Source organism: Pseudoalteromonas sp. P1-26 (assembly GCF_001401795.1).
Taxonomy (GTDB): domain Bacteria; phylum Pseudomonadota; class Gammaproteobacteria; order Enterobacterales; family Alteromonadaceae; genus Pseudoalteromonas.
The window spans coordinates 1-55,907 of record NZ_LKDX01000030.1; the positions used below are offsets into that span (position 1 = coordinate 1).

The window sequence follows — 55,907 nt, forward strand, 5'->3', positions numbered from 1 at the left end:
TCTGGTAAAAAGTACCTGACCATGGATGGAGCTGAATAGGTGAAATCAGAGGGTAAACTGGAAATTACAGACGAATTGTTGCTTTATCCTACAGGTTAGGCTGTTGAGTGTTCACACCTTAATTAGTTGCTTTGTACCAAGGTACTTTGTATTTATGGAACTTTTATTATAAGGACATTTTCAATTCATGATTAAAAACATAACCATTACAAAGTAAGACTACTTAGAGTACTCCAAATTTGCGGTGAGTAGGCTGTGTAATTCAAAAAGTAAAGCAAGCTCTAGTTTTCTTAAGAATATGATCATCTGGTTTGTATTGGCTGTAACTTTTATGTCTGTGTTCTAATTAAAGTCTATTCGTTTTAATGATTTTCATTGGCAATCTGCGCTGATAACAGCAATTCCTTTTTCAATTTTACTTATTGTTTTTCTATACAACATTAATAAATTCAAAAGACTATCAATTCCAAATGATAATGGTTTAGTGATTGGAAAGAAAAGCTTGGAGTTTCAAGCTGACGGAATAACTGAAATAAATAGTCTAGGACATTGCTTCTATAAGTGGGAAGCAGTAGAGGTAATTGAAGAACATAAAGGTAACGTGTATATCTTTGTTGATAAATTGTCAGCATTAATCATTCCGGTAAATTCATTTGCTAGTGAAGCTGAAAAAGACGAGTTAAAAGCTTTCGTAAAGAAGTTTTTATAATTAGCTTTTTCATCTGACAATATTTTGTGGAAAGTAATCACAGAGCTACGCTAACACATAGGTGTTAGCGTGCATCATTCATATAATGTGAAGTCAATTAGCTCACTCAACTAACTAATTTAGTGTGGGCTGCACATCTAAGCCATAGCCAAACATTACTGCTAAAACTAATACAACCGATGCTGCGACCATTAGCTTAATTAGTAGTGGTAAACAGAATCTAAACCAATGGCCGTAAGGCACACCTGCCATACCTAAAATGCCCATAAGTACAGCATTGGTAGGGATGATCATATTTGAAAAGCCATCACCAAATTGATAAGCAAGCACGGCGACTTGCCTTGGTACACCCACTAAATCACCTAGTGGGGCCATTAGTGGCATGGTGACATAAGCTTGCCCTGAACCAGAAGGAATAAAGGTATTAAGCAGGGTTTGAATAATCAACATGCCAATTGCTGATATTTCTGCTGATACATAAGAAAGCGGTAATGACATGCCATGTACAAGGCTATGCAGGATTTGGCCGTCTTCTAAAATAAGTGCGATACCCCGTGCAACACCGATTAACACTGCGGTGGTAACAAGATCAGACACGCCCTCTATAAATTTGTTTGCTGCTTCATCAGCAGATAGTTTGCCTAAAATGGCGACAACTACACCCCAAGCAATAAAAACACCGCCTAGTTCGTATAAATACCAGCCCTTGGTTGCGATGCCCCATACAGCAATTGCAAGGGTAATAATAAAGCTGCCTAAAATAAGTTTATGGCGCAGGGCAAGTGCTGGGTAACTTGTTGCTGTTTGATTTTCAAGTGGGCAAGGCACGCCAATCATCATCGATTTTGATGGATCGTTCGCTACCTTTTTGGTGTATTGCCAAACATGATGAAAACCAATGAGCACAAATGGAATAAATATAGCTAAACGTAACCACAGGCCAGAGTAAACTGGGATACCTGCAATTTGCTGTGCGATTAATACGGTAAATGGGTTAAATGCCGATACCCCATAACCAATCCCATAACCCGCGACTATCATACCTACGGCGGTCATTGCGTCTAATCGCATTGCCTTACAAAGCGCGACGAGAATAATAACAAAAGGAATATATTCGCCGGCGGTACCAATACTGCTTGATGCTAAGGCAAAGCAAAACACCACCATAAAGATTAATCGTTGCGGTTTTTTACCGTGTCGCTCTAAAAGCCTACCAATGAGAGCATCAACAGTGCCTGTGGCACGTGCAATAGCTAATACACCGCCAACAATTAACACAAAGAAAATAACATCTTGAGCAGCAGCAAAAGCGCGAGGTATGGCTTGTAATAAATCCCATGGAGTTAAGTAATGGCGCTCAGCAACTGTTTGATAGGTGCCCGCAACGACCATTTCTCGGCCTGATTCACTTAATGTAGTCGTGAAAAAACCTTGTGGTACTAACCAAGTAGCAATAAGCGCAACAACCATCATGCCCAGCAGCAGTATCAGGGTATGTGGAACTTTAAAACGTAAACCCATTTATTCTCCGTAATTATGTTAGGTTAAATTCTTGAAATCATAACATGATAAAAGCTGATAGGTTGTCTCTAAAATGCCCATACTGTTAATGATTGTAATAATTCAGATACAAAAAAGGCCAGAAAACTGGCCTTATAAAGTTTATTTGAATTTTATTTAGCTAACCCAAATGGGTCATCAATGCTATGAGCAGGCTCGGTAAACCAGCGCGGACCTTCGTCTGTCATATAAAAGTGATCTTCTAAGCGAATACCAAACTCATCCGGTATTACTAACATGGGTTCGTTACTAAAACACATACCTGGTGCGAGTGGGGTAGGGTTACCACCAACAAGGTATGGCCATTCATGAATATCTAAACCAATGCCATGGCCTGTTCTGTGTGGGCAGCCTGGTGTTTGATACTCTGGACCCATGCCATTTTCGGCGAGGTACTGCCTTGCAGCATCATCTACTTTGCCACATGCCACACCATTTTTTGCGGCAGCAAAAGCAGCAAGTTGGGCATTTTTCTCGTGCTGCCAAAACATGCGTTGGCGATCGGTTGCTTCACCAAATACATAGGTACGGGTAATGTCAGAGAGGTAATCATGTACTTTACAGCCAGTATCAATCAGTACCACATCACCTTTTTTAAGGGTTTGCGGATCTTTAACACCATGTGGGAAAGAAGACGCAACACCAAATAACACAATACAAAAATAGTTACCCGGCGCGCCGACTTTTTGGTGCGCTTTTTTAATAAAGGCTTCAACCTCAGTGGTGGTGATACCTTCATAAAGCATACTTGCCGTTGCTTTGTGTACTTCTAAAGTCATGTCCATAGCACGTTGCATTAAGGCAAGTTCACTGGCTGACTTATGCATGCGGCAGTGAGCTGTCACGCACTGTGCGTTAACAATGTTGTAATTGCCGTTAGCTTTATTAATACCGTCGTAGATAAAAAACTGTGCGCTTTCATCAATACCAAGGGTCCCATCTTTGCTAATGCCCATTTCTGTAAGAACATCTACACACAGTTGATAAGGGTTTTCGTGTTCTTGCCAGCCACGAATTGGGCCATCAATCACCATAAAATCGTTTAAGCTGCCGATTTCAAAAAACGGTGCTATGTATTGCACATCACCTTTTGCAGGTAAAATAGCGCCAACTAAACGCTCGCTTGCGTACCAACGCATACCCGTAAAGTAGGCTAGGTTAGTGCCTGCATTTAAGTATATTGCGTCAATATTGTTTGCTTGCATATACGCTTGTGCTTTTGCGATACGCGCATGAAATTCGTCATTTTGAATAGGGGTTAAATCTGTTGTCATATCTGACAAAGAGTCAAGCGCCTGCTCTGGCGTTTGTGTGCCAATACCATATGTTGTCATTGTGTACTCCTTGGTTTTTTGTGCATTGTGGCTTGAGTAAACACCCGATGCAAACTCACTGCGACTAATCGCATAATATTCGTATTTATGGACATAACTGTTAGCATGCGCAAAAAATAAGGAGCGACAATGCAAGTTAATTACTTAAAAAGACAAGCTGAATTTAAAGCCTTGCTAGAGCAGCAAGGTTACAGCGCGATGTTAGTACTTGGTCATGAAAATATTCGTTACTTAAGTGGATTTAGCGGTAATGCTGCTTATGCATTAATTACTCAAAATGCGTGTGTGTTGATCACCGATTACCGATACCACCAACGTGCAATTGCTGAAACAACAGGATTTGAAGTTGTTTGTCGAGACAGAGACAACGAAACCCTTGGCCATTGTATAAATAGACACCTTAACCCGAACAGCAATGTCGCATTTGATGCAAGTTATGTCACGGTAGCAATTTGGCAAGGTGTGGCAGATGAGCTAAGCGGCCACACTTTAACAGCGGTAAACGGTTTAATTGAAAAACTAAGACGCGTTAAAAATAGCTGGGAAGTTGCACAAATTAAAGCTGCTGCAGCCATCGCTGATGAAGCATTAGCACAAACGCTACCTTATTTTAAACCGGGTGTAACTGAGCGTGACCTTGCCTTAGAGCTTGAATTTAGAATGCAAAAGCTCGGTTCAGAAGGAATGTCGTTTGCTACTATTATGCTGTTTGCAGAACGCTCAGCCTTGCCGCATGGTAACCCGTCAGATCAGGTTTTAAAGCAAGGAGACTTTGTAACCCTTGATTTTGGCGCGGTTGTAAATGGCTATCGCTCTGATATGACTCGCAGCTACATTATTGGCGAAGCATCAGAAAAACAAACCCGTATTTATAATACCGTACTCGATGCACAAAATGCGGCACTAGAAATGGTCAAACCGGGTGTTAATTGTTTAGATTTAAATGCTATATCAAACAAGGTAATTGCTGAGGCGGGCTTTGGCGAATACGCCGGTAAAGGTCTTGGCCATGGTTTAGGGCTATTTTTGCATGAAGTACCATTTATTAACACACTGACAGACTACAGCCTTGAAGTTGGTAATGTGATCACCATTGAGCCTGGCATTTATATACCAGGCTATGGTGGTGTGCGCCTTGAAGATGACATAGTTGTCACCGAATCTGGCTTTGAGGTGTTAACCCATGCGCCTAAGCCATTTGTAATCTAGTTCTTAAATTAAAGGTTATTTTTTAGCATAAGCTAAGCGGGCTAAACGTTCAGTTACATGGTAACTATCAAGCCCGCTCACTGCGACTGTATCAATAGCTTCAATATCGACAAAGCCATCTTCTTGCAAGCAAGCCTCATCTAAGTAGATATCGGTTATTTCACCTATGATCAGCTCCGTGCCATTGATGGCAAGGTGGTGGTGTTCTTTAAGTTCAAGTGCATATTTAAGCTTACTTTCTTTAACAAAAGGCGATGTAAAGTCATTTAGGTATTCAGTACTGAGCCCTGTTGCATCAAATTCAGACTCGTCCTTGTCGTAGCGTGCCGATGTTTGATGTGCTTTGTTGTAAATGTCTTTGTTTACATGATTAATCGTGTACTGCTTGGTGGCTAATAAGTTTTCTAGGGTATGGCGAGGCACTGAATGGGGCCTAATTATCATACCCACTAAAGGGGGATGTGCCCCAAGGTGAAATACTGAACTTACAATCGCTAAATTAGTTTGGCCATTATTATCTTGTGTGCCGACTAAGTTGGCACTTTTAAACCCCGACAAACTATTAATTAGATGGGCGCGGTAGCGGTTTTCTAAATCAGCAATGGCTTGTTTTGTTAAATGCATAAATTTCCTGTTACCAGTCTATGGGTTTTCCTTGCCAGTCAAAGTAGGCAGGGTTGTGTGATTGTTGTAAATAGTCAGCATCACTTATCAATGAATACAATTGCTCGGCTACAAACTCACGGGTAAATAGCTTTCCTTCGGGCACATTTGCCTGAAAAGGTTTTGATAATGGCGTATCAGTAGTACCTGGGTGAAATAACACGCAGTGGCATTTTTTATGGCGTCTGCTAAGTTCAATTGCTGCAGATTTAAATAACATATTTAATGCCGCCTTCGACGCTCGGTAGCTATACCAACCGCCTAAATTGTTATCACTAATGCTACCAACACGTGCACTAAGGGCACACACCACAGTTGAAACTTGTGTCTTCAAAAGCGATGAGAATAAAGTCACACAGCGAATTGGTAGTAGAGCATTTGTCGTCATGCTATTTATAAAGTGCTGCTCAGATATTTGTTCAAGTTTACGTTCAGGCGCATTATCTGGATCATGCAATAGGCCGTTAAATATCATCAACTGGGCCAAATCATAGTTGCCAAAAGCAAGTTCTTTAGCAATGCCACTCAAGCTTTGCTCTGAGTAGTCAGTAGTAAAATGCTGGTGGCTTATCTCATCGCTTACAGATTCATTAAAACTTGCCTTAAATTCACCTCGACTGATGGTTACGATATGACCCGTGTTTATTTGTTTATGAAGAGTAGTGAAATAAGCATTTGCAATTTCACTGCTTGCACCGCACATAATATAGAGTTGCATTTTTGACCTGTTCTAAAAATATTTGAAAATTTTTTCGCTCAAACTCTCACCAACTAATAAAATGATAGTAGCTCTGTTTGTCTTGATCTAACCCTATAAACACATAAAAAAGGCTGGTAAAAATTTGACCATGCAAACTTTAAGGATGCCTTAAATTACGGGGATTTTACCTTTTAAATTGGTAAGTCCATTTTACCAATTGAGCTAGCTTTAACGCTTTGTAGCTGACTAAGCTGCGTATTTATTACACTTTTATGTTTATAGATTGGTTATTCTTTTTTACGAGTATGTTAGAAAATTCGATCTATTAAATTAACGCTGACAATGATATTAATAAAAGGGATCAGTATTTAGCTGCGTTCGTGCTTGGCTAAATACTGTGCAGTAAGTACTTTCAACTTAGTTAAAGAAAGGAGTATGAGAATGAGTGAACAATACGCTGCACTTCGCGGTAATGTTAGTATGCTTGGACAAATGCTGGGTCAAACCATTAAAGATGCACAAGGACAAGCCATTTTAGATAAGGTAGAAGAGATTCGCGCTTTATCTAAATCGTCACGTAGTGGTAACGAAGCCGACAGACAAGCGCTTATCGAAGTACTACACGCTCTCACAGATGAAGAACTATTACCGGTTGCACGCTCATTTAATCATTTTTTGAATCTTGCTAATGTTGCTGAACAATTTCATACCGTATCACGCTTTAATGATGTTGGTTTTTGCCAACTAAACCCTCTCACTCAAACATTAAAAGCGTTAGCAACAGCATCAAAGCAAGGTCAAGTTGATCCTAATCACTTGGCGCAAACACTCTCAAAACTCCACATCAATTTAGTTCTGACGGCTCACCCAACTGAGGTGACACGCCGTACAATGATCAATAAACACGTAGAATTAAGTGATTGCCTTGCCTCTTTAGAGCGTAAAGACAACTTACCTAGTGAACGTGCAGATTTATTAAACCGCATTGCCCAGCTTATTAGCCAAGCGTGGCATACTGACGATATCCGTCGCTCACGCCCAACGCCAATTGACGAAGCTAAATGGGGTTTTGCGGTTATTGAAAACAGCTTATGGCATGCCGTACCGCGTTTCTTACGTGAGTTTGGCGAAGACGTAAAAGCAGAGCTTGATTTAGAACTACCTATTGATTTCAGTCCAATTGAATTTACTTCTTGGATGGGCGGCGACCGCGATGGTAACCCGTTTGTAACTGCTGAAGTCACACAGCAAGTACTTGATCATGGCCGCTGGATGGCACTTGATTTGTATTCTCGTGATATCGAAACGCTAAGCAATGAGTTATCTATGTCGGATGCAAGCGATGAGCTTATTGAGCTTGCAGGTCAAGACTTTGAACCTTACCGTGCGGTACTTAAAAAGTTAAAGAATCAAATTGCTGAAACTGTGACGCATTTGGGCGCTAAAATTAAGAAAAAGCGCACTGATTCTGAAGATTTAATTACTGATATCGCGCAAATTAAACACCCAATCGAAGTGTGTTATCGCTCGCTTATTAAAACCAACATGAAAGTAGTTGCCGATGGCTTGCTGCTTGATGTTCTGCGCCGTATTAATAGCTTTGGTCTGCGCCTTGCAAAACTTGATGTACGTCAGGATTCATCGCGTCATGGTGATGTTTTCTCTGAGTTAACACGTTATTTAGGTTTAGGTGATTACCATCAATGGCAAGAAGAAGACAAACAAGCGTTTTTACTTGCTGAGCTAAATTCTCGTCGTCCGTTAATTCCAAAACATTGGCAACCAAGCCCAGAAGTACAAGAGGTGCTAGATACATTCGATGTAATCGCAGCGCAAGATGCTCAAACATTTGGTTTGTATATTATCTCGATGGCACGTACCGCATCTGATGTGTTGGCAGTACAGTTACTGCTTAAAGAAAGTGGTTGTAAGTTTAACTTACCGGTTGCGCCATTATTTGAAACGTTAGACGACTTAAATAATGGTAAAGAGGTGATCGAATGTTTACTTGATAACACTTGGTACCGAGGTCATATTCAAAACCAACAAAATGTCATGATCGGCTACTCAGACTCAGCAAAAGATGCAGGCATGATGGCTGCTGGTTGGGCACAATATGAAGCTATGGATAAACTGGTTCAATTAGCCGAAAATCGCGGTATTGAGCTTATTTTATTCCATGGCCGTGGTGGTACGGTTGGTCGCGGTGGTGCTCCAGCTGCCCAAGCACTGCGCTCACAGCCTCCAGGTTCATTAAAAGGTGGCCTACGTGTAACAGAACAAGGTGAAATGATCCGCTTTAAGTTTGGTTTACCTGCTGTTGCTCTGCAAAGCTTAAATATTTATGCCGGTGCAGTTCTAGAAAGTAACTTGTTGCCGCCACCAGAGCCGAAGAGCGAATGGCGTGATGTTATGGAGCTTATTAGTGCAGATTCGTGTGAGCATTACCGTCAAGTTGTGCGCCATGATGAAAACTTTGTTCCTTACTTTAGAATGGCAACACCAGAACAAGAGCTTTCTAAACTGCCACTTGGTTCTCGCCCTGCGAAGCGTAACCCGAACGGTGGGGTAGAAAGCCTTCGTGCTATTCCATGGATCTTTGCATGGAGCCAAAACCGTTTAATGCTGCCAGCTTGGTTAGGTGCATTAACAGGCCTTAAAGCTGCGTTAGATAAGTATGGCATCGAGACACTTCATGAAATGAGCTTAAAATGGCCATTCTTCCGTGCTCGTTTAGAGATGCTAGAGATGGTATTTAGTAAAGCTGATACATGGTTAAGTGCGCATTACGATGATGCACTAGTAACTGAACAATATAAGCCATTAGGCGTGAAGTTACGTCAAGAATTGAGCGAGGCGATTGAGCTTGTTCAGTCGCTTAGCCCACAAAAGAGCCTGCTTGCAGACCAACCTTGGATCAAAGAGTCAATCGCGCTACGTAACCCGTACACAGATCCACTTAACTTATTACAAGTTGAGTTACTGCGTCGTTCACGCGAAGCAGATGAAAGCTCTGCAGGCGATATTGATAATGCCTTGATGATCACTATGACAGGTATCGCTGCAGGTATGCGTAATACCGGTTAATAGCTAGTGTCATCGATTAACCTTGCATCAATTGGCAAGCTAATCACAAAACGAGCGCCGTGTTTACATGACTCGGCGCTTATTTTCCCTCTAAGATTATATTTTACCGCATTAAATACTACGTTTAAGCCAAGCCCTAGATGGTTTCCACCTAGATTTGTTGTATAAAAAGGCGTAAATATTTCATGTAGGATCTCATCATTGATACCGACACCGTTATCTTGGTAGGTAATTTCAACCACATGTGTATAGGCTTTAACTGTTACCTCGACAACACCTTTGTCAGTATTAACAAAGCCATGCTCGCAGGAATTAATAATCAAGGTTTTTAATACATCACTTAAAATAGTTGGATACGACGTAATAACACCTTCATCGCCATGAATTTTAAACTCAATTTGTTTACCAAGGTGTTTACTCAAAGGGTATAAACGATGACTAATAAAGCTTGGCAGCTGTATTTTGCTCATTGGTTTATCAAGGTGAATAGACACATTGAGCGCTTTGAATTCTTCGACGATGCCGGCAAGTCGATTAATGCTACTGATCACTAGCTCTTTAGCGCTATTGGTATCGGTAATAAACTTATGAAAATGTTTGCTAGAGAGCTCTCGGGCTTTAAATTTTTCTTCTAAACCTTCCATGTAATCATCTATTAATGAACTGGCTGTCACTATGGTGCCAATAGGGGTATTAAGTTGATGCGCCATACCAGATACTAGTGCTGTTAAAGAGGCTATTTTTTCGATTTCAATCAGATGATCTTGTGTATCTTTTAACTGCTCTAATGCTTTAGTTAATTTTTGTTTTTGTTTGTCTATGCTGTTAATGGCGATAAGTGAGCCAAATAAAATAACAACTAAACAGATGCTTACTACAATCGTGAGATCTTTAAATGCATTGGCTTTAGTGGCTTTTATTTGTTCTGCACGAGTCAGGTTAGAAATTCTTACTTCTTTTGCGGCAACATCGGCTTCTGCAAGTGCTTTTGCTAAATTCACTTTGGCTTGTCTGGTTAAAATAGCGGCGTTAATGTACGAATATTGTTTATAAGCGCTAAGTGCATTTACATAATTTTTTTGTTGCTCGTAAAGCTCTGCAGTTAATTTGGCAATCGATAACAGGGCTTCAAAATTAGTATGGCTAACAGTGTGAGTATCAACGGATGCAAGCGTTGTGAGTGCTTTATCAGTATGTCCTTGTGCTTCATACGTTTCTGCTAAACATAAAATAATATTAAGTTGCTCATTCTCAAGCTGTTTATTTTCAATAAGCGTCGAAGCTTCGTTGAGTACCTTTTCTGAGTCTTCTAAAAAACCCTGAAAACGTAATACTTTGGCTTTTAGAACCAGGCTTGAAGCAAGGTGAGTGGTGTAGTTGTGTTGGCTTTGCAGCCCGATAGCTTCATTGATAATCTTGAGTGCTTCTGGATACTGTTTTAACCCAATTAAAGCTAGCGCTAAATTATTACTTGCAAATGATTCGTTGAGAGTTTGATTTTTACTGTGGGCATAATCTCGATAGTATGTGAACGAGTCGGCAGCTTCTTTATAACGGTTTAAACGTAGCTTTACCAAAGCGATATTATTTTCTGTTTGATAAACTAAACGCTCATCTCGAGATTGTGCAAATGGCATGGCATCGCGATAGTACGCTAAGGCTTCTTCATATAGACCTAAGCGCGCATAAATCCCACCAGAAATATTGAAATAGCCATACATGAGGTCTTTTTCATCAGATTGAGAAACCATATTCATGTACTTAACAATGGTTTCCATGGCTTGTTCAAGCCTGTCAGTCTCAAGCAAAAACCAAGCTTTATAATTAGTGACTATAATCTTTTGTTCTAGTGTTAGTTCGGTAGTTTCAATCAGCGCATTGACAAACTCAAGCCCTTCTTGAGGTGAACTGGCGTAGCTTTGCCTTATTGAGGTTCTAAGCTTTTCAAACTCTTTAATCGGCATCGCTTTAGGTGTTGTTGAAATTAATAAAATCAACAAGGTAAAGCCAAATAATATAACCAATCGCGCTTTCATGACACACCAATCCATTTAAAAATGAGCATAAAAAACGCTCACCCATTTTGCTGTCTAAATAACGCTAAATATTATAAATTTTAATTAAATATAGGTTTATCTGAAAAAGCTGATTCTATGAAAGGAAAACTCATACTTGTGTCTAAAGTAAATAAGATATGAATTTGCATAACAACTCTTTAAAGTGGATCTAATCCTAAAATCTGAATTTTATGACTGGTCATACCTATTTTATTGCTAGGTATTGACTAGAGAGGCGATATTAATAAAATAGCCCAGCTTTTTGATTCAGCTACCGTTAAGCCAAATTAACCCCCACGCTTTTTTTAGAGTAACTTATGCCAAACGTGTCTACTTGCATCACTTATGATGCATCGACGTCACTCGTGATGATGACGTTAAGAGGGACTGCTAGTGCACAGGATGTGATAAATTTTTACCAAATCGCCCAGCAATACTCAGTATTATATGGGTCAGATAAAATACTCGTTGATGTGTCTGAGTTGACGCACAATTTCGCACCTGCTGATTTATTCACCATTATGCCGGCAGTAGCAAACTCTTTGAAAGAAGCTGTTGTAGCAATTGTCGTAAGTTTTGATGGTTTTATGCACGACTTATTTATGCAAAAAGCAAAGCGCTATAACTTACAAGCTGAAAACTTTGAATGTTTTAACAAAGCAAAAAATTGGCTGGTTCGTCAATAATTGGTCGAGCTAGTCATCGCTATTTTGTTGTGTATATCTGGGCTTACAAATACCGCTAATTTTTAGCTTTTATTGTGCGATTTACCTTGATGTTTACCGCCAAAACCTAGCAATTCATTACGTAACCTTTTAAACTGTTTAGCCAATTAATAATTATAATTTGTTATGACAGCAACTAGGATAGATGCAAGCAAACTAGCTCAAAATTCAGAGCCGTTTAGCTTCAATGATCAACAAAAAAATTCTCTTTTTGCCCAGCTTAAACAGCAACGTGGCATCTTATCTCAATCTGATATTTCTTCTCTTTGTCAGCAGTTTCAAGTTAGTCAACTTGAGTTACTAAAAGCCTGTGTACCCGTCGCAAGTTTATTTTCTGTCGCGCCTATTTCTAAATTCTATGTGGGCGCCATTGCAGTTGGGTTAAACAAGCAAGGCGAAACAAACTTCTATTTTGGCGCAAATGTTGAGTTTTCTCATCAAGCATTGAGTTTGGTCGTTCATGCTGAGCAATCAGCCATTAATAATGCATGGCTTAATGGCGCGCAAGCAGTGTTAAAAATTGCTATTAGCGATGCACCTTGCGGTTACTGCCGTCAATTTATGAATGAATTGAGCACCGCAGACTCACTTGAGATTTTATTGCCTGAACGCGATTTTAATCTTCATGAGTTATTACCTTATTCATTTGGCCCGAAAGACCTAGGCAATGAAGCGTGTTTATTTTCTAATAAGCAAAGCGATAAACAGTTTACTGAGCTTTCGATTGATGATGCTAAACTTATTCAACTGGCACTCAATGCATACGTGCCTTACACAGGTAACTTTAGTGCGGTTAAATTAACGACTTTTGATGAAGGTGACTTTTACGGAAGTTATGCTGAAAATGCGGCCTATAGTCCAAGCCTTTCGCCATTACAAAGTGCATTGAGTCAGTTTTATCTTGCGGGCTTAACCTTTGATGATAAAACAGTTAAGTCAATCACCTTGTTAGAAACACAAGGGGCAGAAAATCAATATGAGGTGGCTAAAAGTGTGCTGGCAAGCTTTGCAAACCCACCAGCATTTGAGCACTGTGTTGCTAAACTAGTTGAAGGTTAGTCTAGCAATAGTTTTGCAGCTTCAATGACGACGGCGACTGATTTTTTCTCAATCTCGCCGTGGTCAACATTCGGAATTTCTTGTTTAGTCCGATTTACTAATACCCCTGCAACACAGGCTGCGCGTAAGCCAAGGGCAGCACACATAGTAAATAGTGTTGCTGATTCCATTTCATAATTCATCACGCCTAGTTTTTGCCACTCTTCACAGCTGCCTTGGAATGAGCGAGGAACATAGCCAGAATAAGTATCGTAACGTTCTTGACCCGGGTAGAACGTATCACTCGATGCAGTAATACCAATGTGGAAATTAATTCCTAGCTTATCACATGCATTTACCATCGCTTGTGTTGCAAAGAAGTCAGACACAGCAGGGTAGCTTAGTGGTGCGAAATGCTGGCTAGCACCATCTAAACGAACTGAAGCTTGGCTAATTAAAATGTCGCCTTCGTTAATGTGTGGCTGAATTGCACCGGTCGTGCCAATACGCAAAAAGGTATCAATACCTAGCTGAGCAAGCTCTTCAACAGCAATTGATGTAGATGGACCGCCAATACCGGTAGAACAAACTACAACGCTGTGCCCGTTTAGCTCACCTCGGTATACATGAAATTCACGGGTCTTCGCTAAGCATTCAGGGTTATCGAGAAGTGTTGAAATGCGTGCTGAGCGGTCAGGATCGCCAGGGACAATCGCAAGGGTTGCGCCGTTTAAGTCCTGACGAGTAAGCCCTAAGTGAAATACCTTTTCCATTATTAAACCTTATTTTTGTCTAAAGCGTAATACTTTAATCATATGTGTTTAAAGTACAGGACAGATGTCCTATTAGATCACCAATGTTGCAAGAATTGCACAGATAACCTAAACCTAAAGAAGTAACGATAAAAGAGGATATATTATGCCTGCTTCATCTTCTATGAGTAAACACCATGAGTTTGCACGCTGTTTAGAAAGCTCGAAAATTTCAATTGGTGCGCCTTTTCATTGGTTAGCACTTGCATTTAAAGATATCGCTAATGCGCCCATACTGAGTCTAGTCTACGGATTAGTATTTACCTTGATACCTGCCACTATCATGTATTTTGTTTATCAGTTTGATACACACTTAGTTATATTACCTGCTGTAGTTGGCTTTGCATTAATTGGCCCTGCCTTTGCTGCAGGACTTTACGATGTTGCTTGGGAGCTTGAAAAAGGCCACAAACCCACCTTGATGCACAGCCTTAAATCGATGTTTAGAAACCCAGCAGGTGAATGGGGCTTTGCAGTGTTATTAATGGTAATTATGATCGTTTGGATGCGCTTAGCTGCGCTTATTCATGCATTGTACCCGAACGTTGTAAACCCGAGTTTCGAGCAGTTATCTGCGTTTTTAACGCTCGGTAGTATTGTCGGTGGTATCTTACTGGTCACTGTATTTGCTATCTCAGCGTTTACTCCACAAATTATGATGGAACGCCGTGTTGATATTATGACTGCGGTAATATCTTCAATGAACGCGGTTAAAACAAATTTTGGTGCCATGGTTGTCTGGGCTGGTTTGATACTATGTTTGGTATTTGTCGGCTTTATTACAGGCACTGCTGGGTTTATTGTCATTATGCCTTTATTGAGCTACGCCAGCTGGCATGCATACATTGCCGTTATCAAAACTAAGAAGCCAAGAGGCTACGAATAATGAGTATTCACTTCGTTTGAATATAAATCTATAGCGGCAATCACCTAGGTTGCCGCAAAATTTGACTTTCTTTTCGCGCATGTTATACCTGCCAAAATACAGCGCTCTTATTTGACTAGAGCAGTTTAAATTCATCTGCATTAAAATTATAACCATTTAATATCAGTGAGTTATAGGTTTGGTTGAGCAAGTGATTGTTGAGTCTCAAAAATCCAGACTATACACAAACCTGATTGCGTAAGTTTTTTAATTACGCATGAATATGCAGATAAAGATCAGCGGAGTAGAGATGAGTAACACACAAAAAGCCTTCCACGAAAAACTAAGTCAGTGTCTTTGTCCTCCTGGCGATGGCGTATTTACAGTTAATACAGCAAAAGAACGTAAAGATGCGCTGCGTACTAAATTATACGGCCAAACAGATAATGTTGATGTGCTTTGGAAAGAGTCACTTGAAACATTGGCAGAGTCTGAGCACAAAGCGGTAATTTTAGGTATTAGCTCTGATTGTGGCGGTGGTATTTTACGTGGTGCTAACTGGGGTCCACTATTTTTACGCTCTACCTTGATTGATCAACAACCACAAGCGCGCGCTTTTGATTTAGGTGATGTTCGTGTGATCCCGCATTTATTGCATGATAAATACCTTAACGATGCAACCATTACAAACTGTCAAAAAGCGTTATATGCTGATGAAGACAGCGAATATCATGTATCGCCTTTGTCTATCACTGAAGATGTCTGTGATGGCTTTTATGCAAATTACCCAGATAAGGGTATTTTTGGTATCGGTGGCGACCATTCAATTAGCTACCCGCTGACTAAAGCTTACTTAAAAGCAAAACGTGACGCAGGAAAGCGCACTGCAATCATTCACTTTGATGCTCATACAGACTTATTAGTTGAACGTTTAGGTATCGATTTATGTTTTGGTTCGTGGTGTACACATATTCTTGAGTACTTACCAGCCCCACGTAACTTGATTCAATTTGGTATTCGCTCTAGTGGTAAGCCTAAGCAACACTGGGAAGACACGTTTGGCGTTAAACAACATTGGGCACACGAAATCATCGAACGTGGCGCTAAAGCTGTTGCCGAAGAAGTTATTGCGCAGCTAAAAGCTGATAATGTTGATGAGCTTTATGTGAGCTTTGATATTGATGCACTTGATGAAAGCTTTGCTTCAGCGACAGGAACACCAGAAGCCGGTGGTTTAACACCTCAGCATGCATTAGACATTCTAGTTGCATTGGCTGACGAGTTCCCAATTACTGGTGCTGACATGATGGAAATTGCACCATTTACCGACAGCTCACTAATCGGTCAGACAAGTTCTGAAACAACTCTAAGAGAAGGCGCTAAAATCTCAGCATTTTTAATTAATGCAATGAATAAGTAATTGACTCTAGAGCGGAAACCCCATGTTTCCGCTCATTCCTTTTTACTAAAAAATATTTCAATATCTGCAACTCCGAGCTATATTATTATAAAAAATAATTATAATTTATTTGGTATCGCTCATTATGCGCTCAATTATCACCTTGTCATTGCTGCTTTTTCTGCAACCTTGTTTTGCAGCAATTACTGTGGTGACCGAAAATTTCCCTAATTTCCAATACCTAGATGAAAATGGCGAATTAACTGGCACTGTAGTTGATAAAGTTAAATCAGGTTTAGATAAAAGTGGCGTGGATTATGAGGTGTCAGTAAATTCTTGGTCAATTTCGTATAACGCTGCATTGCGTGATAGCAATACCTGCATCTTTTCTATGGCAAGGCTTCCGGCACGCGAAGATAAGTTTACTTGGGTAGCGAAAATTGGTGGCTTTTCAGCGTCATTCTATTCGTTTAAATCTGAGCAAGTAAAAATAGCGAGTATAGATGAAGCTAAGAAATACCGAATTGCTGTATTAAAAAATAACTATTCACATATTTACTTAAAAGAAAACGGCTTTGATGAACGTAATCAGCTGATCTTACTTGATAGTTTTGACAACATTTATGATGTACTGAAAAGCAGACGCTCAAGTATCGATTTAGTCATCCTCAGCGATGAACAGTTTAAACATGAACGTAATAATGATAGCACCCTTGAAGATTTAAAACCGATATTTAAACTGCCCGTTGGCACACCTCAGTTATACTTTGCCTGCAATAAAAATATCAACCCTGTGACTCTTGAAAAATTAAATAAAGGCTTTGCTATTAACGATTAAAAATAGCACTTGTTGATTGCTACAAAGTGGCTATAATCAGCTGCTTTTTGTCCATTCTCGCCTAACTCTATGTAGCCTAAACGAGCAAAAAGTTGTTTGCATTCAACACTCTGAATGCGCTTAATTATTAGGAGCTACAATGAGTGATTTACTCATTATCATGATTTTAATTTTGATCAGTGCATTGTTTGCAATGAGCGAAATTGCGATTGCGGCATCTCGTAAGATCAAATTACGAGTGATGGTGGACGAAGGCAACAAAAAAGCCCAAGCAGTGCTTAGCTTGCAAGAGCAACCTGGGGCATTTTTTGCCATGATACAAATTGCCCTGAACGCAATTGCCATTTTAGGTGGTATTGTTGGTGAGCAAGCATTATCTCCTTACATAGAACAAATCTTAGGCATGATTTATCAAGGCCCGTTATTGAGTCAAATCAGCTTTTTGATTTCGTTTTTGAGTATTACCTCTTTGTTTATTTTATTTGCTGACCTATTACCTAAACGGTTAGCCATGATTATGCCAGAGGCGGTTGCGGTAAACGTGGTGTCCATTATGCGCTGGGTGACCTTTGCGCTCACTCCTTTTGTTGTTTTCTTTAATGGTATAACTAATTTGGTTTTACGCGCGTTTAAAGTACCTGCTGAGCGAGAAGATATTGTCACCACAGAAGACATCGTTGCGATGATGGATGCAGGGGCAGAGTACGGCAGCTTACAGCAACAAGAATATGAGCTAATTGGCAATGTATTTGATTTAGAAGCACGTTTTTTATCGAGTGTGATGACTCCTCGCGATCAAATTGTGTATTTTGATGTAAAAGCTGATGCTCAAGAAGTCGCAACCAAAATTATTGAGCACCCTCATAATCACTTTTTAGTGTGTGATGGTAGTTTAGATAAATTAATTGGCTCGGTTGAATCAAAAGATATCCTACGCAAGGTGCTAAAAGGGCAAACCGCTGAAATCGATAATGAATTAATAAGCCAAGATATTTTTTATCTGCCAGAAACATTGAGTCTTTCAGAGGCGCTAAATACTTTCAAAAAAGCGGCAGAGCCGTTTGCCGTTGTGGTTAATGAGTACGCGCTAATGGTAGGTATTGTTACTGTTAAAGATTTAATGAAAGGATTTATGGGCGACTTAATTAGCCACCAGGGTGAAGAGTTAATTATTCAACGTGATAATTCATCTTGGCTGGTCGATGGTTTAACTCCTGTGGTTGAGCTTGCTAAAGTCCTTGAAATTGAAGAGTTCCCTGAACAGTCTCATTACGAAACAGTCGCAGGTTTTTTGATCTACACCATGAAACGCCTGCCTAAACGCGCCGAGTTTATAAACTATGCTGGCTATAAGTTTGAGGTTGTTGATGTTGAAGGGGTGAAAGTCGAGCAACTACTCGTTACTCGCATTTCGGAACATGTTTAGCATAGTGTTTAAGGCCGCCGATTGCGGCCTTATTCAAAGGCGCCTTTAACAAGTGCTTTGCCTTTGCTTACCATATGAACACCCTTTGACCAGCATTCTGTTGGCGCAAGCGTTGTTTTATTAAGTAACACAAGATCCGCATCTGCATTTTGCTTAATTACACCTTTATTGATACCCAGTATCTGTGCAGGGTTTGATGTAATCGCCATTAAAGCGTGTTCAATCGAAACATTGTATTTTTGCACTGCTTCGACAAACGAGCCATGCAATGTGGACTCTTTGCCTACTTCAAGGCCAAGCAGGTTAAAGCTTTTGTCAAAAATAGGAAGGCTTGCATGGCCATCTGAGCTCATGGTTAGTTTTGTTGGGTCGACTTTATTCTCTAGGCAGTAAGCTAGAGCGTGTGCGGCAGAGTATTCACCATGAGCAAGGTCATACTCGGTTGTACTTGTTGTAAAGTCGATAGTGCCACCGGCTTTACAAAACTCTACCCCAGCATTAAGTAAGTCAATATTGCGATTCATGTGAGTTGGGTAAAATTGTGCTAGCGAAATATCGGTTAGCTTATCAACCTCATGCAATAACGATAAATGTGTATCAACAGGGCCAACATGAATGCTGACAGTGCCTTTTTTACCACTTAACATGCCGGCCACTTTTGACTCAGCGGCAAGCTCTGCCAGCTGTTGCACTGTGGGTTGGCTGCTACGATGATCCGATATAGCAACTTCTCCTACGCCAATAAACTCATCTATGTACATTAAATCGCTGGTGATAGAGCCTGTCAGTGTTTTCGCAGGTAAATGATATGAGCCCGAATGACAAAAAACGTTGAGCCCAAGTTCTTTCAGCTCTTTTGCTTTAGCAATCAAATTACTATGAGTTCGGCTACTTGAGTCAGTGCCAAGAGCTGCAATAACTGTTGTTGTACCATGCAGTGTTGCATCAGTAAGGTTCATTTCTGGTGTTCTACTTGCAAAGCCAGCTTCGCCGCCTCCGCCAGTTATATGAACGAGTGAATCTACAAACCCTGGGGCCAAAATACAATGAGTGCCATCAATCGTGGTAATCCCCTGATAAGTATCGATGGTGATTTCAGGCTGTATATCAACTATTTTTGTGCCAGCAATAAGAACATCTTGAATGCCTAAAGGTGAGGGGGCGAAAACGTCTGCGCCTTTGATAAGTGTTAACATAATTAAATCTTTTACTGATAGTTAATAAAGTGTGCGAGAAAAATAAAACCACTGGCAAGGCCAAACAAAGCTAAAGTGAAGCGCCAAATAAAACGTGCCCATTCACTCCAATCTAATTTAACAATACCTAAACAGCCAATGAGACTAGCAGAAGTAGGAATAAAAATATTCGTTAAACCATCACCCAACTGAAATGCCAACACCACAATTTGACGTGAGATATTTAACAAATCACCGAGCGGCGACATTAGCGGCATTGTTATGGCTGCTTGTCCTGAACCTGACGAAACAAAGAAGTTAAACACACTTTGAAATAATAGCATGCCCCAAGCAGCAATATAATCGGGCACAACTGAGATGCTGGTGGCACTATAATACAGCAAGGTATTAAGGGTTGAAGGCGACGTTAAATCGCTACCGCCAAGTATTAAAATAACGCCTTTTGCCAAAGCAACCAAAAGCGCTGCAGGTAAGAGCTCTTGGGCACCTTCTTTAAATGCGTTTGCGCTTTGATTGGCAGTTTGTTTTTTGAATAGGCTGGCTATTACAGCGCAAGCAATACCTAGGCAAAAGAATTGCGCTGCTAATTCAGGAATATAATACTGCCGAGCCATCACGCCCCAAATAACCCAAACAATGCCAGCAATAAAAGTAAGTAAGATTAGTTTATCTGCGTTATCTAAATTTATTGCACTGTCTTTGTGTTGGTTAGATTGTTGTTTAGTTGCTCTGATAGAATTGGCATAGCGAATGGTGAATACAAGGCCAAATGAAGTAAAAACAAGCCAAGCAACCATTCTGAACCCTGCGCCAGAAAAAACGGGAATTTCAGCTATAGACTGAGCTATGGCAATGCTAAATGGGTTCATCCATGAGGTGGCAAAGCCAATTTGTGTAGCAACATAGGTTGTTAATACGGTAACTTTTGCGTCATAACCAAGTTGCTTCATAATCGGGAATAACACAATACAAAAGGCGATGGCTTCTTCACCCATGCCGAAAACCGCACCCCCTAAAGAGAAAAGCACAAACAAGAGAGGAATGAATACCCACTCAATATGTTGTGTTTTATTAATGAGTGCCATTATGCCGTTATTTATCGCACCGGTTTTTAAGATAATCCCAAACGCACCGCCAGTGATTAAAATAAACGCCATCACACCAATCGCTGCGCCATACTTATCACCTGACACTAACCCTTCAAATAAAACATTAGCTAGGCCAAGTTCACCACCTTCTGCAAAAAATGCTGGCGGGGTATGATCTGAGGCTATTTGATATTGTGATAATTCAACGCTATGGCTATCTTTTTCGGCATTAAACACACCAGGGGTTATAAATAGGCTGGCAAAATAGGCGATAACGGCGACGCACAACAAAATGATGCTCGCATCTGGCATCGCAAACTGTTTGTTTTTCATAAAGTCACTTAAATGTCATTCGACGTTTATAAGATAAGCAAGGTATTGTAGCCCTTGCTAAGAAAGATTAATACTGAGAGTCGTCAGTTTAAGATAACGTAAGCTCAAAAGTGTGGGCGACTATTAAGCCGCCCATACCTTGCTAAAAGCGATAGCTCAAACTTAACGTATATCGACTGCCATAAGCATTATGGTTTATAGAATCAAAACCTCGACTTGAACCATACAGTTTAGGCGGTTCTTTATCGAAGATATTATCGATACGAGCACGGATTGATAATGCATCATTGATAAAATACCCGGCAGATAAATCCCATACTAGCCAGTCATCAACATCGCGTTTTAACTCATCATTAAGCTCGCCAAGTTTTTCTAACTCGTCAATTTCACGGCCACGCAGCCCTTCAATATCATCCTCATAGCTACTGGTATAATTGGCCCCGAGATTTATGTAATAAGTTTTGGTATCCCAATCGATAGAGAATCTGCCAACATTTTCAGGGTAGCGATAAGTGCCGATTAGCTTTTCGATTGCATCTGAACCGGGTTTGTTTCGCTCAAACTCTAAATAGTGTGTACCATCGAAAGCGAGTGTTAAGTTGCCTGTTGCAAAAAGAAAACGATGATCGAACTTAAAGTCGATACCCGCTAAGGTTTGTGTGCCGGTATTTTCCAGTGGAATAACATGGTCTCTAAATAGCGGCAGGAATAGCTCATCTTCTCGCGGATTAAACTCACTAATATAGTTTGTGAGGATCTCTGAAAGATTAGCGCCATCACTTTCTATATTAAGGCCTGCATTATCGGTTACTTCACACAACTGCTCTTCGTACGAAATACCTTGTTGGCCTTGTGGTACTAAGCCACAGTGACGAAGAGAAGCATCCGTGATTGCTCTATCTAGCACGGCAGTCATATTGGTATCGATGACTTGCTCATGATCAAAATGCCAATAATCGACAGTGAGATTGGTATTTACAGATGGGCTCCATGCAAAGCCAATACTGAGCGCTTCAGACTCTTCGGCTTTGAGTGCTTGATTACCTAGTTCTAGGCTGTTAACACTGACTTCTGTACCATCGCCCATACAGTATAAATCTGCAACAGCCTGATTTGCGCCACAATCAAAGCTTGATTGTGTGGTACGTAATTTTACGCCAGCTTGAGTTAATGAAGGTGCTCTAAACGACGTTGACCAAGAGCTCCTAATAATTAGAGAATCTGAAGGACGGTAGCTTAAACCAACTTTAGGGTTAAACGTTCCACCAAAGTCATCGTAATGATCGTAACGCCCAGCAACTTGCAGTTCTAGCTGCTCAGTAACTGGCATATTCAACTCTACAAATGCAGCGTACTGCGTACGGTCTGCTTCTGATAAGCTCGAGCCAAAACCAAAAACATCGACTAAATAACCATTTTCAGCACGCGCTTGTGAGTCTAAAGACGGAATATCTTTTAACTCTTCTCGGCGAGCCTCAATACCAAATGCAGCATAAATGGGTAACTCATTAAATGTAAATAAATCGCCATTAAAGTTTAAGTCCCATCCGTAGACTGTACTCTCACCATTTCTACTTGGGTTTGCTTTTGCAAGCTCAAGCACCGCATCATTATTAGCATCACCCTGTAAAAAAGGGTTGTAGAATGGCATTAACTGACCTTGCGCACAATTGAGCTGTGTTCCATCGTATATAGCAGTTGAACCGTCGGAGCATAATTCACCAGTGATTGCAGCATGAAATTGGTAGCGGTTGTAAATACCATCAATCGCTTCTTGCTCTGACTTAGAACGAGAAAATGTTACACCTGACTCCCAACTCCAATCACCAATGTAACCAGCTAGGCTACTGACTAAGCGAAAGTTTTTAGTTTCAACTTCAACTGTACGCGGTGAATTAAAACGTGCATCAAATGCAAAGCCATACACATCTCGACCTGCTTGAGTGGTAAATGGATCAATATAAAGCTGGTCCATTAAGTCGTTACTGCCATCAGCGTTATCATAAATGAATAGCGCATCTTCTAGGATATACGGACCGTCATCGTCGTTTATTTGATTGATTGGTGCAGGTGATGAATAGGCTTTTGATTTAGTTTGGCTATAGAAGAAATCGGTATGCCAATCTAAATCACCTAAGGTGCTGTTAAACATAAAGCCAGTTGAAAGGCTTTCAAATGGGGTTTCTAGGTAATCATCTTGGTTAGCATAGTAAGCACAAATTTGCTCACCATACTCAGTCGTGACAAGCTCTGTTTTACAGTTTGGCGCTGGTAGTTCATTGCCATCTCGGCTGCTGTAATAATAAATGTTTGGTGAGTTCTCAAGTTTCGGTAAATATGAGTAACCATTTACTAAATTAGGTGTTGCGGTATAACTTCTGTCTGTCGCTTTAAAGGCATTGCGGTCGTAAATATCAGCAAATACAGTTAAGTTACTTTCACCGATATTGGTCCCGTAGACTAAGTTAAGTTGTTTCTTAGCTTCGTCATGACTGTCAAAACTATTGGTGTAAGAAGTGTTTACTTCAGCTCCTTGATAGTCATCTTTGAGAATATAGTTAATAACACCAGCGACAGCATCAGCCCCATAAATTGCTGATGCGCCAGTGGCTAAAATATCAATGCGCTCGATTGCAGCAAGTGGAATTGAGTTCACATCGACAAAGTTTTCAGTGCCTGCTGCGAACGAGCTTGGTGCAACACGGCGGCCATTAATCAGCGTTAATGTTGCAGAAGGACCCATACCTCTTAAGCTTGCAGCGGATTGACCCGCTGGCGTTGAGGTTGATGTACCACCACTTTCAGATGTTGAAAAGGTACCGGATCCGCCTTTAAAAACGGATAAATCTTTTAATAATTCATGAATAGTGTTCGCTCCTGAGCGCTTGATTGCATCTTGGTCAAGCACTGTAAGCGGGATGGTTCCTTCTAAATCAACCCCTTTAATTCGTGATCCTGTTACTTCTACTCGTTCAATTTTTTCTGATTGTTGGTCGTTTTGAGCATACACAGCTTGTACTGGGCACAGCACAGCACTGATTGCTACAGCAATTGATAACTGACGAAACATATTGATTTACCTTTGTCTTAAAAAACACACGGCAAAACCGTGACGTTTTGAATAATTGTTATAATTTTTTAGACAGGGCAGTGGGTTATAGACACAACTAGCCCCTCACAGGAAGTGAGGTGTGGCTACTCGTCAAACCACTCCGAAAGGTAGTGTGGAGAGTAGAAATATGTGCAAAGCGATAATGCGTTTTTCAACATAATTCCAATCCGTAAGGTCTTTGACAAAGCTAGCGATACAGTGCTAGCTTACTCGCGTTTTTAAATGTTCCTTTTTTTTATAGCAAGCAACAAAAAGCTGCGCAAGCAATTTTCTAATATTTTTTTACAAGAGTGTAACAATATGAACATCCTTAAGGAGCAAAAGACTAAATATCAAACTTCAGCTTTTTCTTTGGTATTTGGTTTGTTTTTCGCATCATTTGGCAGCAAAGTCTATGCAAATGATCAACAGCAAACGCTGGTCTTAGTCGGCGGATCTTTGACCACCTGCTCAAGTATGAGCCCTAAAAACTGTCTTTCGAGTAAACAGATTAGTGGTAAACAGAATAATCAATTTCGATTAAATAATGATGCTTTATCTGCAATAAAGACAAATTGGCCAACCAGGAATAAAAAAAATCGTCAGCAAACGCTTAAGGTATTAGCACAGATTGCACGTGAAAAGTCAGGTGTGATCACTAAAAGTGATATTTTATGGGCATGGCGTGATTTAGATAACAAGTTACTAAACGAACTCACAGATTCCGAATACAACTTTGTCATAGACTCACTTGAAGTTGCTGTAATAAATACAGATTCTACCCGTCAAAAAGAGCAGGTTAGTACAAGCGATAATAACGAACGTGCAGCCAATGATATTTTAGACTTTGTTGCTGCCTCATTAAAAACAACCACCGAATCACCAACAATTTTAGCGGTTACGGCTTCAAGCAGAGACCCATATGAATCAGCTGACTTTTATGAAGGGTTATTAAACTTTAAGGGTGTTGAATCAAGCTGGTTACCTCTAACCCCCGCCTTAGCAAAAGCGATTACCAGTGAGCAATGTGAGAGTTTGGATTCTTTACGCACTGACTCTATGGGCGTTTTTAATCGTGAGACAATTTACCCTGATCGAATTAAGGCCGAAAAAGCGCTTTGTGATAAAGGGGTCGATCATTTAGTTAAACTGATTGAAAACGCGACGGGTATTATGTTTAACGGTGGCGATCAGAGTTTAACCAGAAAAGTACTGTTTGATGATAACGGTAAGCAATATCCTTGGACTCACGCAATTTTACAAAGACCATTACTTGTTGGCACAAGCGCAGGTACAGCGGTGCAAAGTGGTGGTAAAAATGCCTACGGCATAGTGCCGATGATTTCCAATGGTACAAGTTTAGCGGCAATGAGAGAAGGCTCGTTTGCGGTGTCTGCGCCTAGTGAGCGCTGTGAAAATGAATGCGGTGATAAGATTTCGGCTGATAGTCTTACCTATGAAAAACAAGGTGGGCTTGGCAGTTTTACTTATGGTGTCCTTGATACACACTTTAGCGAGCGCAACAGAACAATGCGTTTGGCAAGATTACTGGCAGATACCGGGCAACAGCATGGCTTTGGTATCGATGAGACCACCGCCCTTGTATCAATTCGAGCTGGTGAAACAGCACTAATGACGGTGATTGGTAAAAGTGGTGTCGTGCATGTTAAATCTGACGCTAAAAACAACGGAGCAATCAGTTATTGGCCTGCTGGTGCAGTTATTGATGTAACAAAGGATGGTTTTACTCTAGCTAAACGAACTGTTGATAATGCACTCCCTAGTATTAAAATTCCGCCACTGCCGATGCAGCGTTTTGGCACTATTTTTTCAGATGCTAAATTACGTTCGCTTGTACAAGCTATGTGCTTAACACAAGAGCAACAAGCAGTCGCTCAGCATGATGAGTTTTTATTAGATTTAAATGCCACAGACAATACTCATTATTACCGTGTAAATACGAGTAGTACAGGCTGTGCGGTAGAAAACCTAGCCTTTAAAGTTAAGACATTTTAACGATGTAAGGTACTGAAAAAGTAGTGGATTATTTGTTCATTATTAGTTAGCGTAAGGCTAATAATGAACAAACCATGGAATGGGGTTATGAAATATAACGTACTACTTTTATTTATTTTTGGCTGTTTATTTGCCTATTTATCTATACCAGTCATAGGTTATGGTTCGGCTATTGCGATTCCAACCGAAGTACTTTCAGCCCTTTATGACTTGTCACCTAACTTTGCTTTATCAATGGTTGATATCGTGACTTTAGGCCTTCCTTTGTTAGCGTTACTTTTAGTATTTTTACTCATTAGTAAGTCTCTGTACCTTAAAGATAAAGCGTATTCATACTTTATATTGCTGACACCATTTTTAGCGCTGCATTTATATTTTGCTGTTAACACCTTTTCTGCAAATATTGATAACACCACTTTACTGACTAGTCTGCCTAAGTATGTATTACTAGTGCTATTTGTTGCGCTTTTTTCTACGCATAAAAAACCAAGTTTTAGTTGATGTAAGTCATACGCGAAACTTCAACTTATAAGCTAATCTGTAATTAATCAGTGAACGAAGTTGGTAACACAATGAAAAAATTACTGCTATTAACAAGTGGGGGTGATTGCCCTGGGCTCAATGGGGTGATCAGAGCGGTGGTTAAAGCAGCCGAACATGATGGCAATTGGCAGGTGTATGGTAGCCGAAGAGCATATTGTGGTGTGCTTGAAAAGCCAAATGATATTATACACTTAACCAGTGAAGTTGTGGCGGGTATTCATGTTCGTGGTGGAACAATTCTCGAAACTGTTAATAAAGGGAATCCTACCGCATTTCCTGCTGAAATAGCGGGTGAACAAGTGTTTATTGACCGCTCTGATGAGTTAATCAGTATTATTAAGCAACTTGGTTTTGATGCCGTTATAAATATTGGTGGTGATGGTTCACATAGGGTATCTCAGCATTTATTTGAGCATGGCTTAAATATCGTTGGGGTACCAAAAACTATTGATAATGATTTATATGGCACTGATTACACAATTGGTTTTCAGACTGCTGTCGACACCGCCACCGAAGCCATTGATCGTTTAATACCAACAGCGCAAAGTCATAACCGAGTGATTGTGACTGAAGTAATGGGGCGCGATGCCGGTTGGATTTGTTTGCATTCAGCCATTGCAGCTGGCGCAGAAGTCGCACTTATTCCAGAAATTCCTTACGATATTGAAGCGATTAAAGCCAAACTAACATCACGTTTTGATAAAGGTCACGGATTTGCCAACATTGTCATTTCAGAAGGAGCAAAACCTGTTGCTGGTGGTGTTGTTAGTAAACAATCAAATGAACTTGGTTACGAAAACCCAATGCTTGGTGGCATTGCTGAGCAGCTTGCTTCACAAATACGTGTGGCGCTTGATCTTGATGTAAGAGTAACCGTATTAGGGCATATTCAACGTGGAGGCACACCTAATGCGTTTGATAGGGTGCTTGCAGCAGAGTTTGGGGTGCAAGCATTCGAGCTAGTAAAGAAAGGCCAGTTTGGTTTTATTCCTGTCAGTAAAGACGGTGAAATTAAACCAATCAGTTTAAAAGAAGCTACTTCTGAATATCGCGTCATCCCTCTAGAACATTCTTTAATAGCAAGTGCCCGCGCAATGGGCATGTGTTTAGGCGAATAATCTGCGAATTGATATAACTTCAATTCGCATAACTAATAGTTTTAAAACAACTTTCTCAGTTACATTCGTAATAATTCAATTAGCAATTTATTTATTGCACAAAATTCATGCGTTAAAGCAAGCATTTTATTTAATGTAAAGTTCTTTAAAGATGGTTGATCTGTGCCTTTTTTAGTTTAGAATGATCGTTCACTCTAAACTAAGGAACTACACATGCAGCGCTCTCGCATTCCATTTTTTGCAGTGTCAGCTTTGGCTGGTGCTGTTTTATTATCAGGCTGCGGCCAATCAGAATCGGCTCAAGGGCAAACGCAGGCAGCTCAAGCTGTTCCTGTTGGCGTTATTGAGATGCAAAGCAAACCACTTACGCTAACTAAAGAATTACCGGGTCGTGTGGCTGCTTCACGTATCGCGCAAATTCGTCCGCAGGTTAACGGTATTATTCAATCTCGTATGTTTGTTGAAGGTGCTGAGGTTGAAAAAGGCCAAGCTTTATATCAGATTGACCCATCTACATTTGAAGCTGAAGTAGCGACTAGTAAAGCCGCTATTACTAAAGCTCAAGCAAGTATTGCAAATGCCAAAGCAAAAGCAGAACGCTATAAAGAGCTATTAAGTATCAAAGCAGTAAGCCAACAAGATTACGACGAAGCTGATGCAGCATACAAAGGTGCAAAAGCAGACTTACTAACGGCTCAAGCACAGCTTAAAACCGCTGAAATCAATTTAAACTACAGCAAAGTGTTAGCGCCAATTAGTGGTCAAATTGGTAAATCAGATGTCACTGCCGGTGCCCTTGTGAGTGCTAATCAAGCAACAGCATTAGCAACCATTACTCAATTAGACCCAATCTATGTTGATTTAACCCAGTCAAGCAGTGAACTAACACGTTTGAAAAAAGCCATTGCTGCGGGTGATCTTGATAAAGATGCCGCTTTACATTCAAAAGTTGAATTAAAGATGGAAGACGGTAGTACTTATCAACATAAAGGTACATTGCAATTCTCTGAAGTGACTGTTGATCCAAGCACAGGTTCAGTAACCTTACGTGCTGAATTTCCTAACCCAGAAAAATTACTACTACCAGGTATGTATGTTCGTGCAGTGATTGTTGAAGGTGTGAAAAGTGATGCGATTTTAGCACCGCAACGTGGCGTAAGCAGAAACACAAAAGGTGAGCCTACTGCCATGGTAGTAAGCAAAGACAATACCGTAGAAGCACGTGTGCTTAAAACTGATCGTACTGTTGGTTCAAACTGGTTAGTGACAGACGGCCTTAACAGTGGCGATAAGTTAATTGTTGAAGGTTTACAGAAAATCCGCCCAGGTGCACCAGTCAATGCAATGCCTGCAGAATCAGCAGCTCACAGCCAGTAACGGAGAAACTAAATGTCACGATTTTTTATTGATCGGCCCATATTTGCTTGGGTGCTTGCTATCGTTGTTATGCTGGCAGGTATCTTAGCAATTAGAAGTTTGCCGGTTGCGCAGTATCCATCAATTGCACCACCTGCAATTAGTATTCAAGCCACATACCCTGGTGCGTCGGCCCGTACTCTAGAAGATACGGTTACACAGGTTATTGAACAAAAAATGAAAGGGCTAGATGGCTTGCTCTACATGTCGTCAACCTCAGAGTCTAACGGCTCAGCGACGTTAACCTTAACCTTTAGTGCAGATACAGACCCTGATATTGCACAGGTTCAAGTACAAAACAAATTGTCGCTTGCAACACCGTTATTACCAGAAGAAGTACAACGTCAAGGTGTGTCGGTTGCAAAATCTGCTCGTAACTTCTTAATGGTTGTAGGCTTTGTATCTGAAGACGGCAGTATGAACAACATCGATATCGGTGATTATGTTTCATCAAACGTGCTTGATATTATTTCTCGTGTAAACGGTGTAGGTGAAGTGCAGCTGTTTGGCTCTCAATATGCAATGCGTATTTGGTTAGACCCAGCTAAATTACTGAAGTACTCATTAACTCCTGCTGATATTAGTGCTGCAATCAGTGCTCAAAATGCGCAAGTTTCAGCAGGTCAATTAGGTGCGTTGCCAGCAGTAAGTGGCCAACAATTAAATGCAACGGTAACTGCACAAAGCCGCTTACAAACACCTGAGCAATTTAGAAATATCTTTGTAAAAACCAATGCTGATGGTTCAGTTGTTCGTTTAAGTGATGTTGCTGATGTTGAATTAGGTGGTGAAAACTACGGTGTTGTTGCGCGTTTTAACGGCAAACCGGCATCAGGTTTAGGTGTTAAGCTTGCCAGTGGTGCTAATGCACTTGATACAGCTGATGGCGTAAAAGCGGCCCTTGCTGAACTTGAGCCTTTCTTCCCTGAAGGTTTAACAACGGTTGTTCCTTACGATACGACACCATTCGTATCACTTTCGATTGAAAAAGTTGTCAGCACTCTAATCGAAGCTGTTGTGCTGGTGTTCTTGGTAATGTACTTATTCTTACAGAACTTCAGAGCAACACTTATTCCGACTATTGCAGTACCTGTTGTATTGCTAGGTACGTTTGCTATCTTGCAAGTGTTTGGCTTCTCAATTAATACCTTAACCATGTTTGCGATGGTACTTGCCATCGGTCTACTTGTAGATGATGCAATCGTCGTGGTTGAAAACGTTGAACGTGTAATGACCGAAGAGAACTTATCTCCTCTTGAGGCAACACGTAAATCAATGGATGAAATCAAAGGTGCCCTTGTTGGTATTGCGATGGTGCTTTCGGCAGTATTTGTGCCTATGGCGTTCTTCCCAGGCTCAACAGGGGTTATTTATCGCCAGTTCTCAATTACCTTGGTAACTGCGATGAGTTTATCAGTGCTTGTTGCATTGATTTTAACGCCAGCTTTATGTGCGACAATGCTAAAACCAAGTCATGTACATAACGATAAGTCTTTATTTGGTCGTTTCTTCCTTGGCTTTAACCGTGGTTTTGACAGAACGAACTCGGGTACACAAGGTTTTGTTTCTCGCATGATCAAGCACAGTAAACGCTATTTACTTATTTACGGTTTAATCGTGGGTGGCATGGTGTTTATTTTCTCACAATTACCATCGGCATTCTTACCAGATGAAGACCAAGGTATTTTGTTTAACCAAGTAAGCTTACCTGCAGGTGCAACAACAGAGCAAACTTTAAAAGTTGTTGAAAAGATGGAACATCACTTCTTAGAAGAACAATCAGAAGCGGTTAAGTCTATCTTTACGGTAACAGGATTCAGCTTTGCAGGTTCTGGTCAAAACGCGGCAATCGGCTTTGTGGGTTTAAAACACTGGGATGAACGTCAGCGTCCTGATCTAACCGTCGGTGCGGTTGCGGGTAAAGCCATGGGATACTTCTCAACGATTAAAGAAGCGTTCGTATTTGCTTTCCCACCTCCTGCGGTTGTTGAGCTTGGTACTGCAAACGGTTTCACCTTGTTCTTACAAGATAGGGTTGGTCTAGGTCACGAAAAACTACTTGAAGCACGTAACATGTTTTTAGGTATGGCTGCACAAAACCCTGTGTTATCAGGTGTGCGTCCGAATGGTCAAGAAGATAAACCTGAGCTAGAGCTTGATATTGATTTGGCAAAAGCCGAAGCATTAGGTCTTACTCAAGCAGATATCAATAATACGTTATCAACGGCTTGGGGTAGTAGCTATGTAAATGACTTTATTGACCGTGGTCGTGTGAAAAAAGTGTACTTACAAGGTACGCCTGAATCACGCATGGTGCCAGAAGACTTAGATGAGTGGTATGTCCGTAACGCCAATGGTGACATGGTGCCATTTACTGCCTTTGCTCATTCTTATTGGACATATGGCTCACCACGTCTTGAGCGTTATAACGGCTTTTCAGCGATGGAAATCCAAGGTGCGGCTGCACCGGGCTACAGTACTGGTCAAGCGATGGCTGAAGTTGAGAAAATGGTTAAGAAATTACCACCGGGCGTATCGTTCGAATGGACAGGAATTTCATATGAAGAACGTTTAAGTGGTGGTCAAGCGCCATTACTTTATGCACTTTCATTGTTGGTGGTATTCCTATGTTTAGCGGCGTTATATGAAAGCTGGTCAGTTCCTGCTGCAGTTATGCTAATTGTACCGCTTGGTGTATTTGGTGCGTCGATTGCGTCATTTGTATTTAATTTATCAAACGATATTTATCTCCAAGTGGGTCTATTAACCACCATAGGTCTGGCATCAAAAAATGCCATCTTAATTGTAGAGTTTGCTATTCATAAAATGGATGAAGGTATGAAACTTGTCGATGCCGCGGTAGCAGCTATTCGTCTACGTTTACGTCCAATCTTTATGACATCAATGGCATTTGTGTGTGGTGTACTACCACTAGCAATTGCATCAAGTGCAGGCTCAGGTGCACAAAACGCACTAGGTATTGCTGTTATTGGCGGTACTCTTGCGTCATCGACCATTGTAGTAATCTTTGTGCCGCTGTTCTTTGTACTGGTGCGCAGAGTATTCCCAGGCAAAACAAAATCAACTAATGAGGAGCAGGCATAATGAAAGCTAAACTTATCTCAGTGTCTGTTGCTGCACTTATGTTATCTGCCTGTAATATGGCGCCAGATATGGAGCAACGTGAATTACCCGTTGCTCAAAACTATGATATCCAAGGTACAGCGGGCGATATCAATGCGCTCAATTGGCAGTCATTTTTCAGTAATGCGCAACTTCAACAGTTGATTGCGCTAACGCTGGAAAACAACAAAGATATTAAAACTGCTGCACTGAATGTGCAGCAGGTTAGAGCAATGTACCAGATTGAAGATTCAGCGCTTTACCCAAGCATTGATTTCAATGCATCGGGTACTCGTCAGCGTCTTCCGGCAGATTTATCTGGTACTGGTCAAGCAACTATCTCTGAAAACTATTCAGCAACTGTAGGCCTAACCGCTTACGAGATTGATCTTTGGGGCAAAGTACGTAACCAATCAGAGCAAGCATTACAAAACCTATATTCGGCTGAATACAGTTTGACTAGTGTGCGCATTAGTTTGATCTCCGAATTAGTGAATGCATGGCTTAACTATGCGACGGATAAAGAGCTATTGGCTTTAGCAAACGAGACGTTGAAGTCTCAGCAGCAGTCTTTAGAGCTAACCCGTAAAACATTTGCACTAGGTGCTGCTTCTCAGTTAACGCTATCGCAACTTGAAAGTACAGTAGCAACCGCTAAGGTCGATATTGCAAACTATCAGCGTTTACTTAAGCGCGATAAAAATGCCCTCGATTTTCTAGTGGGTAAAACCGTAACTGCAGATTTATTACCAAGTGAAAGTATAGATGATGTACTTAGTTTGCCTGATGTGCCAGTAGGGTTACCGTCTGAGCTCTTGACTCAGCGACCTGATATCAAAGCTGCAGAGCATGATTTATTGGCTGCCAATGCAAATATTGGTGTGGCAAAAGCGGCATTTTATCCAAGCATCAGTTTAACCGCGAATGCGGGGACAGCTTCAGCTGACTTGAGTAATCTTTTTGATTCAGGTTCTGGGACTTGGAGCTTTGTGCCTTCGGTAAACTTGCCTATTTTTAACATGGGTCGTAATCAAGCTAATCTCGATGTTGCAAAAGCTCAGCAAGAAATAGCTATAACCAGTTACGAGCAAACCATTCAACAGGCATTTAAAGAAGTATCTGATGCCCTTGCTGACCGTGAAGGTTATATGCATCAGCTAGATGCCCTGAATGACTTGTATCAAAGTAATGAGCTATCTTTTACTTTATCGGATGCACGTTTTCAAAAAGGCGCCGACAGCTACTTGCAAGTATTGGATGCACAACGAAATTGGTACAGTGCAGGACAACGGTTAATTTTGGGTAAGCAAGCGTATCTGGCGAGCCAAATTAATTTGTATAAAGCACTAGGTGGCGGCTGGAACGCACAAAAAACTGTGCAATAAATCAGCGAAAGCATAATTTATTTAAGGTTTTGCAGGTTCTTAGTTGTTTTGACTCTCCTCAAAGATTAAGATCCTGTAAACCTTGTTTAAATTAAAGTTAACCCTAGTCAGTAAAGCTTGGAGAAACCATGACGCAAAAAACGAAAAGACACAATGACCCTGCGCTTGCTGAGGCAAGACGTAATCAAGTGCTTTGTGCCGCAGCGGATTGTTTTCGACGTAAAGGTTATCATGGCGCGGGAATGGCCGAAATTTCTAAAACCGCGGGTATGAGTGCTGGCCACATCTACAATTACTTCGCCAGTAAAGAAGCGATTATAGAATCGATTGTTGAGCGTGATATGGAAGAAATGTTCTCAATCTTTAAAGAGTTTGCTGATAAACCTGGCGATCGTGTCAATGTATTACTAGATGGTCTAGGTAGAGGCGTTGAGCGCCATACCGATTTGAATCAAGGTGCGCTTGATTTAGAAATGCTCGCCGAAGCTGCACGCAATGAAAAAGTGGCTAACTTATTACGTGAGTCAGATAGCCACGCTCGTGATTCTATGCGTGAATTATTAGTGGGTGAAAGAGGGCCATTACAAGGTACTGCACTTGAAGAAGTGAATGCCCGTATTGAAGTGATGTTTTCAGTAATGGGTGGCTTGTTACTGCGCAAAATGCTCAACCCTGATTTAGATATTCATGAGTTACTTAAAGCGCTACGTCCAACAATGAAAACCTTATTGTTACCCTTTGAATAAAGCGCTTATTAAAAGCGCTCTATAGACCATTGGATTGCCATAATGGCAATGAGCACTGAACCTGCTGGCATAATGGCTTTTTTGTACCAGGGACTATTTCTAAGTAGCATTAGTAGTGGTAAACAAATTGCTAAAATAACCAGTTGACCAATCTCAACCCCTAAATTAAAGGCTAAAATACTCATTAGCTGGTATTCATTTGATAAACCAAGCTCACCTAAAACACTCGCAAACCCCATACCGTGTAATAGACCAAAACAGAATGTGATCCAGCCTAAGCGCACAATCATTGGCCAAACATTATTTATTGCAGCAAATAATACAGAAAGCGCGATACCTAATTCTACCCATCGGGTGTTTGGCGATATGATATTCATAGCAGTCGCTGTTAGGGTAATTGAGTGAGCAAGTGTAAAAGCGGTGATGATCCAAGCTGTATCAATTAGAATTTGTTTTTTAGACTCGACACGTTGCCACTCGCCTTGCTTACGAACTAACACACAGCCCAGTAATAGCGCGATTAAAAACAAGATATGATCTGTGCCCATCCAAATATGTAATATGCCTTGATGTACATATTCAATAAACGTTGTGGTGAAGCTTTGCTCTTTAAAGTTTATAACTTGTTTTGGCGTATTTTGTTCAAATACGCGGCTTGATTTAGCAATGGCAGCAATTGCTTGATGATGCTCATCTATATCAAATAGGGCTGTGTAATTAACTGTTATAGAACTATCAGATGGACAATCAACTTGTAGTGGCACATGGATATACGACTGATTAAAGTGGTTATCTATACTGATTGCACCATCAATCGTGACCTTGCAGCTTTGATTTTGTTGTAACACATTAAAATGGCTATTTAGATAGTCTAATACTGCTTGCTGCTGTGATGTAATTTCATGCCATGTAATTACATTATCCTGATTATTATCGAAGTTGAGCGCTTTATCGAGATCATTCACCGAGGCTTGCCAAGAGCCTACTAGCAATAGCTTATTGCTCGTTTGTTGTTCTAAATTAAGATAAGCGGTGCTTTGCTGGTGGGCGTGACAGATAGAGCTAAAAATTAATAGAAATAGCGTAAACAACAACGACTTTTTCATTTTTATTCCTAAGATAATACAAGGAGATGAGTCTAATACTCGAATTACCGCCTATTTTTTAAAGCGGATATAAAAAGAGGCTGTAACTATAGCAAGTACAAAGGTTTATCGAATAGGTCGTTTATCTTAGAAATAATGGCTTTGCTCGTATTTATATTGTTTCTAGTCTGTGTATGATTAGTTCGCATCGAGTACGGCTGTAAAAATAATTTCGCTTGGGCTACCTGATTGTGAGCCGCCAATTGGCTCACGGCTTATTGCAAGTAAAGTGATATTTTGTGGTTTAAATAATGCATTTCGGGCAATTTCTTTACTATCTGATTTTGGTAGTAAAGCAATAGGGATGGCGCTCGGGTAGCCTTTTAAACGGATCCACAACTGGTAATCATAATCAGTTTGTATACTCATGCCGCTAGCTGCTTTAAGTAAAATACTGTGATCGCTTATATCTAAATTCCAAACTGGCTTATTTGCTGAGTCATAAAACGTTACCGAGTGATTTATTTTATCACTAAACGACTCTTGCGGTTGCCAAGTAATTAATACCAACACAATACAAACCGCTGTTGCAATAGCTGCCCAAGAATTAAATATTCCAAAGTTAGGGTTTTTTACTTTCTTCTGTGTTGGTAGAAGTAATGGGTCAATCCGTTTTGTTATTTTATCCCAAACTTGCTGATCAGGTGGGTTAGATTCAATCGCGTTTTCTAAGTTTTTTATATGTCTTTGCCATAAGGAGGTTGCGTATCGGGCTCGAGGAGAGGTGCGCATTAAGCGGCTAAATCTATCTCGGGCATGGCCATGTAAAGTGCCTAAAACATATTCTGCTGCAAGAAAATTAAGTAGCGTGTGGTCATCGTATTTCATAACGAATTAGGCTCGGGTTGATTTAAATTTTTAATGAAAGCTCTACTAAAAACCTGTGATTATTAGGCATGTCTTTTAACTTAGACTAGCAGGGAAAGAGTACTTGGAAAATCTATCAAATTGGTTCTATGTAAATTATTGTAAGTTATTCATAAAATTGTGAAAAAATGTCCTAAACTAAAATAGTAAGCTTTTTTATAAATGCTAAGTTACTGATTTTAAATAGCCAGTAGGGGTAATATAACGGCTTTTACTGGAGTGAAACTTGCAACGTATTATGCAATTAGAATAACAAGGAGTGATTATGTGGGCAGCATTTAGTTACTTAGCTTTAGCGATTGTATTTATAATTGCGGCTATTCGGGTAGAAACTGTTTACTTTGCGCTGTTTTTTTATTGGACGGCTTTGTCGTTACTTTTGGTTAGTGGCGCATATTTTTTCAATATCGCACGTATTTTCAGAAAACGTGAAAATGGCGTTATTCCTATCTATATTCGTTGGGCTTTTATTCCATTTTTATTGGGTGCACAACTTTACAATGCTTGGTCGAGAAAACACGACAAAGTGCCGCCATTACAACAAATTAATGAGCATTTATTTTTAGCCTGTCGTTTATTTCCTTCAGATATAGACACCATGAAAGAAATGGGTATTACAGCTATTTTAGATGTAACCTGTGAGTTTGATGGCCTTGAATGGTCTTCTACGCAAGAGAATATTCGTTATTTAAATATTCCTGTTCTTGATCATAGCGTGCCAACACGCGCGCAACTTCACCAAGCGATTAATTGGATTGACCATCAAGTAAAAGCAGATAGGCGCGTTGTAGTGCATTGCGCTTTAGGGCGTGGCCGTTCAGTATTTGTGATGGCAGCTTACTTGCTTAGCCAAAACAAAGATGCCGATGTGCACCAAGTACTCGCACAAATTAAAGAAACCAGAGAAACTGCAAATTTAAACAAGCGCCAGCTGCGTCATCTTGTGCGTCGCCATCGTAGAGGTGACTTGTTAATCAAAAATAAAGCTGTGCTCATTGCTAATCCTGTTTCTGGCACAAAACTGTGGGAAGCTAAACGTAAGCAAATTACCTCTCGTTTGTCTGAGTATTACGATTTAACTGTTTACACCACGTCAGAACAGGTAAATGGTACTGAGTTGGCCAAAGAAGCACTTGAATTGAACCCTGATGTAGTCATCGCCTGTGGTGGCGATGGTACAGTAACAGAGGTTGCAAGTGTACTTGTTAATACAGAGTGTAAACTGGGGATTATTCCTTTAGGTACTGCAAATGCCCTCGCTCATGTGTTGATGGGGATACAATCGAAGCTTATTCCGGTAGAGCAGGCGTGTGAGCTTATTATTGAAGGGCAGGCGAGTCGAATAGATACCGCTGTGTGTAATGGCAAGCGTATGTTATTACTAGCAGGGATTGGTTTTGAACAAAAGATGATTGAAAAAGCCCATCGTGATGCTAAAAATGAGTCTGGGCAATTAGCTTATTTACAAGGATTTTGGCAGGCATTAGGTGAGCATGAAGCGCAAGACTATGTTGTTACTCTTGATAATAACGATGAGCAAACAATCAATACCACCAGTTTAATCATCGCCAACGCCGCGCCATTTACTACTTTACTTGCTCAATCTGCAGGGCAGCCAGATCACCAAGATGGTTTACTTGATGTTAACTGGCTAACACCTAGTGCCGATTCTAAAGCGAGTACTTTAAGTATTGCGGAGTTAGTGTTCTCGAGTATTACGCAAACTAGTTTTGCTATTAACAGTCACCACACAAATGCTAAACGAGTGACAGTAAGCGCAGAAAAAGGGTTGAGCTATGTTATTGATGGTGAAGTTAAAACTGCAGATAAACTAGAGGTGGAGATATCACCGAAATCGCTTTCGGTGATTGTATCAGCTGAAGATTAAGTGGTTACTTTTTGATGCTTTTCCATTGGAAAGTGCCATCATCAGCTTGGTCATTATTGATAAAGGTATCAATATATAACTGCTCTACTTTTTCTCGTGCCCAAGGGGTCTTTCGTAAAAATTTAAGACTCGACTTCACACTTGGGTCATTTTGAAAGCAGCGTACGTCTACGTGCGCTGCCATACCTTGCCAACCAAGTTTTTCTTCAAGTTTAGTAACGATGTCGGCTAGTTTAACGCCATGTAGCGGATTATTTGGTTGATTGTCCATGATAAATCTTAGGTTATTTGCAACCGCGCAATAGTACCCTATCTGTGCGTTTTAAGCTAATTGACGTGAATCGTTTTCGCTTGTTTAGGGTAAATAATCTCGCCATTAGCATTTAGTCTGAGCCAAGCCAAATCACTGTTTGAAAAATTAGGCTGTTTAGCAGTGCAAATTAACGTAATATCGCCAACGGCAATATAGGCACCTTCGGTATAGCGTTTATTTTCATACCAACACACTTTTTGATTGTTTAATGCCTCTTGACCATCAAGTACGATTAGTGGTTTTTCCTTTGCTAGTGCTTGGTTTAGAAACCCTAAAGTAAACAAAGTACTTAACAGTAAAATTTTCTTTAACAAAATACGCCTCCCGTTGGGCAGATCTGTATAACTACACTAAGCTTATGACAAGGAATAAATAATAAAAAGGTGAACACATGCAATTTGATAAAAATATGATCGACGAACTAACCCTGCTTGCAAAATTTCCTCGCAACTCTCAAATGCAGGGAATTAAAATTCATTCCGATGCCGAAAGCTCAATTAAAGATGCAGCAAAACGTCTTTATGATAAAGGTATTACAGATAGTCCTGATGGGGGCTACTTAACCGACTTAGGGCTCGATTTAATAAACCATGTGAGTGTGATTAACTCAGCGCTTAGATAACAAATAAAAAAGGCCCGAAGTGTTCGGGCCTTTTTAACTACAAATCTTAAAGCTTAAATTGCATCTGGCTGATTTTGTGGTGCAGCATCAATAAAGGCATCAAGCTTATTACATTGCTCATATACCGCAGCAATTTTAGGGTACTTGGTCATATCAACTTTAAAGCGCAAGGCATTAAATACTTGCGGCACTAAGCACACATCAGCAAGCGTTGGTTTGTTGCCCACACAAAAAGTATTCGCTTCATTAAGTAGCTTTTCAATACTCTCAAAGCCAACTTCTACCCAATGCTTATACCAGGTCGTTTTTGCTTCTTCATCAACACCAAGATCGTTAGCCAAGTACTTTAATACACGCAAATTATCGATAGGGTGGATATCGCACGCTACGGCATAACATAAATTACGGATCTGAGCTTTTTGCCATGCATCACCCGTTAAAAGAGGCGTTTCTGGATGAGTTTCTTCTAACCACTCTAAAATAGCCAGCGATTGCGCAAGTACACCTTGATCAGTTTCAAGTGCTGGCAATAACCCTTGTGGGTTTTTAGCTAGGTACTCGTCACTTTGTTGCTCTGATTTTAATAAATTAACCGTTACTAACTCGTGATCAATGTTCTTTAAATTAAGCGCAATGCGAACTCTGTATGCAGCTGATGAACGAAAATAGCTATAAAGTTTCATTATATGTCCTGGTTACCTGTGAAATGTTTTTTAATAGTGCGCCAACAGTCAGTGTAATTAGGCTGACGCTCTTTACCTTCAAGGGCATATTTAGTTGGTGATATAACGTAACGCGATTCGAACATAAATGCCAAAGTGTTTTCGTAGCGTTGTGGTTCAAGCTCAGCATTTGATGCTTTTTCGAATACATCTGCTTCTGGACCATGTGGCGACATACAGTTATGTAAGCTAGAACCACCTGGTACAAAGCCATGCTCTTTGGCATCGTACACACCTTCGATTAAGCCCATAAACTCACTCATAATATTACGGTGGTAATAAGGTGGGCGGAATGTGTTCTCAGCCACCATCCAACGTGGAGGGAAGATAGCAAAATCGATATTAGCGACACCTTCAGTACCCGATGGTGATGTTAATACAGTAAAGATTGAAGGATCTGGGTGATCGTAACTTACTGTATTCATAACATTGAATCGAGCAAGGTCATACTTGTAAGGTGCACTGTTACCCGTCCAAGCAACCACATCTAATGGCGAGTGGCCAATATCACAACGGAACATATTGCCATTGAATTTAGCTACGAGTTCGAAATCACCTTCTACATCTTCAAAAGCCGCTACAGGGTAGTGGAAGTCACGGTCATTGGCATAACCATTGGCACCCACTGGGCCGCGCTCTGGTAAAATATAGGCATGGCCATAGTTTTCACAGATGTAGCCACGGGCTGTATCAGTGAGCAAATCAACTGCGAACTTAATGCCACGAGGAATTACGGCAATTTCTCCTGCACGAACGGTTAGTTGCCCGCACTCAGTTCTAAGTAATAGCTCACCTTGTTGCGGCACAAATAACATTTCACCATCAGCATTATAAAAGTAACGCTGTAGCATTGATTTATTAGCGACATAAATATGAATACCAATACCTGTTTGTGCATTGGCACTGCCGTTGGCAGCCATAGTGACTAAACCATCTATAAAATCAGTTGGCTGTGCTGGAATTTCGATTGGATCCCAACGTAGCATTGTCGGGGGTGTTGGCACTTCTGTAATAGGAGCAGTGCGAATAAGGCCATTATCAATTGGCGTGTAATCACCTTGTATTACTGACGGGCGAATGCGGTAAAACCAAGTACGACGGTTATCAGCACGAGGCGCTGTAAATGCCGTTGTGCTGAACTGCTCAGCATATAAATCGTATTTAACTTTTTGCGGGCTGAATTGACCGATAGGTAATGCACCGGGTAATGCTTCGGTTTCAAATTCATTACCAAAGCCTGTCATATATTGTAATTCGTTATTCATCACTAGACTCCTGAAAGGTTTTAGGTAAGATACTCTCATGTGAGACTAAATTCAAACTACATTGAATTTACATGTGTAAATATTATTTGACAGTAGTGCAGCCATGACGACAGATAAGCAAACAACGCTCGATTTAAAACAGTTCTTACCTTATTCATTAACCAATATTGCAATGCAAATGAGTGAGCAGTTTAGTGAGCTATATCAACAGCAGTTCGATTTAACCGTGCCACAATGGCGGATAATTGCGAATTTGGCCCAATATGGCGAGCGCACTGCCAAAGAATTATGTGATATGGCACAAATGGATAAATCAACGGTGTCTCGTGCAGTAAAGTCGCTATTGACCAGAAACCTTATAATAGCCAAAGAAAACCCTAAGGATAAACGCGCAAGTTTGTTATCACTATCCGTTGATGGGAACCGTTTGCATGAGCAAATTGTGCCATTAGCAAATGCGTGGCAAGCAGGTTTAGTGAGTGACTTAGATAGCCAAGAACTTAAACAATTTATGAACACTCTTAGTAAGCTTTCCAATCACTTAAATAAAAATGTGTAATTCTGTAATCAAGGCTTTATAGCAATTGATTTAGACAATCGATACGTATATGATAATGGCTATCATTTACAATTAGAAACTTGGATGTCCCCCCTATGAAATTAGCGTTAAACACCGTTAAAACACTAGGTCTTAGCCTAGTATTAGCATCTACTTTTATTGCCCAACCTGTATTGGCAAATGGCCCAATTGGTGAGCACGTTAATCATCTTAAAGAAAATTTAAAAGATTACTCAGAAGACGTTGAGTGGATGATCGGTAAAGTTGACACCATGGTTACCGATTATGAAACAAAAGGCGCAAAAGCAGTTAAAAGCGATGATTTAATTGAATACTGGGAATCAGTAAAGTTTCACAGTGCGATTGAAACGAATTATGTGCCGGTTTATGCATCAATCTGGCAAGGCATTTATGGTATCAAAATGGCCATTGATGACAAAAAACCAGCAAGCGAAGTACGTAAGCACCAAAAGGCCTTAAATGCTGCCTTGTGGCAGGGTCTTGGAGCTGTTAAACTTGCTGCCGACTTCCAGCAAAAAGGCTTATTAAAAGCTGTAAAAGCAACTGCTTCTGAAACAATGACGCAAAGCGCTACTATCGATGAGATCAAACATAAATTAGACCGTGTTGTTGCAAAATACGCAGAACGTTTAAGCGATGAAGCAACCCAAATTGTACACGATACTTACCTTCACTTATTCGAAGGTGTTGAAGGTACACTTATCGAAAAAGATGCGAAGTTAGTAGAAGTTCTCGAAAAAGATTTTAACGTAACCCTGCCTAAAGCTATTTCTGACAAAGGGTCTGTTGACCATGTACGTGCAGTGGTTGTTGATATGCAAGAAAAACTAGATCGCGCTAAGGTGTTACTAGAAGAAGCCGAAAAAGCACGTAAGGATGTATTTTAGTGAAGCGTAGGACCTTTATTCAAGGCCTGGCTGCGTTTGGGGTGGTGGGCGCAATGCCGCTACCTCTTTCTCGTGCCTTTGCAGCCTCTGCTGCAAGCCCAATTTCAGTGAAAGACTTACCCGCCCTAGAGGGTGACTTAACCTTATATTTAGGCCGTGGTGAAGGTGGTTTGTACGAAAACGTACTGCAATCAATCCAAAAGAAAAACCCTAAACTTAATTTATCAATTCGCCGTGGCCCAACTGCTGCGCTTGCCAACATGATTGTGGCTGAAGCGAAAGCGGGTGTTAAACGTGCTGATTTATTTTGGGCCGTTGATTCAGGTGCGATTGGCTTAGTAACGGATGCAGGTTTAGCTAAAGCTTTACCATCTGATTTAGAAGCGCAATTACAACCGCAGTTTCGCTATCCGGGCTGGGCACCAGTGACAGGTCGTATTCGTACATTACCTTACAACACTAATCGTTTATCAAAAGATCAGATCCCAGATAGCATAATGGCTATTGCCGATAGCGATTTATCAATTGGTTGGGCACCGGCTTATGCTTCTTTCCAATCATTTGTCACGGCAATGCGTATTCTTGAAGGTGAAGATAAAACGGCTAAATGGCTTAAGAAAGTTCAAAAACGTTCGAAAACCTATGCCGGCGAGCTTGGCGTAGTGATGGCCGTTGAACGTGGTGAAGTTGATATTGGTTTTGCAAACCATTATTACACCTTACGTCTTAAATCAGGTAAACCAGATGCAAACCTTGATCTTGCTTTTACCAATCAAGATGCCGGTTGTTTAGTTAATGCATCAGGTGTGTTATCGCTGACAGATAACCCGAACGCAATGAACTTTATGCGCTACTTACTAAGCTCAGAAGTACAAAGCTACTTAGCACGTGAAGCCTACGAAATTCCATTGATCCAAGGTATTGATCAGCCGGCAGGATTACCAGCCTTAGCGGATGTGTCACCGCCGAAAATCGATTTAACTCAATTGGCAGATTTAAGGCCAACACTCGACCTTATGCGCAGTAGCGGTGTTTTATAATGCGCATACCTGCTTCTTATCCCATGGCGCTGCTTGCAGCGCTTTTGGCGTTAGTGCCAGTTTATATTCTGATCACTTTAGCCAGTGATGCGACGGCTGTTTTTGATAGTCACAATTTAAAAATTCTTGGTAACACTTTATCACTTATGGTGTTAACTGTTTTAGGCTCTATTTTAATTGGCGTGCCTCTGGCGTTTATTAGTGCCTATGTTCAACTTCCTTTTAAAAAGCTTTGGCTTGTTTTGTTTGCAGCTCCACTTGCTATTCCAAGTTATATTGGCGCGTTTACTTTATATGCAGCATTTGGCCCCGGCGGTGAGATAAATCAGCTGCTAGGCTTTGAAACACCGCCTATGTATGGCTTAACGGGTGCTGCCATTGTAATGACGCTTTATACGTTTCCGTTTGTAATGCTTACAACGCGTTCGTCTTTACTGAGCCTTGATGCCAGCATGGTAAACGCGGCTCGCACTTTAGGTATGTCGATGCCAATGAGTGTGTTTAAAGTCATATTACCGCGTGTAATAAACGGTATTGCGGCGGGCTCATTACTGGTTGCGCTTTATACCTTATCAGATTTTGGTACACCGGCGATGATGCGCTTAGATACCTTTACTCGCGTGATCTATGTTGAATACAACGCCTTTGGGTTAAGTCGTGCAGCGATGTTATCGTTACAATTAATGGTGATAGTAGGCTTTTTACTGTTCATCGAATCACAAATTAAAACAGCTTCTGAGCGCCACGGTAGACCGCTAATGTTATTTCCATCAAACGGTCAAAAGTTAGCCATGCTGGTGACTTTTCTACCAGTTTTATTATTGGCTATTTGTTTGCCGTTAGCCATTTTTACCCTGTGGCTTGCCCGTGATGGAATTGCTGATTTTGATTTCAGCATTGCTTGGAATTCTGCTTATGCATCTGGCATTGCGGCTATTGTCGCTGTTGTGGTTGCTGTGCCCGTAGCACATGCTGCCTTAAGCGGTAAAGTAGGGCGCATTATGGAACGAGTCACTTATTTCGGATTTGGTATTCCAGGTATAGTGATGGGTACTGCACTTGTTTATGGTGGCCTGCAATTACCGCTTTTATACCAAACTCTGGCATTATTAGTGATTGCCTACGTGCTACGCTTTTTACCGCTGGCAGTTGGCTCTGTACGTACCAGCACTGAACACTTAGATTCGAGTTTAATCAAATCAGCACGCGTATTAGGTGCCAGCCCTCGTGAAGCATTTATGCGTATTACCTTGCCTTTAACACTACGCGGTATCATTGCTGGTGCAGCCTTGGTATTTTTAGAATCAATGCGAGAGCTTGAAGCGACCTTATTACTTGGTCCAACAGGGTTTGAAACCCTATCAACTTATTTATGGCGTGTTTATGAAGCCGGTTATTTCGGTCGTGCTGCCATTCCTGGGCTCTTGTTAGTAGTGATATCAGCATGTGGCTTAGCTATAATGCTCTCAGGCGAAAAGCGCAGTCAATTAGAACATTAAGGATCAGTTTAATGCTATCAGTTAGTAAGCTGTCTATCGATTATGGTAGCAATCGTGTGGTAAGTGAACTTAACTTATCACTTGGGGAAAGTGAGATCCTCATGCTAGTTGGTCCAACTGGCTGTGGTAAAAGTACTATTTTACAAGCGTTAGCTGGGCTTATTCCTATCAGCGAAGGCGAAATTAATTTAGGCTCATGGCGTGCAACACCCAAATTAAAAGTACCACCAGAAAAACGAAAAGTGGGTATGGTCTTTCAAGATTTTGCGTTATTCCCGCACTTAACAGTGCAGCAAAATATTTGCTTTAGATTAACCGATACCTCAAAAGCTGATCATTGGATTAAGTTGCTGGGTCTTGAAGCATTTCGTGATAAAAAGCCCGCTACCTTATCAGGTGGTCAAAAGCAGCGTGTAGCACTTGCGCGTACACTGGCTCACGAACCTGACTTCGTATTACTTGACGAGCCTTTATCAAACTTAGATGCAGCTTTAAAAGATACCCTTCGTTGGGATATTCGTAATGCATTAAAAGATGCTGGTGTACCTGCTATTTGGGTAACCCATGACCAAGAAGAAGCCTTATCTGTAGGTGACCGTGTTGGTGTACTTAAAGAAGGCATTATTCAGCAAATCGATACCCCTGAACGCTGTTTTAGCTTACCAAGCAATCGCTTTGTTGCGCGTTTTTTAGGTGAAGCAAGTTTCATTGCCGGTAATTGTGAAGGTGATATTGCCACCACTGATTTAGGTAATGCACCAGCTATTAGGGTTGATCATGATACTGCAAAAGTTGATGTATTACTTCGCCCTGATGATATTCACCTTATTCAAAATGCAGCTACTAGCAATGGTAAAGTGACATGGGTGCGCTACGAAGGTGGCAGTCGTTTATGTGCTGTTAAACTGGCATGCGATACCGTGGTGACAAGCCGTGTAAGCCATGAAGTGATGGTACGCCCAGGTGATGCAGTGCATGTATCTATCAATACTACACACCCACTTGCGGTTTACGCAGCTTAAATAAAAATATCTGTGCAGGTCTAAATGGCCTGCATTTTTTAGAAAGCTTTCAGCCCTCAGCTGTCAGCCATCAGACACGAGTAAAATCTGCTACCTAGCAACTTGCTAACTTTCCTCTTGAAGCTTTACTCTCGTAACTCTTATCTCGTATCTCGTTACTACAACCATTCCCTGCTAAAGCCAGTCCTACGAGAAGATTTATCAGGTATTAGGCTTTAGGCTCTAGGCTCTAGGCACTAGAACGCGATGTAAAACCGCTGCTACCTTGCAACTTTCTAACTTTACTCTTGAAGCTTTACTCTTGCTAACTTTCCCCTAGTAGCTTTACTCTCGCAACTAGCAACTCGTTAACTTCTCTAAAACGTAAAAAGCCCGCCAGTAGGGGCGGGCTTTTGTTTTATAACAAGGTTAACTCGTTATTAGAATGTGTAACGTACACCTACACGCATTTCCCAAACTGATGCACCGCTTTGTGTAGCAGTTTTACCATTGTTAGGGTTGAAGTCTGAGTATACATAACGACCTTGGTCATCGATTGATGTTTTAATCATACGGTTACCAACAAAGCTACCTTTCTTAAGTACGCCCCAGTCATCGTTTAACATATTTGTTAGGTTATCGATAACGAAGAATACTTCACCTTTGTGACCAGGCATGAAACCAGGTAACTCTTGAGTCATCTTGAAGTTAACTTTAGTGAACCAATCTGCATTTTCGCTGTTACGGCCAACGATTTCGCCGCGTTCAAGGCCTTGAGCAGAAATCCACTCATTGAACTCAGTTACTTCCTCAGGAGTCATGTCGTAAACAACGTTAGGGTCATTCACCTCAGGGATATACATTAACTGACGGCTACGGTTTGAATTGCTATCTCCCCAAACACTGTCGCTACCGTTATATGTATAGCTGTAAGGTAGGCCTTTGTATGTTTCGCTAAATAGGTTGAAACGTGTGTTATAACCATCAAACAATTCAGTTGTGTAACCTAATGTCATAGTAAAGCGATGAGGGATCTCGTAATCAGATGTGTGTGCACCTGGGTTTGTCGGATCGTAGGTCGCCATGTTACCGTAGTTTGAGCTCGCTACCGAGCTAGTCATAGGGTTAACATCTGTTGAGTCAGTGTAAGCATAAGCAAGTTGTACGCTAATACCATTATCAAAGCGTTTGCTCATCGCAGCAGAGATAACATGAGATTCACCGTTGCTACCATCAACGTTGGTAAGTAGTAAATCACCATCACGACCTTCGATAGACTCAAGAATTGGACGCCCATCAAATGTAGTATTACCAGAATCGCGAAGTGCGATGTCTTGAACAATTGCTGCGTCTTTACGCTTGCTTAGTAAGTAATCTAAAGAGAATACATACTCATCTTCAGTTGTGTATGTTGCACCAATTGAGTATTTCCACTCAGATGGCATTTCAAAGTTAGGATCAACAGCATTTACTGAAGAGTCACCTGCACCAATGGTTGTTTGTGCAACTTCATCATACATTTCTTGTGGTACTTCAAAACCTGGTGTACCACCGTTAACGTTTGGTGTATTAAATAAATCTACACCAAAACGTCTAGTTCCAATATTTGTAATACCGTCGTTTGAGTATGAGTTAGATAGCCAAACATTCGGGTTACCACCAGAGAATAGGCCTACACCTGCACGTACTTCTAATGCATCTGTTGCGTACCATTCAAAGCCAACACGTGGTTGTAGTAGGTCAATGCCATCAAATGTTGCTTGGTTGCTGAACTTGTAACGGTTTGTAAAGTTTTCATTGTAGTTAGGTTTGTCGTCACTTGTGTATTTGTCGTAACGAAGACCAAACGTTAATGTTGCATCTAAATCAGTGAAACTGTACTCATCTTGCACATAGAATGTATGTTGAGCATAGGCGAAGTTTGCAGCTGCATCAGTAGGATCATTTGTGCCTGCTGCGTTGTTGTAGAAAATAGCTGAAGCTAAACCATTTTCAAAATCATCAATAGAATCAAAACGCCACTCACCTTGGGTGTGTTGTACGAATTGGTTGAAAACTTCGATTTCTTCATACTCGTAACCACCTGTGATCGTGTGCTGATCAAGGTAGTATGTTGCAGCAAATTTAGCTGTCGTCGTTTCGTAATCTAGGTCGTTTGATTGACGAGAGTCATCTGGACCGATATATACTGTACCACCATCTGTTGCATCAATTTGCATTTCACCAAAGCTACTTGCTGCATCAAGTGATTGTACAGTTTTATCAACTTCTGATTTACCTAAACGAATTTCAGTTGATAAGTTATCGGTCCAATCTGAGTAAAGTGAACCGATGATTGATGTGTACTCAGCGCTTTCTTCAAAGAAGTGACTATCTAAGGATAAGCGTGTACTACCCGTGTCTGATTGCTTAAAACTATTACCGTCGTTATAGTTATAAATTAGGTTGGCACGGTGATCATCGTTGATGTTCCAGTCTAACTTAATTAAGATTTTTTCATCTTCAACTGGTTGGCTTGATGGTGTAGTACCAGCATTATAACCGTATACATCTTGAGAAATCTGTTGGATTCTTGCTAAATCTGAAGCAGATACACTACCTGTATCTAATGCGCCATAATTATATTGTTCTACGCCTTCAAGTTTCTCATACGAGGTAAATAAGAAAAGGTTATCTTTGATTAGTGGTAACCCAACATTGAAGCCATAACGCTTTTCGGTGTAATCACCAGGATCCGCATCTTTTCCTTCAATTTTGTCGCCTTTCATTGAATCATTTGTGTAATCAAAGAACACACCACCGTGCACTTCGTTACCACCTGATTTAGAAACCGCATTGATGTTACACGATGTGAAACCACCGTATTGAACATCAAAAGGTGCTAGCTCAACTGCAACCTGTTCGATTGAATCAAAAGAGAAAGGAGTACGAATTGTCGGGTAACCATTAGAGCTTAGACCGAAGTTATCGTTCATACGAACGCCGTCTAGCGTTAAGCTGTTAAAGCGTGGGTTACCACCACCACAGTTGATTGAACCACGGCTATCATCAATTGTTACACGTGGGTCGATACGAACGATATCTTTTAAATCACGGTTGATAGCTGGTTGGTTTTCTAAATCTTCAAGTGTGAACGTTGCAGCTGGGCCTGTACCACCAGACATACGGCTGATTGGACGACCAGTAACTACGATTTGTTCTACATCAGATTGTCTCTCTAACGTAACATTAACTGGGTAGTCAGCACCAACTTGTAGGTTGATGTTGTTGAATGTTTGATCTGCGAATACGTCAGAATCTACAACAACGCGGTAAGGACCACCTACACGTAGGCCTTTTGCTGTGAAGTAACCCGCATCGTTCGTTTCAGTTTCTTTAGTTGAACCTGAAGGTAAGTGAACGATAGTAATCTTAGTGCCTGCAGCAGGGTTGCCGCTAGGACCTTTGATTTGACCCTTGATAGCAGATGTTGTTTCATTTGCTAACGCTGCACCACTCACACCAACACATGCTGCAATAGCAAGTGATAGAGCTGTTTTGCGGAGTTGGATTTTCATTATGTTATTTCCCGTGTTAGAGGTTATGTTTCATTTATAGTTTGCTGTCAGTTGGCATCTTAAGTGCCTTTACTAACGGTTTTGCTGATTTATCAAATAAGTTATTTAATAAACCTGCCAATCTTATCCCGCCTTGTTGTAGGCGAGTTTTAACAATCGGTAAGTTTTTATAGATATAACTATAACTTACGTTTGTTTCATTTTCTTTATACAGAGAGTTTGCAATGTTATTAGATTCGATTAACCAATCGCTAGGAGAACCGGAAAGATAGTCCGTTATTAACGCTTGATTTGTTGTATTTATAAATTGCGCAAACTCAGTATAGGACAAATTTTCATTTTCAATGAGTTTCGTGTCCCACAAGCTATGTAAATTGGTATCTTGACCGAAGAATGTGACAGAAATATTGTTGCCGCCACGATCTTCACCGCGACCGGCATGAAAAGGTTGATGGCTATCGCCAACGAGGTGAACTAAAAAGCGCAGAGCGAACTGTTTTTCACCTAAAGAAGCTTTTTGGTTTTGTAATACTGAGATTGAATATTCCATGCCTTCGAGGATATCTGACACGGTTTCTTTATTATGGTGGGTATTTGAGTCGTAATGAGGTTTGGCTTCACCTTCTTTAAAGTTAATGTAATGCCAGCGCGAAGATTTCTTTTGCCAGAATTTTTCTGGAGCAGAACGCATTTCATCAGCCCACGTTGCTACCTGTGGTAAAGAATCACCATCAAGTAAAGGAACTAATGCTTGCTTGGTGGTGTCTGTAATATGCTTAGATGCAATTTCACCAATAATACGGTGACCATTCTGACCCCATGCATTAGCAGGGTTACTTAACACCGCAGAAATAACTGGTGTTGATAACAGCAACATTTTTATTGTTTTTTGTAACATTGACTCAGTGTCCAAAAATGAATGTGCCCTGAAGCACGATTTCTTGATGCATATTTTCCTGAATTTAAAAGCAAATAGAAAGGACTCAATAAGATTCATAATTTCTTGTTCATATATGTTATTTATCAATAACTTAAAATATTCAGGTAAAATTACTTGTTGTAATAAGTAAGAATAATTGTTCAAATAGAGACAACGGAGCGTTGTTGGCTATTAAAATTGAATTTAAGAACAATACTAATAAAAAAATCGTCGATTGTTACATTTTTGTTTCTAGCAGTTATTTTGTTTTTTTATATCGGAATTTTGCAGGGCAAACCGGCTGTATCTGATATAGATGCATTTATTGAAACGTCTTTTCAATGTGATACTAAGTCAGAGGTTAACCTTAACGAGTTGGTGGTGTATTCATCAGGCAAAGTATTGGCTGAGGATGTAGCTAAAACTTTGTGCGCTGATGACATCATTAGTAAACAATACGGCAAGGTCACCTCTTATTGGGGTTATAAAACTTCAGACACAATTGAGTTTTTAGGTAAAGGGATTGCAGATTTGATCCTGGCTAAAGAAAACTTGATTAATGCCTTTATGGCCGAGTCAACCTATAACTACCAAGCAGTTGTTGGCTTTCCTGACTACACTGCTTATTTAATTTCTAGTAAAGAAAAGCCACGCATTGAAAAAAGCTACTTTTTAGATAAACGTATTGGTTTGCTTGATTACCCAACGAGCCGCTCTGGACACATTCTCCCTAAACAATTATTTAAAAAATTAGATATCAACCTAGAAAATCTAAACATCACTTACGCAAGTTCCCATACTGAATTAAGAGAGCTTCTTGCAAGTGGTAAGGTCGATTTAATTTCTTCTTATTGGCAAGACAGCGACCAGCAACGTTTTTCTAAAAACTACATTACTCCTATACGCGACAATATAAGTGGTAGTCGTTGGTATTTAAAAATGCAGGATGAAAACACCGACCTTTTATGTGCAGTTCAAGCGCAGTTAACCCAATTGGCACACAATCAAAATTCTCATTACTTTAATCATGTTGAGTCTTTTTGGGAATGTGAGTCGACTCAGCAAACAATGAAAGTAGGGGATAGCAATGCTGCCAATTAGAGTAAAACTTGCTTATGGGGCAGTATTTATTAGCTGTTGCTTGGTTTTATTTGCCAGCTTTATTACAGCAAAAGCTTATAAGACAACAACTAATGATGCCCTGACTCTAGCAAAAGTTGAAAACCGCATTGCCCTTGATTTAAACCATTTAAATTTACCTGATGATTTTTTAAAGCATTCAGGTAGTAAAGATATGGTACTCAATTATATCGCGCGTCTTAATGCACAATTAGCTGACTCAGGCGTGATGGTTTACTCCATTGAGGGGATCTCTGATTATCCTGCTCGTGCAGATTTAATCACTAAGCAATTGCATGCACCACAAAAGTCATTAACGGTTAGCTTTGTTGTGGCATCGTCTTTATTTGCTAAAGATGATATCGCAGTGTTTATTTTGGTGTGTTTATTTGCAGCTGCATTTACTTATTTATTATTTATAAGTGAACGCACTAAAATCCAAATAGCTAAACACGAACCAGAAGTTGCTGTTCAGGCAGAAGAAAAGCCTAAATTGATAGTCGATCTTCAAAATAAAACCTTGGCCGCTAGCTGTGCTGTTGATAAAACAGTGGCGCTTGCTAATAAACCGCTCTGCTTTTACCTTGCATTGGTTGAGTTTTGTATTGAACATCCAGATGTAGTGCTTAATCAAAATAAAGATGTACCAGAAGAATTACTGACTTTAGCAAACAAGTATTTTTACCGGTTAGTAGAGCTTGGTCACACGATACGTAAGCGCCCAAACTTTACCAATAGTTTAGAAAAAACATTAAGTGAAATTCGGGCTGCACTTGATGAAGTTTGGCAAGAGCAGCCTGAGATAAAAGAAACCTATTATCCACCTAAGGCCCATGGTGAAGGCTCCCGTTCTCGATTACATCATTACGGATTGAAAGCGATCGAGATTGCCGATATTGAAGTCATTGGGAAGTAATCTAGTTTAAAAGTAAAAAGGGAAGTCACTGGCTTCCCTTTTTCTATTTAAGTAGTCTTTATTTAGGGGCGTAATCAGCCGCTTTAACAGGACTATTTTGCTCAAAGAAACGTTTTAATGCCTGTGCATCTGTATCATCTGTACTCACAAAGCCTTTTTTATTGGTAAGAGTAGGATAGCCATCACCACCAGAGGCATTATAGCTGTTAATGCTCATGCGATAAGTTTTAGCCATATCAAGTGGCTTTCCAGCAATTTTAACATCAGATAAAGTGTCGTTAATGCGTTTAAAGCTTAGCTTATAATATTGTAAGTAGGCACCTGAATCAGGTGGGAAAGAAGTAACAACTTGTAAGTAGTCAAATAGCTCTTGGCCTGTCATATCAATATAGGTGATACGGTTTTTAAAAGGATGAACTTTTAAAATATCTTTATAACTTACATCGCCTGCTTGAATGCTATCGCGAATACCGCCACCGCTTATCAAACCAAAATCAGCACCCACTGACTGCATTTGTGCAGCAATAATAACGCGTGCTAAGTTTACTTGCTCATAGCGTACTTTATTGCGATCACCTTCAAGTTTTGCATCCACGTTACCTATTTTACCAGCAATTTGTGCTGCGCCTTTTTGCTGATAAACCGCAAGGATGTCTTGTAAGTTTTTGTTTGGTTCAATGTACTCAGCCGCTAGCTTTTTATTACCGTTTTCATCATCGATATAAAGATTTACAGGAATAAGTGAGTAATTGAGCAAAGTTAATTCATCGTTTTCTAATTTGAATTCAGCTTTACCAACATATTTACCCCACTCATGGGCTTGCATGATCCAAGTACCATTTTGTTGGTCAGGCTTACACTCTTTACCTGGCATAAAGCTTTTGTCAGCAACATTGGCTTCTTTCATACACACAGGCTCTTGTGAATGACCGCCAACAATAATATCAAGCATCCCTTTTGGTAAATTGCGCGCCATAGTCACATCACCGGGTGCGTTAATACCAAAGTTAGCATCAACATAGTGACCCATGTGAGTAACAGCGATGGTAATATCTGGGTTGTACTGTTTATCAATTTCTGGAGCTAACTTTGCAGTAACGTCTGTAGGGTCTTTAAATTCTAGGCCACCGATATATTGCGGGTTACCGATTTTAGCGGTATCTGTGGTAGTTAAGCCTATTACAGCAATTTTAAGCCCATTCTTTTCAAAGATTTTATAGCCTTGGTAACGAGTTTCACCAGTTGTTTTATCGATGATATTGGCTGATAAAAAAGGGAAGTTTGACCAATTTTGTTGTTGATCAAGTACTGCCAGTGGATTATCAAACTCATGGTTACCAATTGCCATGGCATCATAACCAATTAACGACATACCTTTAAAATCTGGTTCCGCGTGTTGTAAGTCAGACTCTGGAATACCCGTATTGATATCACCACCAGAAAGCAGTAAAACAGCATGACCTTGTGCTTTGGCTTCGGCTTTTAGTCGATCAATTAAAGTCTTACGAGCAGCCATGCCATATTCACCTTGTTCGTTATGCCAAAAACGACCATGGTTATCATTAGTATGAAGCAGAGTTAAATATTGGGCTGAATCAGTATTATTAGAAGAGGAGCTACATGCGGTTAGGGTAACCAGTAGCGATGTTAGTAAAAAAAAGCGCATAATTGTTTGCCTGAATAGAGCAGTAGGTTAATTATGCGCTTAGTTTAAACGACTTAAGTTTAAATTAAATGTCTTTTATAAACTTTTGTCGCTATTTTCTGTATTTAGTTGTCCTGTTGCGGCAAGTTGTCTGCGTTGTAGTTCTTGTTCTGCGTAATGAGACTTTTGATGATTATTGCCGACCATCCAATTTAAAAAACTAGCGGGTAACTTACTATAAGGCTCACCTTGGTGTAGGCCAAAATCGCATATTGCGTTCTCTTCATTCGCCATGGTTCATTCCTGTGTGTTCATTGTTGTCGTGCAGATACTAACAAACTGAGCCTATTTGATAAGACGATTTTGATTTATTCTTTAAATTTTTTATAACCATAATGAATACATGGTGTAAATTAATGTAACTGAGATGTAATTGCTTTGGCGCGTTTTGTGTAACTGTTTTGTTTGCTATTTAAGCGTCTGTCTATTTTGTTTAAGCTTCTTGCAGTTATATAATAAAAATTATCAGGAAAGATAAACAATGAAAAAACATCTACTTGCAACTGCTTTATTGGCTAGCTGTTTTACAGCCAATGCTACTATTGTTGAAATGCAGACAGATCTGGGCAGTATTACTGTTCACCTTTATGATCAACACACACCTATTACCGTTGAAAACTTTTTAAACTATGTTGCAGATGGCAGCTACGACGGTACGGTTATCCATCGCTCAGTTGATAACTTTGTATTGCAAGGTGGTGGTTTTAAGTTTGATACTGATTTTGAGGCGATAGAAACTGCTGACGTTATTACCAATGAGCCAGAGCTGTCGAATGTTAAAGGTACCATTGCAATGGCCAAGCTTGGTGGTAATGCTAATAGTGCGACAAGTCAGTGGTTTTTCAATTTAAAAGATAACAGCGCTAACCTCGACTTACAAAATGGTGGCTTTACTGTTTTTGGTGAAGTAACTGTACAGAGTATGGATGTTTTAGAACAAATCACCTCTTTAGTTCATTGTGGAGAAATCCCAGTAGTAAATCTTAATGAAGAGCAGTGCCCAGATACAACATCAGGTTTCAGTGGTGAAAACTTATTTTACATTAACAGTGTGACTGTGATTGATGATGATCCGAATTCGTCTGCTTCTTTATCACCAAAAGAGAACACGCTAATTGATGAAGATAACTCTTCAGACAATGATGGTAGTAGCTCAGGCGGGAGTCTTGCGTGGATGCTATATTTATTAGCCCTAGCAGGCTTTGCTCGTCGTAAATGATTCCGTATACCCAAACCACCTCAAGATGCGAGTTTCAGTTGGAATTAAAAGCGATTTAGGCAAGGCATTGATTGCATGTAATAGTGGTTCTATTGTTAAAATCAATAACGCAGTATAAATCGCTTTTAAACCAACCCTTTGGGCGCTTCACAGGCACTTACTCTCA

At 40.4% G+C, this 55,907-nt stretch carries 46 protein-coding genes; 26 read left to right on the forward strand and 20 right to left on the reverse strand.

Features of this window, described 5'->3' with window-relative positions:
- The first annotated feature begins 502 nt into the window (after positions 1-502).
- Positions 503-709, forward strand: coding sequence for a YcxB family protein (locus AN394_RS22325; protein ID WP_235576270.1), 207 nt, complete (start codon positions 503-505; stop codon positions 707-709).
- A gap of 114 nt (positions 710-823) precedes the next feature.
- On the opposite strand, the gene AN394_RS14375 is transcribed toward AN394_RS22325, so the two are convergent.
- Positions 824-2,230, reverse strand: a complete 1,407-nt coding sequence (locus tag AN394_RS14375) for a YfcC family protein (protein WP_055021848.1) — start codon at positions 2,228-2,230, stop codon at positions 824-826.
- A gap of 152 nt (positions 2,231-2,382) precedes the next feature.
- On the reverse strand, positions 2,383-3,603 hold the full coding sequence (locus tag AN394_RS14380; RefSeq protein ID WP_055021849.1) for a Xaa-Pro peptidase family protein: 1,221 nt from the start codon (positions 3,601-3,603) through the stop codon (positions 2,383-2,385).
- Between the two features lie 129 nt (positions 3,604-3,732).
- Here AN394_RS14380 and AN394_RS14385 point away from each other — a divergent pair, with 129 nt between their 5' ends.
- A complete protein-coding gene (locus AN394_RS14385; RefSeq protein WP_055021850.1) occupies positions 3,733-4,812 on the forward strand; it encodes a Xaa-Pro peptidase family protein in 1,080 nt (359 codons plus the stop codon).
- Between the two features lie 15 nt (positions 4,813-4,827).
- On the opposite strand, the gene AN394_RS14390 is transcribed toward AN394_RS14385, so the two are convergent.
- Together AN394_RS14390 and AN394_RS14395 are read right to left on the reverse strand one after the other, a co-directional pair.
- Positions 4,828-5,436 carry a flavin reductase family protein gene (locus AN394_RS14390; protein WP_055021851.1) on the reverse strand — a complete coding sequence of 203 codons (609 nt, stop codon included), beginning with the start codon at positions 5,434-5,436 and terminating at the stop codon, positions 4,828-4,830.
- Positions 5,437-5,446: 10 nt separating this feature from the next.
- The gene (locus tag AN394_RS14395; protein WP_055021852.1) at positions 5,447-6,193 is read right to left on the reverse strand and encodes an SDR family NAD(P)-dependent oxidoreductase; all 747 of its coding nucleotides are present in this window, start codon (positions 6,191-6,193) and stop codon (positions 5,447-5,449) included.
- 423 nt (positions 6,194-6,616) lie between these two features.
- Here AN394_RS14395 and ppc point away from each other — a divergent pair, with 423 nt between their 5' ends.
- The gene (gene ppc, locus AN394_RS14400) at positions 6,617-9,262 is read left to right on the forward strand and encodes a phosphoenolpyruvate carboxylase (RefSeq protein ID WP_054564093.1); all 2,646 of its coding nucleotides are present in this window, start codon (positions 6,617-6,619) and stop codon (positions 9,260-9,262) included.
- Here ppc and AN394_RS14405 read toward each other — a convergent pair.
- Positions 9,259-11,298 (reverse strand): tetratricopeptide repeat-containing sensor histidine kinase, encoded by a 2,040-nt coding sequence (locus AN394_RS14405; protein ID WP_054564094.1) that lies wholly within the window; start codon positions 11,296-11,298, stop codon positions 9,259-9,261. The genes ppc and AN394_RS14405 overlap by 4 nt on opposite strands.
- Before the next feature lie 338 nt (positions 11,299-11,636).
- On the opposite strand from AN394_RS14405, the gene AN394_RS14410 reads away from it, so the two are divergent.
- Both AN394_RS14410 and cdd read left to right on the forward strand, forming a co-directional pair.
- The gene (locus AN394_RS14410) at positions 11,637-12,005 is read left to right on the forward strand and encodes a hypothetical protein (RefSeq protein ID WP_054564095.1); all 369 of its coding nucleotides are present in this window, start codon (positions 11,637-11,639) and stop codon (positions 12,003-12,005) included.
- Positions 12,006-12,170: 165 nt separating this feature from the next.
- Positions 12,171-13,103 carry a cytidine deaminase gene (gene cdd / locus AN394_RS14415; RefSeq protein ID WP_054564096.1) on the forward strand — a complete coding sequence of 311 codons (933 nt, stop codon included), beginning with the start codon at positions 12,171-12,173 and terminating at the stop codon, positions 13,101-13,103.
- Here the strand turns inward: cdd and udp are convergent.
- A complete protein-coding gene (gene udp, locus AN394_RS14420; RefSeq protein ID WP_055021853.1) occupies positions 13,100-13,855 on the reverse strand; it encodes a uridine phosphorylase in 756 nt (251 codons plus the stop codon). The genes cdd and udp overlap by 4 nt on opposite strands.
- 145 nt (positions 13,856-14,000) lie before the next feature.
- Here udp and AN394_RS14425 point away from each other — a divergent pair, with 145 nt between their 5' ends.
- The 4 genes from AN394_RS14425 to AN394_RS14440 all read left to right on the forward strand — a co-directional run bounded on the left by AN394_RS14425 (position 14,001) and on the right by AN394_RS14440 (position 18,422).
- Complete coding sequence (locus AN394_RS14425; protein ID WP_054564098.1) at positions 14,001-14,780, forward strand: DUF2189 domain-containing protein; 780 nt, start codon at positions 14,001-14,003, stop codon at positions 14,778-14,780.
- Positions 14,781-15,069: 289 nt separating this feature from the next.
- On the forward strand, positions 15,070-16,179 hold the full coding sequence (locus AN394_RS14430) for an arginase family protein (protein WP_054564099.1): 1,110 nt from the start codon (positions 15,070-15,072) through the stop codon (positions 16,177-16,179).
- Between the two features lie 124 nt (positions 16,180-16,303).
- Positions 16,304-16,996, forward strand: a complete 693-nt coding sequence (locus tag AN394_RS14435) for an ABC transporter substrate-binding protein (protein WP_055021854.1) — start codon at positions 16,304-16,306, stop codon at positions 16,994-16,996.
- Positions 16,997-17,135: 139 nt separating this feature from the next.
- Complete coding sequence (locus AN394_RS14440; protein ID WP_055021855.1) at positions 17,136-18,422, forward strand: hemolysin family protein; 1,287 nt, start codon at positions 17,136-17,138, stop codon at positions 18,420-18,422.
- A gap of 29 nt (positions 18,423-18,451) precedes the next feature.
- Here the strand turns inward: AN394_RS14440 and iadA are convergent, their stop codons facing one another.
- The 3 genes from iadA to AN394_RS14455 form a co-directional block, all read right to left on the reverse strand.
- Positions 18,452-19,618, reverse strand: a complete 1,167-nt coding sequence (gene iadA, locus AN394_RS14445; protein ID WP_055021856.1) for a beta-aspartyl-peptidase — start codon at positions 19,616-19,618, stop codon at positions 18,452-18,454.
- Between the two features lie 11 nt (positions 19,619-19,629).
- The gene (yfcC, locus tag AN394_RS14450) at positions 19,630-21,039 is read right to left on the reverse strand and encodes a putative basic amino acid antiporter YfcC (protein WP_055021857.1); all 1,410 of its coding nucleotides are present in this window, start codon (positions 21,037-21,039) and stop codon (positions 19,630-19,632) included.
- Between the two features lie 142 nt (positions 21,040-21,181).
- Positions 21,182-24,109: a TonB-dependent receptor domain-containing protein gene (locus AN394_RS14455; RefSeq protein ID WP_055021858.1), complete on the reverse strand. Its 2,928-nt coding sequence runs from the start codon at positions 24,107-24,109 to the stop codon at positions 21,182-21,184.
- Positions 24,110-24,451: 342 nt separating this feature from the next.
- On the opposite strand from AN394_RS14455, the gene AN394_RS14460 reads away from it, so the two are divergent.
- The 7 genes from AN394_RS14460 (at position 24,452) to AN394_RS14490 (ending at position 34,477) form a co-directional block, all read left to right on the forward strand.
- Complete coding sequence (locus AN394_RS14460) at positions 24,452-26,146, forward strand: cyanophycinase (RefSeq protein ID WP_152966970.1); 1,695 nt, start codon at positions 24,452-24,454, stop codon at positions 26,144-26,146.
- An 87-nt stretch (positions 26,147-26,233) separates the two neighbouring features.
- Positions 26,234-26,647, forward strand: a complete 414-nt coding sequence (locus AN394_RS14465; RefSeq protein WP_054563048.1) for a hypothetical protein — start codon at positions 26,234-26,236, stop codon at positions 26,645-26,647.
- Positions 26,648-26,718: 71 nt separating this feature from the next.
- Complete coding sequence (locus AN394_RS14470; RefSeq protein WP_054563049.1) at positions 26,719-27,807, forward strand: 6-phosphofructokinase; 1,089 nt, start codon at positions 26,719-26,721, stop codon at positions 27,805-27,807.
- 213 nt (positions 27,808-28,020) lie between these two features.
- A complete protein-coding gene (locus AN394_RS14475; RefSeq protein ID WP_054563050.1) occupies positions 28,021-29,184 on the forward strand; it encodes an efflux RND transporter periplasmic adaptor subunit in 1,164 nt (387 codons plus the stop codon).
- Positions 29,185-29,196: 12 nt separating this feature from the next.
- Entirely contained in the window at positions 29,197-32,328 is a 3,132-nt protein-coding gene (locus tag AN394_RS14480; RefSeq protein WP_054563051.1) for an efflux RND transporter permease subunit, read from the forward strand.
- The gene (locus tag AN394_RS14485) at positions 32,328-33,731 is read left to right on the forward strand and encodes an efflux transporter outer membrane subunit (protein WP_054563052.1); all 1,404 of its coding nucleotides are present in this window, start codon (positions 32,328-32,330) and stop codon (positions 33,729-33,731) included. Before AN394_RS14480 ends, AN394_RS14485 begins: the two co-directional genes overlap by 1 nt.
- A gap of 128 nt (positions 33,732-33,859) precedes the next feature.
- The gene (locus tag AN394_RS14490; RefSeq protein WP_054563053.1) at positions 33,860-34,477 is read left to right on the forward strand and encodes a TetR/AcrR family transcriptional regulator; all 618 of its coding nucleotides are present in this window, start codon (positions 33,860-33,862) and stop codon (positions 34,475-34,477) included.
- A gap of 8 nt (positions 34,478-34,485) precedes the next feature.
- On the opposite strand, the gene AN394_RS14495 is transcribed toward AN394_RS14490, so the two are convergent.
- Entirely contained in the window at positions 34,486-35,583 is a 1,098-nt protein-coding gene (locus AN394_RS14495) for a HupE/UreJ family protein (protein ID WP_054563054.1), read from the reverse strand.
- Between the two features lie 177 nt (positions 35,584-35,760).
- Positions 35,761-36,450 (reverse strand): anti-sigma factor domain-containing protein, encoded by a 690-nt coding sequence (locus tag AN394_RS14500; protein ID WP_055021859.1) that lies wholly within the window; start codon positions 36,448-36,450, stop codon positions 35,761-35,763.
- Positions 36,451-36,754: 304 nt separating this feature from the next.
- Here AN394_RS14500 and AN394_RS14505 point away from each other — a divergent pair, with 304 nt between their 5' ends.
- The gene (locus AN394_RS14505) at positions 36,755-38,377 is read left to right on the forward strand and encodes a diacylglycerol kinase family protein (RefSeq protein WP_055021860.1); all 1,623 of its coding nucleotides are present in this window, start codon (positions 36,755-36,757) and stop codon (positions 38,375-38,377) included.
- A 4-nt stretch (positions 38,378-38,381) separates the two neighbouring features.
- Here the strand turns inward: AN394_RS14505 and AN394_RS14510 are convergent, their stop codons facing one another.
- Positions 38,382-38,648, reverse strand: a complete 267-nt coding sequence (locus AN394_RS14510) for a VF530 family DNA-binding protein (protein ID WP_055021861.1) — start codon at positions 38,646-38,648, stop codon at positions 38,382-38,384.
- Positions 38,649-38,704: 56 nt separating this feature from the next.
- Positions 38,705-39,004 carry a DUF1496 domain-containing protein gene (locus tag AN394_RS14515; RefSeq protein ID WP_054563058.1) on the reverse strand — a complete coding sequence of 100 codons (300 nt, stop codon included), beginning with the start codon at positions 39,002-39,004 and terminating at the stop codon, positions 38,705-38,707.
- Positions 39,005-39,081: 77 nt separating this feature from the next.
- Between AN394_RS14515 and AN394_RS14520 the strand changes: the two genes are divergently transcribed.
- Positions 39,082-39,312: a TIGR02647 family protein gene (locus tag AN394_RS14520; RefSeq protein ID WP_054563059.1), complete on the forward strand. Its 231-nt coding sequence runs from the start codon at positions 39,082-39,084 to the stop codon at positions 39,310-39,312.
- Between the two features lie 53 nt (positions 39,313-39,365).
- Here the strand turns inward: AN394_RS14520 and maiA are convergent, their stop codons facing one another.
- Both maiA and hmgA read right to left on the reverse strand, forming a co-directional pair.
- Complete coding sequence (gene maiA / locus AN394_RS14525) at positions 39,366-39,995, reverse strand: maleylacetoacetate isomerase (protein ID WP_054563060.1); 630 nt, start codon at positions 39,993-39,995, stop codon at positions 39,366-39,368.
- Complete coding sequence (hmgA, locus tag AN394_RS14530; protein ID WP_054563061.1) at positions 39,995-41,299, reverse strand: homogentisate 1,2-dioxygenase; 1,305 nt, start codon at positions 41,297-41,299, stop codon at positions 39,995-39,997. The genes maiA and hmgA overlap by 1 nt, the downstream gene beginning before the upstream one ends.
- 103 nt (positions 41,300-41,402) lie before the next feature.
- On the opposite strand from hmgA, the gene AN394_RS14535 reads away from it, so the two are divergent.
- The 5 genes from AN394_RS14535 (at position 41,403) to AN394_RS14555 (ending at position 46,327) form a co-directional block, all read left to right on the forward strand.
- Positions 41,403-41,858, forward strand: a complete 456-nt coding sequence (locus tag AN394_RS14535) for a MarR family winged helix-turn-helix transcriptional regulator (RefSeq protein WP_055021862.1) — start codon at positions 41,403-41,405, stop codon at positions 41,856-41,858.
- Between the two features lie 95 nt (positions 41,859-41,953).
- Complete coding sequence (locus AN394_RS14540; protein ID WP_055021863.1) at positions 41,954-42,766, forward strand: hypothetical protein; 813 nt, start codon at positions 41,954-41,956, stop codon at positions 42,764-42,766.
- The gene (locus AN394_RS14545) at positions 42,766-43,806 is read left to right on the forward strand and encodes an extracellular solute-binding protein (protein ID WP_055021864.1); all 1,041 of its coding nucleotides are present in this window, start codon (positions 42,766-42,768) and stop codon (positions 43,804-43,806) included. Before AN394_RS14540 ends, AN394_RS14545 begins: the two co-directional genes overlap by 1 nt.
- The gene (locus AN394_RS14550; protein ID WP_054563065.1) at positions 43,806-45,305 is read left to right on the forward strand and encodes an iron ABC transporter permease; all 1,500 of its coding nucleotides are present in this window, start codon (positions 43,806-43,808) and stop codon (positions 45,303-45,305) included. The genes AN394_RS14545 and AN394_RS14550 overlap by 1 nt, the downstream gene beginning before the upstream one ends.
- Before the next feature lie 11 nt (positions 45,306-45,316).
- The gene (locus AN394_RS14555; RefSeq protein WP_054563066.1) at positions 45,317-46,327 is read left to right on the forward strand and encodes an ABC transporter ATP-binding protein; all 1,011 of its coding nucleotides are present in this window, start codon (positions 45,317-45,319) and stop codon (positions 46,325-46,327) included.
- Positions 46,328-46,746: 419 nt separating this feature from the next.
- On the opposite strand, the gene AN394_RS14560 is transcribed toward AN394_RS14555, so the two are convergent.
- Both AN394_RS14560 and AN394_RS14565 read right to left on the reverse strand, forming a co-directional pair.
- Positions 46,747-49,863 (reverse strand): TonB-dependent receptor, encoded by a 3,117-nt coding sequence (locus tag AN394_RS14560; RefSeq protein WP_054563067.1) that lies wholly within the window; start codon positions 49,861-49,863, stop codon positions 46,747-46,749.
- A gap of 34 nt (positions 49,864-49,897) precedes the next feature.
- The gene (locus AN394_RS14565; protein WP_054563068.1) at positions 49,898-50,761 is read right to left on the reverse strand and encodes a S1/P1 nuclease; all 864 of its coding nucleotides are present in this window, start codon (positions 50,759-50,761) and stop codon (positions 49,898-49,900) included.
- 219 nt (positions 50,762-50,980) lie between these two features.
- Between AN394_RS14565 and AN394_RS14570 the strand changes: the two genes are divergently transcribed.
- Both AN394_RS14570 and AN394_RS14575 read left to right on the forward strand, forming a co-directional pair.
- A complete protein-coding gene (locus AN394_RS14570) occupies positions 50,981-51,883 on the forward strand; it encodes a hypothetical protein (RefSeq protein ID WP_054563069.1) in 903 nt (300 codons plus the stop codon).
- Positions 51,870-52,817, forward strand: a complete 948-nt coding sequence (locus tag AN394_RS14575) for a hypothetical protein (RefSeq protein WP_054563070.1) — start codon at positions 51,870-51,872, stop codon at positions 52,815-52,817. Before AN394_RS14570 ends, AN394_RS14575 begins: the two co-directional genes overlap by 14 nt.
- A 58-nt stretch (positions 52,818-52,875) precedes the next feature.
- On the opposite strand, the gene ushA is transcribed toward AN394_RS14575, so the two are convergent.
- The 3 genes from ushA to AN394_RS22525 form a co-directional block, all read right to left on the reverse strand.
- Entirely contained in the window at positions 52,876-54,483 is a 1,608-nt protein-coding gene (gene ushA / locus AN394_RS14580; RefSeq protein WP_054563071.1) for a bifunctional UDP-sugar hydrolase/5'-nucleotidase UshA, read from the reverse strand.
- Positions 54,484-54,558: 75 nt separating this feature from the next.
- On the reverse strand, positions 54,559-54,756 hold the full coding sequence (locus tag AN394_RS14585) for a hypothetical protein (RefSeq protein WP_054563072.1): 198 nt from the start codon (positions 54,754-54,756) through the stop codon (positions 54,559-54,561).
- A gap of 231 nt (positions 54,757-54,987) precedes the next feature.
- Positions 54,988-55,056: a hypothetical protein gene (locus AN394_RS22525; protein ID WP_350338400.1), complete on the reverse strand. Its 69-nt coding sequence runs from the start codon at positions 55,054-55,056 to the stop codon at positions 54,988-54,990.
- On the opposite strand from AN394_RS22525, the gene AN394_RS14590 reads away from it, so the two are divergent.
- Positions 55,034-55,741 (forward strand): peptidylprolyl isomerase, encoded by a 708-nt coding sequence (locus AN394_RS14590; RefSeq protein WP_408003013.1) that lies wholly within the window; start codon positions 55,034-55,036, stop codon positions 55,739-55,741. The genes AN394_RS22525 and AN394_RS14590 overlap by 23 nt on opposite strands.
- The last annotated feature ends 166 nt before the right edge of the window (positions 55,742-55,907 follow it).

Excerpts from the sequence above, each read along its gene's own strand:
- AN394_RS14375 (WP_055021848.1), bottom strand. The coding sequence starts at position 2,230 with ATGGGTTTACGTTTTAAAGTTCCACATACCCTGATACTGCTGCTGGGC.
- AN394_RS14380 (WP_055021849.1), bottom strand. The coding sequence starts at position 3,603 with ATGACAACATATGGTATTGGCACACAAACGCCAGAGCAGGCGCTTGAC.
- AN394_RS14385 (WP_055021850.1), top strand. The coding sequence starts at position 3,733 with ATGCAAGTTAATTACTTAAAAAGACAAGCTGAATTTAAAGCCTTGCTA.
- AN394_RS14390 (WP_055021851.1), bottom strand. The coding sequence starts at position 5,436 with ATGCATTTAACAAAACAAGCCATTGCTGATTTAGAAAACCGCTACCGC.
- AN394_RS14395 (WP_055021852.1), bottom strand. The coding sequence starts at position 6,193 with ATGCAACTCTATATTATGTGCGGTGCAAGCAGTGAAATTGCAAATGCT.
- ppc (WP_054564093.1), top strand. The coding sequence starts at position 6,617 with ATGAGTGAACAATACGCTGCACTTCGCGGTAATGTTAGTATGCTTGGA.
- AN394_RS14405 (WP_054564094.1), bottom strand. The coding sequence starts at position 11,298 with ATGAAAGCGCGATTGGTTATATTATTTGGCTTTACCTTGTTGATTTTA.
- AN394_RS14410 (WP_054564095.1), top strand. The coding sequence starts at position 11,637 with ATGCCAAACGTGTCTACTTGCATCACTTATGATGCATCGACGTCACTC.
- cdd (WP_054564096.1), top strand. The coding sequence starts at position 12,171 with ATGACAGCAACTAGGATAGATGCAAGCAAACTAGCTCAAAATTCAGAG.
- udp (WP_055021853.1), bottom strand. The coding sequence starts at position 13,855 with ATGGAAAAGGTATTTCACTTAGGGCTTACTCGTCAGGACTTAAACGGC.
- AN394_RS14425 (WP_054564098.1), top strand. The coding sequence starts at position 14,001 with ATGCCTGCTTCATCTTCTATGAGTAAACACCATGAGTTTGCACGCTGT.
- AN394_RS14430 (WP_054564099.1), top strand. The coding sequence starts at position 15,070 with ATGAGTAACACACAAAAAGCCTTCCACGAAAAACTAAGTCAGTGTCTT.
- AN394_RS14435 (WP_055021854.1), top strand. The coding sequence starts at position 16,304 with ATGCGCTCAATTATCACCTTGTCATTGCTGCTTTTTCTGCAACCTTGT.
- AN394_RS14440 (WP_055021855.1), top strand. The coding sequence starts at position 17,136 with ATGAGTGATTTACTCATTATCATGATTTTAATTTTGATCAGTGCATTG.
- iadA (WP_055021856.1), bottom strand. The coding sequence starts at position 19,618 with ATGTTAACACTTATCAAAGGCGCAGACGTTTTCGCCCCCTCACCTTTA.
- yfcC (WP_055021857.1), bottom strand. The coding sequence starts at position 21,039 with ATGAAAAACAAACAGTTTGCGATGCCAGATGCGAGCATCATTTTGTTG.
- AN394_RS14455 (WP_055021858.1), bottom strand. The coding sequence starts at position 24,109 with ATGTTTCGTCAGTTATCAATTGCTGTAGCAATCAGTGCTGTGCTGTGC.
- AN394_RS14460 (WP_152966970.1), top strand. The coding sequence starts at position 24,452 with ATGAACATCCTTAAGGAGCAAAAGACTAAATATCAAACTTCAGCTTTT.
- AN394_RS14465 (WP_054563048.1), top strand. The coding sequence starts at position 26,234 with ATGAAATATAACGTACTACTTTTATTTATTTTTGGCTGTTTATTTGCC.
- AN394_RS14470 (WP_054563049.1), top strand. The coding sequence starts at position 26,719 with ATGAAAAAATTACTGCTATTAACAAGTGGGGGTGATTGCCCTGGGCTC.
- AN394_RS14475 (WP_054563050.1), top strand. The coding sequence starts at position 28,021 with ATGCAGCGCTCTCGCATTCCATTTTTTGCAGTGTCAGCTTTGGCTGGT.
- AN394_RS14480 (WP_054563051.1), top strand. The coding sequence starts at position 29,197 with ATGTCACGATTTTTTATTGATCGGCCCATATTTGCTTGGGTGCTTGCT.
- AN394_RS14485 (WP_054563052.1), top strand. The coding sequence starts at position 32,328 with ATGAAAGCTAAACTTATCTCAGTGTCTGTTGCTGCACTTATGTTATCT.
- AN394_RS14490 (WP_054563053.1), top strand. The coding sequence starts at position 33,860 with ATGACGCAAAAAACGAAAAGACACAATGACCCTGCGCTTGCTGAGGCA.
- AN394_RS14495 (WP_054563054.1), bottom strand. The coding sequence starts at position 35,583 with ATGAAAAAGTCGTTGTTGTTTACGCTATTTCTATTAATTTTTAGCTCT.
- AN394_RS14500 (WP_055021859.1), bottom strand. The coding sequence starts at position 36,450 with ATGAAATACGATGACCACACGCTACTTAATTTTCTTGCAGCAGAATAT.
- AN394_RS14505 (WP_055021860.1), top strand. The coding sequence starts at position 36,755 with ATGTGGGCAGCATTTAGTTACTTAGCTTTAGCGATTGTATTTATAATT.
- AN394_RS14510 (WP_055021861.1), bottom strand. The coding sequence starts at position 38,648 with ATGGACAATCAACCAAATAATCCGCTACATGGCGTTAAACTAGCCGAC.
- AN394_RS14520 (WP_054563059.1), top strand. The coding sequence starts at position 39,082 with ATGCAATTTGATAAAAATATGATCGACGAACTAACCCTGCTTGCAAAA.
- maiA (WP_054563060.1), bottom strand. The coding sequence starts at position 39,995 with ATGAAACTTTATAGCTATTTTCGTTCATCAGCTGCATACAGAGTTCGC.
- hmgA (WP_054563061.1), bottom strand. The coding sequence starts at position 41,299 with ATGAATAACGAATTACAATATATGACAGGCTTTGGTAATGAATTTGAA.
- AN394_RS14535 (WP_055021862.1), top strand. The coding sequence starts at position 41,403 with ATGACGACAGATAAGCAAACAACGCTCGATTTAAAACAGTTCTTACCT.
- AN394_RS14540 (WP_055021863.1), top strand. The coding sequence starts at position 41,954 with ATGAAATTAGCGTTAAACACCGTTAAAACACTAGGTCTTAGCCTAGTA.
- AN394_RS14550 (WP_054563065.1), top strand. The coding sequence starts at position 43,806 with ATGCGCATACCTGCTTCTTATCCCATGGCGCTGCTTGCAGCGCTTTTG.
- AN394_RS14555 (WP_054563066.1), top strand. The coding sequence starts at position 45,317 with ATGCTATCAGTTAGTAAGCTGTCTATCGATTATGGTAGCAATCGTGTG.
- AN394_RS14560 (WP_054563067.1), bottom strand. The coding sequence starts at position 49,863 with ATGAAAATCCAACTCCGCAAAACAGCTCTATCACTTGCTATTGCAGCA.
- AN394_RS14565 (WP_054563068.1), bottom strand. The coding sequence starts at position 50,761 with ATGTTACAAAAAACAATAAAAATGTTGCTGTTATCAACACCAGTTATT.
- AN394_RS14575 (WP_054563070.1), top strand. The coding sequence starts at position 51,870 with ATGCTGCCAATTAGAGTAAAACTTGCTTATGGGGCAGTATTTATTAGC.
- ushA (WP_054563071.1), bottom strand. The coding sequence starts at position 54,483 with ATGCGCTTTTTTTTACTAACATCGCTACTGGTTACCCTAACCGCATGT.
- AN394_RS14585 (WP_054563072.1), bottom strand. The coding sequence starts at position 54,756 with ATGGCGAATGAAGAGAACGCAATATGCGATTTTGGCCTACACCAAGGT.